We start from the raw sequence: 48532 nt of genomic DNA, 5'->3' as shown, positions 1-48532 counted from the left end.
CACCGCGCGGTGAAACGGTAACCCACCAGAACACTGCGCGTGTCACGCGCAGCGTGGCTGGGATCGCAGCCGTTTAGGGCGGCGAGGATGTCAAGTAGGAGCGGACGAACGCGGCAACGGCGTCGGCGATCAACTGGACGGCGATCGCGGCGAGCAGCAGGCCGGCGATCCTGGTCAGCACCTCGATGCCGCCCGGCCGGAGCACCTTGACGATGCCGCCGGAGAACCGCAGCGTCAGCCAGACCACCACCATCACCGCGACGATGCCGAGCGCGATCGCCAGATAGTCGGCGGCGGTCTCGGCACGCTGCACGAACAGCATGGTCGCCACGATCGCGCCCGGACCAGCCAGCAGCGGGGTACCCAGCGGGACCAGCGCGATGTTGGACGTCGACTGCTGGCCCGGGTCGTCGGCCTTGCCGGTGAGCAGTTCCAGCGCCACCAGGATGAGCAGCAGGCCGCCGGCGGCCTGCAGCGCCGGCAACTCGATGTGCAGATAGGCAAGCAGCGTCTGCCCGGCGACCGCGAAGACGACGATCACGCCGAGGGCCAGCGCCACCGCTTGCCAGGCGGCCCGGCGGCGTTCCCGGACCGGCAACGCTCCGGTGAGCGCGAGGAAGATCGGCACCATGCCGGGCGGGTCGGTGATCACCAGCAGGGTCACGAAGACCTCGCCGAACAGCTTGAAATCCACCAGGTCAACCTAGTGACCGGCGGATCGCCGGCCCGGACGGGTCCTGGTCGGGTCCGGACCGGGTCCTGGTCTGATCAGATCGGTGGTACGCCGTGTGCCGCCGCGACCAGCCGTTCGTAGGCAGCCGGGGCGGTGGTGTACTCGCCCAGCCGGACCGTTTTGTGGCTGCCGTGGTAGTCGGAGGAACCGGTGGCGACCAGCCCGAGCTCGTCGGCGAGCCGGCGTACGTGTGCCCGCTGGTCCGGCCGGTGATCGGCGTGGTCGGCCTCCAGGCCGGTCAGCCCGGCCGCCGCCAGGTCGGCGATCATGCTGTCCGGCACGGTCCGCCCTCGCTTGGTCGCGGCCGGGTGGGCGAAGACCGTGACCCCGCCCGCCTCGTGGACCAGCCGGACGGCGGTGAAGACGTCGAGGTCGTCCTTTGGCAGCCGGTAACGCTGGCCGAGCCATTGCGGCCGGAACGCCTCGTCGGTGTCAGCGACCAGGCCGGCCCGGATCAGGGCCTGGGCGATGTGCGGCCGACCGACGGAGCCGCCGGCGGCGTAGCCGAGCACCGTGTCCCAGCTGATGTCGAAGCCGTCGGCGCGCAACTGGTCGACGATGCGCTCGCCGCGTACAGTCCGGGCCGCCCGGATCCGGTCCAGCTCGGCGGTCAACGGACCGTAGGTCGGATCGAACAGGTAGCCGAGCAGGTGCAGCGGGATGGACGGCTCGGTCCCGTACCACCGGCAGGAGATCTCGGCACCGCGGATCAGGGTGAGCCCGGCCGGGCGGGCCGCGGCCGCCGGTGCCCAGCCGGCGGTGGTGTCGTGGTCGGTGAGCGCCAGCACCGCGAGACCTGCGGCGGCGGCTTGCCGGACCAGGTCCGCCGGGTCGACCGTGCCGTCGCTGGCGGTGGAATGGGTGTGCAGGTCGATCCGGCTGTCGACGGTCATCGGCGGTCCGGGGCACCGGCGACCAGCACCGGTTCGGCGTCGACGGCGGCCGAGGTCGGTACGGCGATGTGCTCCACCGCACCGCCCTGACCGGCGCTGATCCGGTCCACGTTGATCTGGACCAGCTGGTCGGCGCCGGCCGCGTGTACCACGCTGTCATGGTCGACCCAGACGGTGCTGCCGGCAAGCCGCTGCCCGGCTTCCCGCACCGCGCCGATCTGGTCGTCGAATACCTGGTTCAGGTCGACGAGCAGAGCCAGCTCGGGCTCGCTGGCCACCCGCGCGTCCGCGACCCCCCCGTTGGCCACCAGCCACCTGCCGTCCGCGGAGACCGCTCCCCGGCCGTCGCCGGTCAACGGCACCGTGCAGGCGGTCTTCACCGCGGCGAGGCCTTGTTCGACGTCCAGCAGGGCCAGGCAGGGACCACCGGACGCGTCGTGCACCTGGGCGACGACGGTCTGCCCGTCCGGCAACGCGCCGTACACGACGCTGGCGGTCTCACTCCAGCTGGTCCGGGACTCGCCCTGGCCGGGCCGCCAGACGCCGTAGCCGCGGCGCCGCTCGCCTCCGTCGCGTTCCAGCAGTACGGCTTCGCCGGCGAAGCCGACCGGCCGGCTCTGCACCGGTGCCCGGCCGCGTCTGGTGCCGGCCAGCTCGCCGTGCACCACCGAGGCCACAGCCAGCTCGGCGCCGTGCCGCCAGGCGATCCGGGTCCCGACCGGATCGACCGCGACCGCGTCGACACCGGTCAGCACCACCTGCGGGGCGGTGTCGGGCGCCACGAACCACACTCCGGCCGCACCGTCTGCCGATGTCTCGGTAACGACGAGCCAACCGTCCGTCAACCGGCTGGCCTGGGCGACGCCACCGATCTCAGCGAGGTCCATCCGCTGACCGTCGACGGTGTGCAGTTCACCGGCCACCACAAGGTCGACCGGGGGTGCCTGGGTGGCGGCCAGCGGTTGACTGCGCAGGTCCTCACTGAACGGCAGCGGGGCAGCCGGAGCGGCCGGGGTGCTCGCTGCGACGTCCCGACCGGTCACCGTCAGCGGTTCAGCCAGGGCCGGCGGTTGCGAGCTGTCAACGAGCAGCAGATGGCCACCGGCGATGCCGGCAGTGGCGAACAGGCAGAGACCGACCGCCGCAGCAGCTCCGTTGCGGGCCCGTCGGGCCCGCCGGGCCCGACGCATCGCGCGGTCGGCGAGATCGGCGACCGCAGGCGGGTCGACGGCCTGGTCGCTCAGACACTGCCGCAGCGCTCGCTCAAGGTCGTCGGTCGCCACGACAGATGGACGCCGCCGTGTCGGTGGAAGGTTGTCGCCTGGTGGCCAGGAGAAACTGTCGCTGGGCGGCCGCGAGCAACCGTCGCTGGGCGGTCTGGGAAAGGGAGTCACCGGTTCGCTACACCACTACTCTGTTGGATCGCACCGGTGTCGCCTGGGTCGGTGCCGGCAGCGGGCGGGCGGTGGTCGGCACCGGCACGCCGGGCCGGGCCGGGCGGGGCGCGACCGCAGCAGACCGGGCCACGGCGACAGCCGGGGCGACTGTGGCAGGGACGAGGTGCGGTTCCTCGGCGGCGAGCCGTTTGCGCAGCGTGCCGAGCGCCCGGGAGGTCTGACTCTTCACCGTGCCCGGTGAGATGTTCAACAGGGCGGCGGTCTGGGCCTCGGAGAGGTCTTCGTAGTAGCGCAGTACCAGCACCGCACGTTGCCGGGCGGGTAACGCCTTGACATGACGCCAGAGCACGTCCCGGTCCAGTTGTTGTTGGATGAGGTCCGGGCCGGCCCGTTCCGGCAGCGTCTCCGTGGGACGTTCACCGTGCCAGCGTCGACGCCACCAGCTGGTCGCGGTGTTGACCAGCACCCGGCGGGCGTACGGCTCCACCGCCTCAATCTGGCCGAGCCGTTTCCAGGCCAGGTACGTCTTGGTCAGCGCGGTCTGCAGCAGGTCCTCGGCGGTCGCCCAGTCACCGGCGAGCAGATAGGCGGTACGCAGCAGCGCCCCGGAACGGGATGCGACGAACTCGCGGAAGTCCTCCTCCACGGAGTCCCTGGGCGTCATCGGCTACCTCCCCCGTCACCGGACACGGTACGCCGAACGGGACACCGTCGGGGTCGGACCGACCGGTGGCGGGGCCGGGCGGAAGGACACAACCGCGACGCCGTCACGCTCCGTCTTCCGCTTTGGCGGCGGCTTCGTCCTTGCTCAACCGTGCCTCGACAGCCTGCGGCTCGTACATCTCCTCGACCACCCGGAGGTAGAGCTCGTTCGGGTTCGGCAGGTGCTTGACCTCGCGCAGCGCCTGCTCCTGGCCGGCCGACTCGAGAATGAACGTGCCGTAGTTGAGGAATCGGCCGAGCGGTGACTGCTCGTACTTCATGTCGGTCACCCGCAGCAGCGGCATCATCGCCACGTTACGGGTGACGATGCCGTTGACCACCATCACCCGCTTGTTGGTGAGGATGAAGCGGTCGAACCACCAGTCCGCGATCTTCCAGCCGACCCAGCCGAGCACACCGAGCCAGAGCAGCACCGCCACCGTGGTCAGGCCGCCGACGTCCTGACCGGCGAGGAAGCCGGAGAGGTAGCCGAGGACGAAGGTCGCGACCACCCCGATCAGCAGTGGGGTGAGCAGGTGGATCCAGTGCCGTTTCCACTCGCCCCGGTAGCGTTCGGTGGGGAAGAGGTACCGCGCGACCAGTGGGGTCGGCTCGTCCTCGAGTGGCAGCACCCGGCGTGGCTGCACCGGCATGCCGGAGGCGTCGACCTGGAGGCCGGCGAGCTCGTCGGCGGAGATGTCCGGCGGCGAGTAACTGATGATCGGCTCGTCGGGCACCTGGCGGGTGCCGCCGCCGGACCGGCCACCGTAGCCGGCGCTGCTGGCGTACGCCGGACCGTCCGAGTACGCCGGACCATCCCCGTAGGACGGCCCCGCACCGAAGTGAGGGCCGTCCTCCGGACGGATCTGCGGAATCGGCTCGGTGTCGCGTTGACGGCGCCGACGTGCGGCTTCGTCGTCAGCGTCGGGGGGCTCGGAGGGGTTGCCCATGGGCGACTAGGCCACGAGGCTAGTGAAGAAGTCGCCGAACCCTTGCGCTATGTCGACGATGCCGCCGCCCACCGACTTGAACACGTCGGCCGCCGAGTCGGGCCGGAACGCGACGAAGAAAATCAGGAACGCGATTCCGCCCCAGGTGAGGACCTTCTTGACCATTGCGGGCCATCCCCCTCCGTGTGGCGCGCCGCGACGCTCGTCCCGGCGTTACTAGAATATCAGCCCATCGTCCCGCGGTGGTGTAGTTGATCGTGGGAAAAGGTGTTCACGCTTTCCCGTGCAGGTACGGCGACGGCGCGCCGTACACGATCCCGGTCGGCACCTCCTCGGACAGGTCGTGCAGGACGATCTCCTCGGCCAGCAGGTAGCCGGCGTTCGCCGGCCAGGCCACCGCGTACAGCCACAGGCCGCGCGCCTCGCCGACGTAGGCACAGCGGTCCGGCTCGGCCGGGATCGACCACAAGGGAGTCGGATGTCCACCTGCCCGCAGCTTGGCGTGCGGACCGCCACCGCCCGGACCGCCGGCTGCGGTCTGCCGGTCACCGAGCACTCCGGTCAGTTGCTGCCCCGGATCCGGGCCGGGTAGCCCGGCGAACCGGGTGCCCAGACCCACCCCGGGCTCCTCGGCCACCAGCACCAGGTCGGCCGGCCCGCCGGAGACCGGAGCGGGACCACTGAACGCGGTGACCGTCGCCCGGACCGCTTCGCGGTCGTCGCCGACCCAGCCGACACCGGTCAACGTCCAGCCCGCCAGCAGCGGCCAGATCGCCCACAGTGGCACCGGCGCGGCCTGGCCCGGTTCGGCGGTGGCCAGCAGCCGCTGCGCCACACTCGCGACGATCTCGGCCCCGATGTGCTCGGCGACGTGCAGCGGGGGCACCGGCCCGCAACCGTCACAGCGGGACTCGGTGTGCATCAGGTCGGGCGGCCGCACCGGGCCTCCGCAACGAGGACAGCTCACCATCACACCCACGCCACCCACGTTGCTCGCCGCGCCGTTCCCCCGTCAAGCGAACCGGCTTTTTCGGTCGTTCTTTCCCTCTGTCGCGGGTCGGTACGCCCCACCTGGCCAGGACGTTCGCCGCTACCGCCCGGTCGGTGCCGGCGTCTCGGCTGGGTCCGGCGGCGGCCCGGCGTGTGCCTGGATCCACGCGTGCATCGCGATGCCGCTCGCCACCCCGGCGTTGATCGACCGGGTGGAACCGTACTGGGCGATCGAAAACATCAGCTCGCACCCGGCCCGGGCGTCGTCGGACAGACCTGGGCCCTCCTGTCCGAAGAGCAGGACGCAACGGCGCGGCAACCGCACCGTCTCGATCGGCCGGGAACCGGCCAGATTGTCGATCCCGACGACCGGCAGTTCGAGTCGACCCGCCCAGGCCAGCAGACCGGCGATGTCGGCGTGGTGGCGGACGTGCTGGTACCGGTCGGTCACCATGGCACCCCGGCGGTTCCACCGACGCCGCCCGACGATGTGCACCTCGGCGGCGAGAAAGGCGTTCGCGTTGCGGACCACCGTGCCGATGTTCAGGTCGTGCTGCCAGTTCTCGATCGCGACATGGAAAGAGTGCCGGCGCTGGTCGAGGTCGGCAACGATCGACTCGCGGCGCCAGTATCGGTAACGGTCGACGACGTTGCGGCGGTCCCCGGCGGCGAGCAGTTCGGGGTCGTAACGCGGGTCCGAGGGCCAGTCGCCGGGCCACGGGCCGACCCCGATCTGCGCCACGTCGGCCCGGGCGTCGTCACTCACTCCGTCGCCGACCGGCGGACCCGACCGCGCTGCGCTCTGCCACTGTTCCACGCTCTGCAGAGCCTACGGACCCGTCGCCGATGCCGGGATGCGGGACATCGCAGCCCAGGGGCGGCCGTCGGCCGTGTGTCCCCGACAGGCCTGGTTTTCGGGCCTGGACGCAATGAACGGCGGGGCCCTCCCCGGCACCCGCCGTCCACGCTCTGATGTCTAGAGATTCTGCCGGACCCACCCCGGCTCGGGAAGGGCAGGAGCGGAGACGGAAGTCACAGTTACCGTTTTGTTACGTTACAGTGGGTAGTCGAATCAGAGATCCAACCGACCCACCAGCAGCGGCGTTTATCCTAGTCACCCCGCCACTTGTCGATGAAACCGCGCACCACCTGCGAAAACTACTGGAAACGCTCCCATCACGATGGGTAACCAGAGGTTGGCGGGTTTCGCAAGGTATCGATCGGGAATGCCGTGGCGCGCAGAGCGGTTTCCCACGGTAGACCGGGGAATCACGACCCCACATCTGGCGATCGGAGACATCGATGGCAACCGCTGAGCTAACCGCCGAGAACTTCGACGAGGTCACCTCCAGCGACGGCATCGTCCTGGTGGATTTCTGGGCGAGTTGGTGCGGACCCTGCGTACGGTTCGCTCCCGTCTACGAGCGCTCGTCCGAGAAGCACACCGACATCACCTTCGGCAAGGTGGACACCGAGGCGCAGCAGGCGCTCGCCGCCAAGTTCGACATCCGGTCGATCCCTACGATCATGGCCATCCGCGACGGCGTCGTCGTCTTCGCCCAGCCCGGCGCGCTCCCGGAGTCCGCATTGGAGTCGCTGATCGAGCAGGTCCGGGCGCTCGACATGGACGACGTACGCAAGCAGCTGGCATCGCACAACCACTGACCGTGCACGGCCAGGGGCGGGCTACCGGTCACCGACCGCTGAACGGTAGCCCGCGACCGCGGCCGCCAGCACCTGGGCTCCCGGTCGCTGCCACACCAGCTCATGGAACACCTCGACCTCGACCGGCCCGGGGTAGCCGGCCGTGTCCACCGCCCTGGCGAACCTGCCGAGGTCGATGCAGCCGGAGCCCGGCAGACCGCGCCCCAGCAGGACCCCCGCCGGCAGCGGAGTAATCCAGTCGGCGAGTTGGAAGCAGGCGATCCGACCGGCCCGACCGGCCCGCTCGATCTGCGCCCACACCTGGTCGTCCCACCACACGTGGTAGGTGTCGACCACTACGCCGACCGCCTCCGCCGGGTACGGCTCAGCGAGATCCAGCGCCTGGCCGAGCGTCGACACCACGCACCGGTCGGCGCAGAACATCGGATGCAACGGCTCGATCGCCAGGGTCACCCCGGCCTGCAGCGCGTACGGAACCAGCCGGCCGACCGCTTCACCGACCCGGGCCCGGGCACCATCCAGATCCCGGCCGTCCTGGCCGCCGCAGACCAGCACCAAGACCGGGGCACCGAGTTCGGCGGCCTCGTCGATGGCGCGCCGGTTGTCGTCGTACCAGTCGTCCGCGCCGAAGAAGCCACCGCGGCACAGCGAGGTGACCGGCAGGTCGGCGTCCCGGAACAGCTCGGCCGTCCGGCGCAGGCCGTACGCGGCGGTCTCCTCGCGCCACAGGCCGACCCCGCGGACGCCGGCGGCGACGCAACCGGCGACCAGTTCCGGCATCGGCCAGCGTCGGGTGGTCGCCGCGTTGAGCGCGAACCGGGGCGGCGCCGGCCCGACACCGGCGGCCGGCACCGTGATCCCGGCGAACGGGTCACTCACCGGTCAGCTCCGGAATCTCGATCCGTCGGCCCTCCCGCGCCGACCGCAGGCCCAGCTCGGCAAGCTGCACCCCGCGTGCGCCGGCCCACAGGTCCCAGCCGTACGGGGCGTCCTCGACGACATGCCGCAGGAACAGCTCCCACTGCGCCTTGAACCCGTTGTCGAACTCCTCGTTGTCGGGCACCGTCTGCCACTGCGCACGGAACTCCTCGGTGACCGGCAGGTCCGGGTTCCACACTGGTTTGGGCGTGGTCGAGCGGTGCTGGACGCGGCAGTTGCGCAACCCGGCGACCGCGCTGCCCTCGGTGCCGTCCACCTGGAACTCCACCAGTTCGTCGCGGTACACCCGGACCGCCCAGGACGAGTTGATCTGGGCGATGATCCGGCCGCCGGCGGGCCCCGGTCGGTCGATCTCGAAGATGCCGTACGCGGCGTCGTCCGCCGTGGCGTCGTACGGCTCGCCCGACTCGTCCCAGCGGCGGTTGACGTGGGTGGCCACCTGCGCGGTCACCGAGGTCACCCGGCCGAAGATCTGCTCCAGCACGTAGTGCCAGTGCGGGAACATGTCCACGGTGATCCCGCCACCGTCCGCCGCCCGGTAGTTCCACGACGGCCGCTGCGCGGACTGCCAGTCCCCCTCGAACACCCAGTAACCGAATTCACCGCGTACCGACAGGATCCGGCCGAAGAAGCCGCCCTTGACCAGCCGATCGAGCTTGCGCAGACCGGGCAGGAAGAGCTTGTCCTGCACGACGCCGTGCTTGATCCCGGCCGCGTCGGCCAGCCGGGCCAGGTCGACCGCACCGGCCAGATCCTCGGCGGTGGGCTTCTCGGTGTAGATGTGTTTGCCGGCCTCGATCGCCAGCCGCAGCGACTTCTCCCGCTGCGCGGTGACCTGCGCGTCGAAGTAGATCTGCAGGTCGGGGCGGGCCAGCGCGGCGGCGAGATCGGTGGTCCACTCGGTGAGGCCGTGCCGGTCGGCGAGTTCGCGCAGCTTGTTCTCGTTTCGCCCGACCAGCACTGGTTCCGGCCACAGCCGGGTGCCGTCGGCCAGCGACAGTCCACCCTGGTCCCGGATGGCGAGCAGGGACCGGACCAGGTGCTGCCGGTATCCCATCCGACCGGTGACGCCGTTGAGGATGATCCCGATGGTGGTGCGGGCCATGCCTCGCCTCCTTCGAAGTGGTGGTGGCGGGAAGTTGTGGTGGCGAGAGGTGGTGCTGACGGGAAGTGGGCGGGTGTCTGGCGCAGGTCAGCGAGGTAGTGCGGACCGGCGAGGTAAGCGCTTTCCGGCGTACGCTACTGCCTCTCCGCAGCGTTCGGCAAGGGCTTTCCCGGCTCACCGCCGGCCAGTCACGCTATCCTCACCGCAAGCATTCCGGACCGCGCGCGATGCCGCGAGCATCCGGCCTGGCCGGCTCCCACTCCGCTGCGGGAGCCCGGGAAAGGAGCGGGTCGTGGCCACACTGGCCGATGTTGCGAAACGCGCCGGCGTGTCCCCGGCCACCGCCTCACGGATCATCAACGGCAGCAGCAAACCCGTCACCGAAGCCCTGCGCGAGCGAGTGCTTGCCGCGGTCGAGGAGCTGCAGTACGTCCCGAACGCCCACGCGCAGTCGCTGGCCCGGTCGCACCGCAGCGCGATCGGCGTCATCGTGCACGACGTGTCCGACCCGTACTTCGCGGAGATCACCCGCGGCCTGCAGCGGGTGGCGACCGAAAACGGCCGGCTGGTGATCATCTGCAACAGCTACCGGGATCCCGACAAGGAGCTGCAGTACGTCGAGTTGCTCCGTGCCCATCAGGTGGCGGCGATCGTCCTCGCCGGATCCGGCTACCACGACGAGGCGTTCACCGCGACGCTCGCCGGCAAGCTGCGGGTGTACGAGCGCACCGGCGGGCGGGTGGCGGTGATCGGCCGGCACGAGCACGCCGGCGACGCCGTGGTGCCGGACAACGAGATGGGCGGCTACCTGCTCGGCGCCGAGCTCTACTCCCTCGGGCACACCGACTTCGGGGTCGTCGCCGGGCCGAAGGTGTTGACCACCACCACCGACCGGCTCGCCGGGTTGCGTCGGGCCGCCCGCGAACACGGTCAGAAGCTGCCGGCGCGGCGGGTGGCGTACGCCGACTTCGACCGAGCCAGTGGCGCCGCGGTCGCGGCCAGCCTGCTGGACGCCGAGCCCGGATTGACCGCGATCGCGGCGCTCAACGACTCGATGGCGATCGGCGTGCTGGCGTTGCTGCGCTCCCGCGGCATCATCGTGCCCGACCAGTTCAGTGTGGTCGGCTTCGACGACATGCCGGTCGCCCGGGACGTCACACCGGCGCTGACCACCGTACGGCTGCCGCTGGCCGAGATGGGCGCCCGAGCGATGACGCTGGCGCTGCAGTCGCCCGGCGGGGCGCGCCCACCGCTCATCGAGGAGATCGGCGCCGAGCTCGTCCGCCGGGACAGCGCCGGGCCGCCCCGGACCGGTGTGATCTGACCGCCCCGGACCGGTGTGATCTGACCGGCGCGAACGGGTGTGCTCTGACCGGCCCGCCGACTTGCCCCGGCGTCGTACGTGTGTTCGAATGTCGGCCATGCGATGGGACACCTTGTCGGCTCCCCCCGACCAGCAGGTCCCTCCCGGGGCAGCGCCGGCGGCACCGCCCCTGCCGCTGGCGCTGCCCGAGGCCGTGCAGCGCACCTTCGACACGCCCGGCTTCGTCGGGATGACCTTCTACGAGATTCACGCCCGGTCGATCATCAACCGGGTACGCGGCTCCGGCCGCGTCCCGTTCGAGTGGACCGTCAACCCGTACCGCGGCTGCGGCCACGCCTGCACCTACTGCTTCGCCCGCAACACCCACACCTACCTGGACCTCGACGCCGGACTCGACTTCGACACGAAGATCGTCGTTAAGGTCAACGCCGCAGCGCTGCTCCGCCGGGAGCTGGCCGCGCCCAGCTGGTCGGGCGGACCGATCGCGATGGGCACCAACGTCGACTGCTACCAACGCGCCGAGGGCCGCTACCAGCTGATGCCCGGAATCATCGACGCGCTGAGCGCCGCCGCCAATCCGTTCTCCATCCTTACCAAGGGCACGTTGATCCTGCGAGATCTGCCGCTGCTGCGCCGAGCCGTCCAGGTGACCCAGGTGAGCCTGGCCATGTCGGTCGGGTTCGTCGACGAGCCCCTGTGGCGGGCGGTCGAGCCTGGCGCGCCGAGCCCGGCCCGACGACTCGACACGGTCCGCGCGTTGACCGACGCCGGCTTCGACGTCGGGGTGCTGATGGCACCGATCCTGCCCGGGCTGACCGACGACGCGGAGTCGGTCGAGGCCACCGTCGGCGCGATCGCCCGGGCCGGCGCGGTCAGTGTCACCCCGCTGCCGCTGCATCTGCGCCCCGGTGCCCGCGAGTGGTACGCCGCCTGGCTCGGCCGGACCCGCCCCGATCTCGTCCCGCGTTACCGGGCGCTGTTCCGCTCCGGGTCCTACCTGCCGCAGGCGTACCAGCGGGAGGTCGTGGGCCGGGTGCGGATGGCAGCCCGCCGGCACGGCCTGTCCCCCACGGGGCCGGGTGCCGCCCGGCGGCTCGACGAGGCGGGCGGCGCCACCGGGAACTAGGCTCGACGGGTGAGGACTCCGCAACAGATCCTGGCCGACGCGCGGACCATCGCCGTCGTCGGCGCGTCACGTGACCCGGCGAAGTCGGCGCACAGCGTGCCGGCGCAGCTCATCCGGTACGGCTGGCGGGTCATCCCGGTCAACCCGCACGTCGCCGAGATCTTCGGCCAGCCGACCTACCCGAGCCTCGCCGAGCTCGACGTACCGGTAGATCTGGTCAACGTCTTCCGACCGGTGCCGGAGGCCGTCGAGGTGGTACGTGCCGCGGTACGGATCGGCGCCCCCGCCGTGTGGCTGCAGAGCGGGATCGCCTCGCCGGTCGCCCGCGAGATCGCCGCCGCAGCCGGCATCGACTACGTCGAGGACCGGTGCACGGCCGTCGAACGGGCCCTCGGTGGCCTTACCCGGGCCGGCTGACCCGACACAACCGGCCGCCGACCCGACGTGCGGCCGGGCCGGCCGGGAAGCAGCGCGCCCGGATCAGCGGTACTCGGCCTCCCGGACGCTGTTGCCACCGTCGACGACGAGCATCTGGCCGGTGATGTAGGAGGCTGCCGGCGAGCAAAAGAAGGCGATGGCCGCCGCCACCTCATCCGGGGTGCCGGGCCGGCCGATCGGCGTACCCATGCCCTGCTTGAGCTCGGTGACCGTCGACGCGGCCGTGTAGATCGTGCCCGGTGCGACAGCGTTCACAGTCACGCCGTCGGCGACCATCTCCATCGCCAGCGCGCGGGTGAGCCCGACCACACCGGCCTTCGCGGCCGCGTACCCCGCCTCGGTGGGCAGTGCGTTGACCGGCCCGGCGGTGGCCGCCAGGTTGACAATCCGACCCCAGCCACGCTCCGACATCCCGCCGATGAAGGCCCGGCTGCACAGGAAGGCGGTGGTGAGGTTGCGGTCGATCTCCGCCCGCCATTCCTCGAAGGTGAGCTGGGCCACCGGCCGCAGCACCTCCGGGCTGGCCCGACTGGCCAGTCCTGCGTTGTTGACCAGCACCTCCACGTCGCCCAACTGTTCGGACACCGCGTCCGCCAACGCGCCGACCTCGGCCTCGTCGGTCAGGTCCGCGACGAACCCGGTCGCGCCGAGCTCCGCCGCCCGCTCGTGGATCCGCCGGGTGGTGGAGACGATCGCCACCCGGGCACCGAGCTCGCCGAGCCGTCGGGCCGTGGCGTAACCGATCCCGTCCGAGCTGCCGGCACCGGTCACCAGTGCGACCCGGCCGTCCAGACGCAACGTACCGAGCTCAGGTGCCGGCCCGGCCGCACCGTCCGGATCCGTCCCGTCCGGATCGGTTCCGTCCCGTCCCGGACCGGACGGGACGACGGCTGAGCGCTGGTCCGGTCCGGGGCGCAGGGTGGCGACCGGGGACGGGTGTGGGCCGGAGTCCTGTCCAGCGCTGCCGACCACGGCTCGTACGTCAGAAACCATGGGCTGATCCTGCCCGCTGGCGCCGTCGCGGGCAACGACGCTGCCCGTGAGCGGTTCGCCAGTACCGACTACTCTGATCGGGCGAACCCGCCCCGCAGAGAGACCATCGCCGATGAGCCAACCCCAGCAGCCGGGCAACTGGAGCGATCCGTCCTGGCCGAGCCACCAATCGCCGGCCGGCTATCCGGCGAGTGGCCAGCAGCCAACCGGGTACGGCGTACCCGGCCAGCCGCCGGCCGGCTATCCGGCTCCCGGCTACCCGCCGGCCGGGTACGCCGCGCCGGGCTACCTGTATCCGCCGCCCGCGCCGATGCCGATGAACGGCCGGGCGATCGCCGCGCTGGTCCTCGGCGTCCTCGGCATCGTCGGGCTGTGCGGCTACCTGGTGCCCGGGTTGATCGGCATCGTCGGCGCGCTGCTCGGGCACTCCGCCCGGCGTCAGATCCGCACCGCGGCCGAGCAGGGTCGTCCGGAGCAGGGCAACGGGATGGCACTGGCCGGAATGATCACCGGCTGGATCGCCTTCGGCCTCGGGCTGGCGGGGGCGGTTCTCGTCACGGTCGCGATCGCGGCCAACATCAGCCAGGGTTAGCAGCGTCCGCGCCGCAGCAGAAGGAGATCCGGGTGAAGGAGCCAGACGCCGGCGGCCAGATCCGCCCGCCGTCACCGCAGACCGGTACCGGGCCGGTGCCAGCCGACGGGCAGCCGCCGCGCGGCGAGCTACCGCCGCCGGGCCAGTACCCGCCGCCAGGGCACCCGGGCGGCGAGTATCCGTACGGTGGGTACCAGTACGGCTACGCCGCGCCGCAGCCAACGAACAGCATGGCGCTCGCCTCGTTCATCGTGTCGCTGGTCAGCCTGTTCAGCTGCCCACTGCTCGGTGGGATATCGGTCTACCTCGGGCGCCGCGCCCGCGACGAGATCCGCCGGACCGGTCAGCAGGGCGACGGGCTCGCCCAGGCCGGGGTGATCATCGGCTGGTGCGGAGTCGGCTTCGGAGTGCTGCTCGCGCTGTTCATGGTGGCCTACCTCGGCTTCTTCATCGTCCTGGTGGACAGATCCACTGCGGGCTACTGAGCCGACCGGCCAGGTCGCCGGCACCGGTCGGGCGAAAGTCGAGGTCCGCGTCAGGCCGGCGGCCCAGCCTCCGGCGGCAGCGGCGACGTACGGCTGCGGGTTCCGCCGAGAACGACCACGGCGACCCCGACCAGCAACAGCCCGAGCCCAGGCAGCGCGGCGGTACGGGGCACCTGACCCAGCCACAGCCAGGCGATCAGCGCGGCGCCCGGCACCTCCAGCAGGATGAGCACGCTGACCGTGGTCGCGGGGATCTTGTGCAGGGCGTAGCTGAACATCGAGTGACCGAGCAGCTGGGCACCGACCACCAGGCCGAGCACCGCCAACCAGGCCGAGCCGGGGAACCCGGTCAGCTGGATCCCGCCGACCAGGCAGACGACGAGCAGCACGCCCGCGCAGACGCCGTAGCAGATCGTGGTGTACGTGGTGGTGCTGATCGTCTGCCGGGCCTGCTCGCCCAGCGCGGTGTAGCAGGCGGCGAAGACCGCCCCGGCCAGCGCCAGCAGGTCACCGAGCACAGCCTGCGCGTCGAACCCGACGTCGGCCCCGGTGGCGAGCACCGCGCCGAGCACCGCGAGACCGATCCCGCCCCAGGTCACCAGCGGCAGTCGCCGACCCTGGGCCAGGGCGATCAGGCCCTGCCAGACCGGCTGGGTGGCGACCAGCGCGGTGGCGGTCGCCACCGAGGTGAGCTGTGCGCTCGGCATCCAGGTACCGAAGTGCGCGGCGAGTGCGACACCGGCCAACGCGCTCCAGCCGGCCTGGCTGCGGCCGCCCGGTCGGGCCAGCAGCCGCAACTCGGGCCGGCGCCGGGCCAGTACGAAGGGCGCGACCGCACCGGTGGCCAGCACGTTTCGCCAGAAGGCGACGGCGAGGGCGGGCGCGGCGGCGAAGGCGATCAGCGGCGCCGAGGTAGACACGGCGAGTACAGCGATCGCGGTGGCACCGGTGGCGAGCAGTTCACCCCGGCCGCCCGGACCGGAGGGGTGGGCACCGGAGGACACGGGATCTGATCCTCACAGACCACCGACCGAGTCCGTGCACCGGGACCGCGCGACAGGCCCCGGCGTCACCTGCGGGCCCGCTCCGGCGCGACACCCCGCCGGGACTACGGCAGGATGGTCGACATGACCGACCCAGCAGAAACTGGCGGGCCGGCCCCACTGGTAGACGAAGCCGGCAAGAAGGCTGCGGTCGCGTGGGTCTCGGTCGACGGCGCACCCGCCCGGGCCCTGTGGTGCGTGCCGGCCGACGGCTCGCTGCACGTGGTGACCGGAACCGGTGAACAGTCCGCCGCCGGGTTGGCGGCCGGCGTACCGGCGACGGTGACGCTGCGAGGCGATCACGGCGGTCGGATCGTGTCCTGGCCCGCCAAGGTGACCCTGATCGAGCCGGCCGACCCCGACTGGGAGTCGATCGCGGCCCAGGTGGCCGCCAAGCGGCTGAATGCCCCGGGCAGCCCGGTCGACCTGGTGCGGCGGTGGGCCGACGAGTGCCAGCTGTACCGGCTGACCCCGGCCGGTCCGCCGGTGGCGGCCGGCGCGTCACTGCCGGACGGATCGCTCGCCGCGCCGCCCCGGCCCAGCACGGTCACCCGGCCGACCCGTCGTCCGTTCCGCCTGCACCGGGTCCGCCGGCGCTGAAGCACGCCAGCCCCACGTCACGCTCACGCCGGGCCGCGGTCCGGACAACCGGGCGGCCCACGCCGGTCGAGGGTCAGCCGACGAACGGCGGTACGGCGATCTGCCCGCTGGCGATCGGCACCACCTGACCGGCGACGGTGGCGCTCCGCGCCCGGCCACCCAGCGCGGTCACCGTACAGTCCAACGTCGATGGACGCCCCAGCTCGACCCCCTGCCGGACGAGATACCGTGACTGGCCGTTGGCCGGCAGCAGACCGCTGCCCACCGCCCAGACGCCGAGACCGAGGGCGGCGGACCCGGTAGCCGGGTCCTCGGTCACCCCGGCGCCCGGGCAGAAGACCCGGCAGTGCGCCGTCGACTGCTCCGGCTCCCCGGCCGGGGAGCCCGCCGGGGCGCCGGCCATCGTCCAGGTCAGCACGCTGACCATCCCGACGCCGGCCCGGGCCGCAGCCGCCGGGTCCAGCCTGGCCCGGGGCAGAGCATCGGGACGTACGCACAGGTAGTCGAACTCCAGACCACAGCCGGCGCGGCGGGGTGCCGGACCGATGAGGTCGGTCGCGGTCAGGCCGACCGCGCCCAGCAGCGGGGCCGGGTCCACCGGCGCCCCGAGAGTCGGCTCGCCGCCGCGCAGTGTGGCGTACCCGTGCTCGGTCAGCTCGACCGGTAGCAACCCGGCACCGCACTGCTGGGTCACCGTCCCGGCGCTCACCAGGCCTCGCCGGCCGGCGGTGACCGCCGCACCGATGCTCGGATGCCCGGCGAACGGTAGTTCCTTCTCCGGTGTGAAGATCCTCACCCGGTAGCTGGCGTCCCGGGTGCCGGGCGGTAGGACGAACACCGTCTCGGACAGGTTGAACTCCCGCGCGATCGCCTGCATCTGGTCGACGGCCAGGGCATCGGCGCCGAACACCACGGCGAGCGGGTTGCCGGTGAACGGCCGGTCGGTGAAGACGTCGACGATCTCGTACCCGAGGCTGGACATGAAACAAACCCTACGGCCCGTACGCTGTGGCCGTGACTACGGCGACCAGGGTGTACGTCGCCCGGCTTGCCGGGCTCGCCGTCTTCGACCCCAACGGCGACCAGGTCGGGCGGGTCCGGGACGCGGTGGTACGGCTGCGGACCACCAACCGGCCACCTCAGGTGGTCGGACTGGTGGCGGAGATGCCGATGCGTCGGCGGATCTTCCTGCCGATGGGCCGGGTTACCGCGATCGACCCGGAGTCGGTGCTGCTCAGCACCGGCACCCTCAACCTGCGGCGGTTCGAGAAGCGGCCGAACGAGTTGCTGGTGCTGGAGGACCTGCTGGACCGGCGGGTCCGGTTCGACCCTGAGGATCAGCCCGGTTCGGTGGTGGACGTCGCGATGGAGGCGAACCGGGTCGGCGAGTGGTCGCTGACCCGGGTCGCGGTCCGGGAGATCACCGGGCGGTTGACCCGACGCGGTCACCTGCACCAGCTCGACTGGCACCGGGTGCGCGGGCTGATCGGGCTACCGGACACCCAGGGCACGGCCGGGCTGCTTTCCGTACTCGACCAGATGCGCGCGGCGGACCTGGCGAACGCCCTGCAGGATCTGCCGGACAGCCGGCGGCAGGAGATCGCCGCGGCGCTGGACGATGAACGGCTCGCCGACGTGCTGGAAGAGCTGCCCGAACACGACCAGGTGTCGATCCTGACCGCCCTGGACCGGGAACGCGCCGCCGACGTACTGGAGGAGATGGACCCGGACGACGCGGCGGACCTGTTGGCCGAGTTGCCGCCGCCGGAGCAGGACGTGCTGCTGGATCTGATGGAGCCGGACGAGGCGGACTCGGTACGCCAGTTGCTGCAGTACCAGGCGGGGACCGCCGGTAGCGTGATGACCTCCGAGCCGGTCATCCTGACCCCGGACGCCACGGTCGCCGAGGCGTTGGCCCGGATCCGGGAGCCGCAGCTGCCGCCAGCGATCGCCGCGCAGGTCTTCGTCGCGCGGGCGCCGATGGCCACCCCGACCGGTAAGTACCTGGGTGTGGTGCACTTCCAACGACTGCTGCGCGAGCCGCCGGCGGAGCTGCTCGGCGGCGTGGTGGACAGCGGCATCGACCCGTTGCAGCCGGAGACCCCGCTGTTGGAGATCACCCGCCGGATGGCCACCTACGACCTGGTCGCGATGCCGGTGGTCGATCCGGCGAACCGGCTGGTCGGCGCGGTGACCGTGGACGACGTGCTGGACCACTCGCTGCCGCCGGACTGGCGGGACCGGGACACACCGCTGGGGGGTGGGGACGGGCATGGTTGACCTGCGCCGGAGCACCGGCCGGCTGGACCAACCTCGCGAACCGGGACGAATTTCGCTGCCCCGCTACGACCCGGAGGCGTTCGGACAGTGGGCCGAGGCGATCGCCCGGTTCATGGGTACCGCCCGGTTCCTCGTCTACATGACGGTCTTCGTCGTCGGCTGGATCGCCTGGAACACCCTCGCCCCGGTGAGTCTGCGCTTCGACCCGTACACCTTCACGTTCCTGACCCTGTTGCTGTCGGTGCAGGCGTCGTACGCGGCGCCGCTGATCCTGCTGGCGCAGAACCGGCAGGCGGACCGGGACCGGCTCTCCCTGGATGAGGACCGGCGGCGGGCCGCGATGCAGAAGGCGGACACCGAGTACCTGGCCCGGGAGATCGCATCGCTGCGGGTGGCGGTCGGCGAGGTGGCCACCCGGGACTTCCTACGGTCGGAGCTGAGCCGGCTGGCCGAGGAGCTCGACGAGCAGGCGTACCGCCGGCGCCGGCTGGACCGCCGCCCGGTGGAGGGACCTCAGCCACCGGACGGGACCACGGCCGCCGGACAGTGAGCGGCGGTGACCTGCACACGCGACGTAGCATGGCGGGCATGTCCGCACCGACCAGCACCGTCAACGACGCCATCAACGCCGCCCTGGCCACGGTCAACGACCCGGAGATCCGCCGTCCCATCACCGAGCTCGGCATGGTGCGCTCCGCGACGGTCGACGCCGCCGGCCGGGTACGGGTCGAGCTGCTGCTGACGGTCGCCGGCTGCCCGTTGAAAGACAAACTTCGCACCGACATCACCGAGGCGGTGACCCGGGTACCCGGGGTCACCGGGGTGGACGTCGACTTCGGTGTGATGAGCCCGGAGCAGCGCAAGTCGCTGCAGGAGCAGCTGCGCGGCGGTAGCGCCGGCGCCGAACCGGTGATCCCGTTCGCCCAGCCGGGGTCCCGCACCCGGGTGTACGCGGTGGCCAGCGGCAAGGGCGGGGTCGGCAAGTCCAGCGTGACGGTGAACCTGGCGGCCGCGCTCGCCACGCGCGGGCTGTCGGTCGGGGTGATCGACGCCGACATCTACGGGCACTCGGTGCCTCGGATGCTCGGCGCGGAGGGAAGGCCGACCCGGGTCGAGGAGATGATCATGCCGCCGCAGTCGCACGGCGTGAAGGTCATCTCGATCGGCATGTTCACCGCCGGCAACGCGGCGGTGGTCTGGCGTGGGCCGATGCTGCACCGGGCGCTGCAGCAGTTCCTCGCCGACGTCTACTGGGGCGATCTGGACGTACTGCTGCTGGACCTGCCGCCGGGCACCGGGGATGTGGCGATCTCCCTGGCCCAACTGCTGCCCAACGCCGAGATCCTGGTGGTGACCACGCCGCAGGCGGCCGCCGCCGAGGTGGCCGAACGGGCCGGCGCCATCGCGCTGCAGACCCACCAGCGGCTGGTTGGCGTGGTGGAGAACATGTCCTGGCTGGAGCTGCCCACCGGGGAACGGATGGAGATCTTCGGCAGCGGCGGCGGCGGCACTGTCGCCGAGTCGCTGACCCGCACCGTCGGTGCCCAGGTACCGCTGCTCGGCCAGATTCCGCTGGACACCCGGGTACGGGAGACCGGTGACCGCGGCACGCCGATCGTGCTGGCCGATCCGCAGGCCCCGGCGGCCCGGGCGCTCGACGCGGTCGCCGACCGGCTCGCGGTCCGCCGCGAGTCGCTGCTGGGCAAGCCCCTGGGCCTGCGGCCGTCCGCCGGCTGAGCGTCAGGTGGCGTCGGCGTCCAACGTCTTGGCCGAAACAGCGGCCGGGCCGGTCCCGGCGGCCGGGCCGGTATCGGCGGCCGGGCTGCTCGCGGCAGCCGACCTGCTGGCGCCACCGGTCACCGTCGTCGGCATCGCGGCGGACTTCAGATCGGCCGCGTCGGCGACCTCACGCAGCTCGTCGCGGACCCCGCTGACGTCGGAACGCAGGTCGTCGTAGACGCCCTGCAACGGCTTGCGCAGCGCGGCCTCGTCCTCCTCGCTGAGCAGGTGCTTGCGGATGAACGCCTTAGGGTGCAGATCCTCGAGCTGGATGTCGGTGCCCAGCTCACGGCCGAGGTCCGAGGTGGCGTTGCGGGCCATGTTGCGCAGGTTGCGCAGCATCCGCAGGCCGTCGGAGATGACCTGCGGCAACCGGTCACCGAAAATCAACAAAGCGAGCAGCAGGAGCAGACCGATCTCCCACCAGTTCAGGTTGTCGAACATGCTCCGGGCCTCCCTGTGCCGCCGTCGAAGGCAAGGGTACGCACGTCACCGGCCGGTCCGGGAGGGCCGACCGGGTGTTACTTGGCGTCGGCGGCCAAGGTCACCGAGGCCGACCGGGCCTCGGTGCCCCGGCGGTAGTCGACCGTCACGACCGACCCGGGCGCGTACTTGCGCACCAACGCGATCAGGTCGGTCGCCTGGTCCAGGGGCCGACCGTCGATCCGCAGCACCACGTCGCCGGCCTGCAGGCCGGCGGCGTCCGCCGGCCCGCCGTCGACCACCTCACTGAGCCGGACACCGGCACCGGGGGTACGGGCGGCGTCGGTCACCTGAGCACCGAAGATCGTCCGCCGGGCCGTACCGGTGTCGATGATCTCCTGGGTGATCCGCTTCGCGTGGTTGATCGGGATGGCGAAGGCGAGGCCGATGTTGCCGGCCGTCTCCTCGTCGGCGGCCAGCGACTTGATCACCGAGTTGACACCGATCACCCGGCCGGCGGCGTCCACCAGCGGGCCGCCCGAGTTGCCCTGATTCACCGCCGCATCGGTCTGGATCGCCGCGTAGTAGCGCACCTGGCCGCCGGGCTCACCAGCCTGGATGGTGCGGTCGAGAGCGCTGACGATCCCCGAGGTGACCGTGTTGGTCAACGCGAGCGGCGAGCCGAAGGCGAGCACCGGATCGCCGACCGCGATCGCCTCGGAGTCGCCGAACTCGACCGGCGTCAGCCCGGTCCGGTCGACCTTGATCACCGCCACGTCCGATTCCGGCTCCTGGCCGACGATCGAGGCCCGCGCGGTCGAGCCGTCGTTGAACAGCACCATCGCCTCCTCGGCCCCCGCCCCGACCACGTGGTCGTTGGTGATCACGTAGCCGTCGGCCGTGGCGACGAAGCCGGAGCCGACGCTCTGCCCGGCCGGCCCGCTCACCTGCACGGTCACCACGCTCGGCAGGACCCGTTGGGCCACCCCGGCCAGCGAGTCGGCCGGCCGCTGCGCAGCCCCGGGCGGATCGGCCGGCGAGCCGCCGAGCACGGTCCCGGTACCGGCGACGCCGCCCCGGACCGCAAAGGCGAACCCCAGGGCACCGCCGAGGCTTCCGGCGAGCAGCGCGGCGATCACCGACACGACCACGTACGGCGCGAATCCACGGCGTACCGCCGGCTCCGGTTCGACGACCGGTTCCGGACCATCGCCGGTGCCGGCAGCACCCGGCGGGACGTCGACCACCACCGCAGCCGGCGCGTACGGATCACGCCAGGGATCCCGCAGCGCGTCCGACCACCACGGCGAGGGCTGTGCCGACGGGCCGTACGACGGCGAACCGGCCGACGGACGGTGCACCGGTACCGATGCACCGTACGACGGCGGGTAGGGCGGCGAACCGGCCACCGGCGGGTACGGCGGAGCCGGTGCGGGGCCGTACGGCCCGGCCCACCCGCCGACCGGCGGCTGGTGCCCCGGCGGTGCGATCCCGTCGGCCTGGCGCCAGTTTCCGCCGTCGGTCACGGTTGCCTCCCAGTCCATCCCCCAGCGCGACGGCACCGGTCCGATCGGCGACATCGCTCCGCGTCCAGGATTGCACGGATAATCGAAGAACATTCAGTGGTCGCCGAAGAGCGGTGTGCCCCGGTGCCCGCCCAGCCGGTCGACCAGCGGCGCTCTAGGCTCGTACCGGCAACCGCCGCCCGACCCCCCGCTGGAGGTGCGCCATCCACCCGGTCACCCGACCCCCTGCCTGGACGGCGCCCCAGGCTCTCCAGTTCGTCACCGGGTACGCCGCCGAGGACCTGGTGCTGCGTACCGCCCGAAGCCTGGCCGAGGAGGTCGGGCTGCGCCCGGTCTCGCCGGACGCCGGCGCCACGCTGCGGCTGCTCGCCGCTGCCGGCAACGCACGCGCCGTCGTCGAGATCGGCACCGGGACCGGGGTGAGCGGCGTCTGGCTGCTGCGCGGGATGCGCCCCGACGGGGTGCTGACCACGATCGACGTAGAGAACGAGCACCAGCGGATGGCCCGGCGGATCTTCGTCGAGGCCGGCTACCCGACGTCGCGGACCCGGATCATCACCGGCCGGGCGCTCGACGTGCTCCCCCGGCTGGCCGACTCGGTGTACGACATGGTCTTCGTCGACGGCGACAGCGCCGAGTTCGGCGCGATCGTCGACGCGGCACTGCGGCTGCTGCGCCCCGGCGGCATCCTGGCGGTGCACGGGGCGCTGGCCGGTGGCCGGATCGGCGACCCCGCAGCGCGCGACCCCGACACGGTCGCCATCCGCGAACTGGTCAAGTCGATCCGGGAAGCCGAGGAATGGGTGCCGGCGCTGCTGCCGGCCGGCGACGGACTGCTGGCGGCGGTACGGCGCTGACCCCCGGCCGACCGTCATGCCGCCGGGTCGAGCGCGGTCAGCCAGCGCACCAGCGTCCGTACCCCCCAGCCGGTGGCACCCCGGGTCAGCTCGGCGTGGTCGTCGTCGGACCAGGCCGGGGCGGACATGTCGTAGTGCGCCCAGCGGTCGTGCAACGGCCCAGTGAACTCGCGCAGGTAGAGCGCGGCCACCACCGAGCCGGCCCCCCGGTCCGGGGCACTGAACAAGTCGGCGATCTCGCTGCCCAGGTACTCGACGTAGTCGGCGTGCAGCGGCATCCGCCACGCCCCCTCGCCAGCCGCCGCCGAGGCGTCGAGCAGTGCTCCGGCCAGATCGTCGTCCTCGCTGTACAGCGCGGCGGTACGCCGGCCCAGGGCGATCGCGTTCGCCCCGGTGAGGGTGGCCAGGTCGACCAGATAGTCCGGGGTGAACCGGCTGACCGCGTAGCTGATCGCGTCGGCGAGCACCAGCCGGCCCTCGGCGTCGGAGTTGGTGGTCTCGCTGGTCCGCCCGCCGTAGTGCCGCACCACGTCGCCGGGGCGGAACGCCGCCCCGCTGACCATGTTCTCGGCGAGCGGAACCAGCACGGTCAGTCGTACCGGCAGCGCCAGGTCGGCGACGGCGACGGCGGTGGCGACCACCGCGGCGGCCCCGCCCATGTCCTTGCGCATCAACTTCATCCCGTCCACCGGCTTGATCGAGATCCCGCCGGTGTCGAACGTGATGCCCTTGCCGGCGAGCACCACGTGCCGCCCGGCGTGCGGCGGGGACCAGTCGATCTCCACCAGGCGGGGACCGGCCGCCGAACCGCCGCCGACCGCCAGCAGCGCGCCGAACCCCTCGGCGGCCAGCTCCGCCGGACCGCGTACCGAGACGGTCAGCCCGGGCCGGTCGGCCGCCGCAGTGGCGATCTGCTCGGCGAACCAGGCCGGGTTCTTGACCGAGGACGGCATGTTGGTCAGGTCCCGGGCCAGGTAGGTGGCGGCGGCGGTGCCCCGGGCGTACCGCAACGCCTGTTCGGCCGCCCCGGTGGGCGGATGGGCGAGCAACACCATCGGAATCGGGTCGGGCGCCCCGCCCGGGTCGTCCGCGGCCGGTCGGGACTCGTCGGGGTCTGCGGCCGGTCGGGACTCGCCCGGTACGGCCGGTCGGGACTCGTCCGGCGCGGTGAACCGGTAGCCGGCCAGCCAGCAACCTTCGGCGAACCCGCGGACCGCCGCCGGGCCCGCCTGCGGTGGTACGGCGACCAGGCACGGCCCGGCGACCGGTCGGGCAGCCCGGCGCAGCAGCCGGCCGACGGCCGCGCCCGCCGCCCGCCAGCCGGCCTCGTCGGCGACGCCGACCCCGACCAGGATCACCTGATGCGGCGAGTGCCGGGACCGGTGCAGCACTTGAACCTCGCCGGCGCTGCCGTCGTGCCCGGTGCGGGTCAGCAACGCGGCGGCCGACGCGGCGAGCTCCGCGCGGTCGCCGTCGAGCGCCAACTGGTCGGGCAGTGGTCCGAGCCGCGCGCCGGCCGGCCCGGGGTCCGGCTCGACGGGCAGGACGATGGTGCCGGCGGCGGTGGTCTCCGCCAGCAGACGGATGGCGAACACGCCGGGGTTACCTCCAGGTACGAGATTGGGTGCTGCCCACGGCGTACCGAGTCCGCCGACCCGGCGGGGGCCGGATCGGCGGACTCGTCAACCGTCGCTATGTCGACCCGCGGGCCAGCGTCGCCCCCGGGTCCGGCTCGATCAGCCTGCGGCGGCCTTCAACGCATCACCGAGCGCGTTGGCCTCGTCCGGTGTCATCTCGACGACGAGTCGACCCCCACCCTCCAGCGGAACCCGCATGACGATGCCCCGGCCCTCCTTGGTGACCTCCAGCGGACCGTCGCCCGTCCGCGGCTTCATCGCCGCCATGTTGTCTCCCCTCAGACTTGCCCCAGGGCCGCTGGGGAGCACCCCAGCCACCTCGTAAGTCTCACCGCATCCCACTGCCACGGTGCCGACCAACGATTTTCCCTGATGAACACCGCCGGACCCAAACCGAGGCCACAATGCTGTGACAGCGTCTAGCTTATCTTGAAGTGGGCTGTCACAATGTGCGGTCATGCAGGCCCGGTCGGCGCTCTTCGACCTGTTCGGTGACCATCTTCGGCCACGAGGTGGTCGCGCACCCGTTGCTGCCCTGGTCAAGCTGCTGGCCCCGCTCGGGATCGCGCCGCCCGCCGTGCGCACGGCCGTCTCCCGGATGGTGCGGCAGGGATGGCTGCAACCATCTCGGCTGGCCGCCGGTCCGGGCTACCTGCTGACCCCGAAAGCCGCCCGGCGGCTGGACGAGGCGGCCGCCCGGATCTACCGCACCGGCAGGATCAGTTGGGACGGCAAGTTCGACCTGCTGGTGCTCGACCCACCCGGCGGTCGGCGGGACCGGCAACGGCTGTGCGCCAACCTCAGCTACCTCGGCTACGGGATGCTGGACGAGCACACCTGGGTGGCGACCCGGGCCGCCGGCGAGGTCGACGGCATGCTGGCCGAGTCCGGCGTACGGTTCGAGCGGTTCACTGCCGCGCACGCCGCCGGCACCGCCGGGGCCGCCGCACTGGTTCGCCGTGCCTGGAACCTGACCGAGATCGGACAGGCCTACGAGCGGTTCGTCGCCGAGCAGCGACCACTGCTGGCCAAGGTGACCGTACGCAGCGACGACGAGGAGGCGTACGCCGCCCGGTTCCAGTTGGTCCACGCCTGGCGCGGGTTCCTGTTCCGGGATCCGCAACTCCCCCCGGCGCTGCTGCCGGAACGCTGGCCTGGGACGAGCGCGGCGACCTTCTTCGACCGGCACGCCACCCGGCTGCGCCCGGCCGCCGACCGGTACGTCGACAAGTGCCTGGAGCTCGGCCAGCGCGACGGCGGCCCGCGTTGAGCCGCACCGACGCGAACTCCAGCCGGCCTAACGAAAGGGACATCCGAGGTGACCGAAGCACTGCTCGTCGACCGCCGGGGCGCGGTCGTCACGTTGACCCTGAACCGACCCGACTCGCTCAACTCGCTGAACGTCGAGCTCAAGGAGGCGCTGCGCGACGCGCTGGCCGAGGTGGAGACCGACCCCGGCTGCCGGGCGGTGGTGCTGACCGGTGCCGGGCGGGCCTTCTGTGTGGGGCAGGACCTGCGCGAACACGTCGAGACGCTGGAGTCTGGGACGGCTGAGCCGCTGGACACCGTCCGGGAGCACTACAACCCGATCGCCACCCGGCTGGCCAGGCTGTCCAAGCCGGTGGTCGCCGCGGTCCGCGGCGCGGCTGCCGGTGCCGGCGCCTCGCTGGCCATGCTGGCCGATCTGCGCATCGGTGGGCCCCGGACCAGCTTCCTGATGGCGTTCGCCAACGTCGGGCTGGCGATGGACACCGGCGCCTCGTGGGCGTTGCCCCGACTGGTCGGCTACCCAAAGGCGTCCGAGCTACTGCTGCTGGCACAGCCGGTGCCAGCAGCCGAGGCACACCGGATCGGGCTGCTCAACCAACTGGTCGACGACGACGAGCAGATCCTGCCGGTGGCCCACGAACTAGCCGAACGGTTGGCGGCCGGGCCGACCGTCGCGTACGGGGCGATCAAGCGGGCGCTGTCCATCGGCGCTTCCGGTTCGCTGGCCGACGCGCTGGCCGCGGAGACGCAGGCCCAGTCGATCTGTGGTGCCACCGCCGACCACCGGCAGGCGACGGCGGCGTTCGTCGCCAAGCAACGGCCGGTGTTCGACGGGCACTGACAGCCGGCGCCCGGCCTGACCGGGAGAGCCGTGTCAGGGGTCGCTGACCGGGCCGCAGCCGTCAGTCGTCCTCCTCCGGGTCCTGGTTGGCCTCGGCACCGAGCACGAACGCCTGCATGGCCAGCTCGTCGCCGCTCGGATAGACAAAGGCCGGCAGTTCGCGGGGGCCGAGCTCGCGCACGTACGACCAGAACAGCCGGACCGCCTCCGCCGCCGTCGGTGCCTCGATCGGCAGGTCGAGGCTGACCAGCCAGGCACGACGGTCACCGGCCGGGGCGAGCCGGCCGGCCAACGACCGGTAGGTGGCCGCGTCCACCGGGGTCACCGCCCCGGTCAGCCGCAGGGCGGCCGCCGGCACCGGCTCGTCGAAGGCCCGGCAGGTGTAGTGCACCACCAGCGGTTCCGGCTCGGCCGCCCGGGTCTCCCCGCCCTCGACGCCGCCGCCGGCACCACCGATCCGGCCGAGCGCGACGACGAACCGGGGGGCGCCGTCGGTGACGACCAGCACCGGCGCGCCGTACGGCGGCCGTGGGTCACCGTCGAGGCCGGTCACCTCCAGCGTGTCGTGGTGGAACAGCCGCTCCGCCTCGTAGCGCTGGGCCGGGATGACCACCGCCCAGGCACCGGTGCCGGACCGGGCCGGGCCGGGTGTCGCGGGCTGATCGTCGAGCTGGCTGATCTCGCGCATGTTCCTATCTCATCACGACGCGGGGCGGCGGATCACCGGACCACGACCGGACCGCCGGGCCGCGTCGGCGGCGGCACGTGGCAACCGGCGACATGGTCGTCGACCATCCCCGTCGCCTGCATCAACGCGTACGCGGTGGTGGGTCCGACGAACCGGAGGCCGTGCCGTTTGAGCGCCCGGGCCAGCGCGGTCGACTCTGCGGTGACCGCCGGCACCTGGTCCATCGAGGCGAGCCGGGCGGACCGGGGCGGCGGGGCGTGTCGCCAGAGCAGCACGGACAGGCCGGTGGGCAGGTCGAGCACGGCCCGCGCGTTCGACACGGCGGCCTCGATCTTGGCTCGGTTGCGGACGATGCCGGCGTCCGCGAGCAGCCGCTCGACGTCGGCCGGGCCGTACCCGGCGACCTTCTCGATCCGGAAACCGTCGAAGGCAGCCCGGAACGCCTCCCGCTTGCGCAGGATCGTCAGCCAGGACAGACCGGACTGGAAGGCTTCCAGGGTCAGCCGTTCGTACAGCGCGTCGTCGTCGCGGACCGGTCGGCCCCACTCCTGGTCGTGGTACCGGCGGTAGTCCGCCGAACCTGCGCTCCAGCCGCACCGGGCCAGGCCGTCCGCCCCGACGCTCAGCCCGGTCACGGCAGTGCCCCGGTCTCGACCAGCCGGCCGAACTTCTTCAACGCCTGGGTCAGGCTCACCTTGGAACCGGGCCAGAGCAACGGCCAGGCCATCCGGCCGGCGACGCCGCCGGGCAGATGGAACCACTCGTGCCAGACGACCTGGGTGCGGTCGTGGTCCATCTGGGTGCAGCGCAGCACCCCCGGACCACGCAGCAGGGTGCCGCAGTGCATCACCCGGACCTCGTACGGAGCGTCGACCCGGACCACCCGCATCTCGTCGCGCAACGCCACCGGCCCGACTGCGGTGACCGCCATGATCAGACTGCCCTCGCCGCCGTCACCCGAGACGACCTTGACGTCGGTGAAGGGAATCCACTCGGACTGCCGATCCCAGGCGGTGAAGGCGGCGAACACCTGTTCGGCAGGGGCCCGGATGATGACCGTCGCGGTCACCTCACCGGCTCCGGGGGTCTCGGCGGCGGCCCCGTTCGGACCGCTCACCTGGCGGCACCGTCCGCCGGGCGGACCTCCGGCCCGGCGGCTGCGTCGGCCGTGGGCGACGGGGCGGACTCCGGCTTGTCGGCGGTGCTAGCGGCCCCGTCCGGCTCCGCCGGCGCGGTGCTGTCGACCGGCGCACCGTCCCCGGGATTCGCCGGCAGGTCGGCGGCCGGCACCAGGGCCGCGTCCCGGGCCCGCCGCAACTGGTCGGCGTCCTCGGTACGCCCCTCCCGCAGCGCGGCCACCTCGGCCTGCAGCACCTCGATCAACTCGTCCTTGTACCCGATGTCGTACGCCGCCCGGCGCAGTGCCTGGTCGACCTGCGCCATCCGGTACCCGCGCAGCGCGGTGTCGAACCGGACCTGGCTGACGTCGTGCTCCAGCAACGGCCGGGTGCCGGGCAGCGGGACCGCCCGTCCGTCCGGCTCGACCGGGACCAGCCCCGGGTCGTTGCCGGTGACGAGCACGGTGACCCCGAAGACGACCGCGGCGACGGTCAACGCGGCGACCAGAACGAGGAGAAACTGATCCATGACCGAATCGTGGCATGCCGGCGCGGCGAGGGCGACCCCCCGCGGCGCGTCGTCGGTCGGCGGCGGGCTCTCCCGCCCCAGTGACCGCCGCCCGGCGACCGCCGGCAGTCGGCACACCGCAGCCGGTTAGCCTCCTGGCAGGCGGGACGGGATCGGAGGCACCGGATGGGGCGTACGCTGCGGCTCGGCCGACGGTCCCTGGCACCCGGGGACCTCGCGGTGATGGCGATCGTCAACCGTACGCCCGATTCGTTCTTCGACCGCGGCGCGACCTTCGCCGCGGACGCCGCACTGCACGCGGTCGCCGCCGCGGTCGACGCCGGCGCGGACATCGTCGACATCGGCGGGGTGAAGGCCGGGCCCGGGACCACCGTCGACGTGGCCGAGGAGATCGACCGTACGGTCGGCACGATCGCGGCCGTCCGGGCCGCCTTCCCGGACCTGGTCATTTCGATCGACACGTGGCGGGCCGAGGTGGCCAGGGAGGCGGTCGGGGCCGGCGCCGACCTGCTCAACGACACCTGGGCCGGCGCGGACCCCCGACTCGCCGAGGTCGCGGCGGCGACCGGGGCGGGGTTGATCTGCTCGCACACCGGTGGCACCACGCCACGAACTCGACCGCACCGGGCCGCGTTCGACGATGTGGTGGCCGACGTGGTGGGTACCGTGACCGGCCTCGCCGAGCGTGCGGTCGGTCTCGGGGTACGGCCGGACGGCATCCTGATCGACCCGGCGCACGATTTCGGCAAGAACACCCGGCACTCGCTGGAGGTCACCCGGCGGCTCACCGAACTGGTCGACACCGGCTGGCCGGTCCTGGTCGCCCTCTCCAACAAGGATTTCATCGGGGAGACCCTGGATCTGCCGGTCGACCAGCGGCTGGAGGGCACCCTGGCGGCCACGGCGGTCTCCGCCTGGCTGGGTGCCCGGGTGTTCCGGGCGCACCAGGTCGCGGCGACCCGGCGGGCGCTGGACATGGTGGCGTCGATCCGGGGCGACCGCCCGCCGGCGGTGTCCCGCCGGGCCTTGGCCTGAGCAGGTCCGGGTCCGGGTCAGGTCGCGGACGCGGTCGCGGTCAGGTCCAGCCGAGCACCTTCTTGCGCCATGCGTAGAGGATGCCCAGCGCCAGGACGGCCACGAATACGCCCATCTCGGCGACGGTGACCAGGCCGAACCCCGGCCGGTCGAAGATCACCGCCCAGGGGAAGAGGAAGACCGCCTCCACCGCGAAGAGCACGTACAGGAACGCGTACACGTAGTAGCGGATCTGCGCCTGGGCCCAGTCGCCGCCCACCGGGTCGAGGCCGCACTCGTAGCTGGCCCGTTTACCGACCGGGTCGGCCGGGTGACCCGGCCGCAGCAACCGGTTGGCACCGTAGCCGACTGCGAAGAAGGCGACGCCGACCAGCAGCAACAGCCCCAACGTCGCGTACGAGCCGAGGTAGCCCTGCATGTCCGACAGCCTACCGTCCGGTCGTCCGGGCCGGCCTGGACCGAGCGGCGGAGACCGGCGTCACCACCCCGTGACCGTAGGGTGATTCCAGTCCCACCGAGCGGACCCGAGCCGGGTATCCGACCCGATCCGACGTAGGCTTTCCTCAGAGTGTCACCATGGTTAGGACGCCCTTACCGGGACACCCATCGTGGCACCGGGCAACGGCAGCGCCACGGCCGGCAACAGCCGCAGGACGCCGGCAACCGCCCCAGCACGGCCGGCGATCCACGCCGCCGGCAGGAAACGAGGAGGTCAGCTCACGTGACCAAGCAGGTCCGTCAACTGGATCGGGTGGTCATCCGTTTCGCTGGCGACTCCGGTGACGGCATGCAGCTGACCGGTGACCGGTTCACCTCGGAGACCGCACAGCTCGGCAACGACATCTCCACGTTGCCGAACTTCCCGGCCGAGATCCGGGCTCCCGCCGGCACCCTGCCCGGGGTGTCCAGCTTCCAGGTGCACTTCGCCGACTACGACATCCTCACCCCTGGTGACTCGCCGAACGTCCTGGTCGCCATGAACCCGGCAGCGCTGAAGGCGAACCTCGGCGATCTGCCGCGCGGCGCGGACATCATCGTCAACACCGACGAGTTCACCCGCCGCAACCTCGCCAAGGTCGGATACACCGCCAGCCCGCTGGAGGACGGCTCGCTCGACGGGTACGCCGTACATCCGGTGGCGCTGACCTCGATGACCATCGGCGCGCTCGCCGAGTTGTCCGTTTCGAAGAAGGACGCCGAGCGGGCGAAGAACATGTTCGCGCTGGGTCTGCTCTCGTGGATGTACTCCCGGCCGTACGAGTCCACCATCCGGTTCCTGGAGCGCAAGTTCGCCAAGCGTCCGGACCTGGTAGCGGCGAACATCGCCGCGTTCAAGGCCGGCTGGAACTTCGGCGAGACCACCGAGGATTTCTCGGTACGCTACGAGGTCAACCCGGCCCGGATGCGCCCGGGCACGTACCGCAACATCACCGGCAACGCGGCACTGTCGCTCGGGCTGGTGGCCGCCGGGGTCCGAGCCAAGCTGCCGATCTTCCTCGGCGCCTACCCGATCACGCCGGCCTCGGACATCCTGCACGAGTTGAGCAAGCACAAGCGGTTCGGTGTGGTCACCATGCAGGCCGAGGACGAGATCGCGGCGGTCGGTGCGGCGCTCGGCGCGGCGTACGGCGGCGCTCTCGGCATCACCACCACCTCCGGGCCCGGCGTGGCACTCAAGGGCGAGACCATCTCGCTCGCCGTCGCGTTGGAGCTGCCGCTGGTGATCGTCGACGTCCAGCGGGCCGGGCCGTCCACCGGCATGCCGACCAAGACCGAGCAGGCCGACCTGAACATGGCGTTGTTCGGCCGGCACGGCGAGGCTCCGGTCGCGGTGATCGCGCCGCGCTCGCCGTCGGACTGCTTCCACGCCGCTATCGAGGCTGCCCGGATCGCGCTCACCTACCGCACTCCGGTGCTGCTGCTGTCCGACAACTACGTGGCCAACGGCTCGGAGCCGTGGCTGCTGCCCGAGGTCGACTCCCTGCCCGACCTGCAGGTCGAGTTCGCCACCGAGGCCAACGACGACGACGGCAAGACCTTCCTGCCGTACCTGCGCGACCCGCAGACGCTGGCCCGGCCGTGGGCGATCCCCGGCACTCCCGGCCTGGAGCACCGCATCGGCGGTCTGGAGAAGGCCGACCGCACCGGCGACATCTCCTACGATCCGGCGAACCACGACTTCATGGTGCGGACCCGGCAGGCCCGCATCGACGCGATCCCGGTGCCGGACGTCGAGGTGGAGGATCCGGACGGTGACGCCCGGACGCTGGTGCTCGGCTGGGGGTCGACGTACGGGCCGATCGGTGCCGCCTGCCGGGCGTTGCGCCAGCGTGGCCTGTCGGTGGCGCAGGCGCATCTGCGACACCTGGCACCGCTGCCGGCCAACCTCGGCGAGGTGCTGCGCAACTACGACCGGGTGGTGATCCCGGAGATGAACCTCGGTCAACTGGCCCACGTGATCCGGGCCCGTTACCTGGTCGACGCGATCGGTTACAACCAGGTCCGTGGCCTGCCGTTCACCGCCACGGAGCTGGAGACCATGCTGGAAGAGGTCGTGAAGAATGTCTGAGCCCACCCGCAACGGACGCCCCGGCGGTACGCCGGTGGCGGTCAAGCTCACCGCCAAGGACTTCAAGTCCGACCAGGAGGTGCGCTGGTGCCCCGGGTGCGGTGACTACGCGATCCTCGCTGCGGTGCAGTCGTTCATGCCGGAGCTGAACATGCCCCGGGAGCGAATCGTCTTCGTCTCCGGAATCGGCTGCTCGTCACGCTTCCCGTACTACATGAACACGTACGGAATGCACTCCATTCACGGCCGGGCACCGGCGATCGCCACCGGCCTGTCGGTGTCCCGCCCGGACCTGTCGGTCTGGGTGGTGACCGGCGACGGCGACGCGCTGTCGATCGGCGGCAACCACCTGATCCACGCGCTGCGCCGCAACGTCAACCTCAAGATCCTGCTGTTCAACAACCGGATCTACGGGTTGACCAAGGGGCAGTACTCGCCGACCTCCGAGCTGGGCAAGATCACCAAGTCGACGCCGATCGGCTCGGCCGACTCGCCGTTCAACCCGCTGTCGCTGGCCCTCGGCGCCGAGGCGACCTTCGTCGCCCGGACCATCGACTCTGACCGCAAGCATCTGCAGTCGGTGCTGCGCGCCGCCGCCGAGCACCAAGGTTCGGCGTTCGTGGAGATCTACCAGAACTGCAACATCTTCAACGACGGTGCGTTCGAGCAGTTGAAGGAGCCGGCGACCCGGGACGACTACCTGATCCGACTGGAGCACGGCCAGCCGATCACGTTCGGGGCCGACGGGCAGTTCTGCGTGGTCCACCCGCCCGGCGGTTTCGGGCTGGAGGTCCGCGAGACCGCGTCGGTGCCGGCCGAGCAGATCGTGGTGCACGACGCCACGATCGCCGAGCCCGCCTACGCGTTCGCGCTGTCCCGGCTGCCCGCTGCCGACCTGCGCAACACACCTATCGGGGTGTTCCGCGGCGTGTCCCGGCCGAGCTACGACAGCTTGATCCAGACCCAGGTCGAGCAGGCCCGGGCGGCGGCCGAGGGCACCCCGGAGGAGCAGTTGGCCGGGCTGTTGCGCAGCGGCGACACCTGGTCGATCAACTGACTGACCGGCTTGCTTACCGGACCGACCAGGTCGGTCCGGTAGCCGACTGCCTGGCCGACCACCGGCCGTTCGGGGTGGCGTCAGCCGATCGACGGCGTGCTGGCCGAGGTCCGATCGTCGCGGACATAGACCAGCAGATCACCTGTCTCGATCTTGACGCTGTCCGGGTCGGCGAGCGACACCACCCGGCCGCGCCGGATCAGCGCGATCACCAGGTTGGCCAGTTGCCGCGGTGAGGTGCCCACCTCGTCGCGGTTCGCCGAACGCATCGCCAGCGCCATCCCCTGTCCCGGGGTGAGCAGATCCTCGACCACGTCGATCAGCGGCGGCGCCGACGTGGACAGGCCGAGCAGCCGGCCCGCGGTGGCGGACGAGACGATGACATGGTGTGCACCGCTCTGCCGCAGCAGTGCCGCGTTCTCCGCTTCCCTGGCGGCGGCGATGATCCGTACCTTCCCGGCGGTCAACTGCCGGACGGTCAGCGTGACCAGGACCGAGGCGTCGTCGCTGTCGGTCGCGATGATCACCGCCTTGGCGTGCTTGACGTGCGCCTCGACGAGCACCGACGACCGGGTGGCCGATCCTTCGATGGCCACCAGCCCGGCGGAGGTCGCCTGCCGCAGGGCGATCCCGCTGCTCTCCACGACGACGATGTGCTGCTTGTCGAAGCCGTTCTCCAGCAGCGCGGAGACGGCGCTACGGCCCTTGGTGCCGTAGCCGCAGATGATGACGTGGTCCTTCACGTTCTTTCTCCACCGGGTCAGTCGAAGGTTCGTCCGGTACTGCTCGGTGAGCACTTCCAGGGTGGTGCCGACCAGGATGATCAGGAAGACCACCCGGGCGGGGGTGATGATCAGGACGTTGACCAGCCGCGCGGTCTCGGTGACCGGGGCGATGTCGCCGTACCCGGTGGTGGAGAGGCTGACCACCGCGTAGTAGAAGCTGTCGAGCAGCGAGACGCCGTCGCCGTTGGCGTCCCGGTAGCCGTCGCGGTCGGCGTACACCACGGCCACCACGCCGAGTACCAGGCCGACCGCCGCCGACAGCCGCAGGCTCAGTGCCCGCAACGGCCCCTGCCGTACGGCGGGAAAGTGAATCACCGCCGGCCCGCCTCCGCCTTCATATCCCCGTACACGCCCACAACATAGCTGTTCCGGGCCGCCTGATCTTGATCGCCTGGACAACACCTTGTGCCAGGTGCGTCCGGGACGGAAGCGGTCGTATCCCGCCGCCTCAAATCTTGCTTAGAGACATTGCATCGGGACGCAGTGTTGTCGATGCTCACCCAGCGAGCCATCCATCCGTGAGTTTCGGAGCAGCCTGTGAACCCGCCACGACCGACCGCCATTCCCGCGATCGCCCCAGGGACGGTATTGCGACTCGGCAAGGACGACTGGCGGTACGGCGGACACAATCTCATCCTTCAGGTGGAGCAGATGCGACCCGACCTGTCGGTCTATTACGACAATCGGTGGGTGTGGATCGTCGGACGTTCCCTCGGAACGGATGGCGGCGGGCTCGGCCGCGTGGTCGCTCTGGTCCGGGTCGCCGCGTTGCCCGGCGGGACCCAGGCCGACGCCACCGACGTCGGCTGACCCGCGCCGGCCGGGAGGGCCGGAAGGCCGAGACGGCCGGACGATGTGACGGTCCGGTCGACTCGTCTGTTTACGCACCGGTCGACAAACAATCAGGCCAACTAAAGATCGACGCTAGCTGATGCCATGAGACTGTGGACACGCTTGTGACCCACCGGTAACAAGCGCTCCGACGCCACACCACGGACCGTCCACCGGAGGTATCGCGATGTCCCGACGCCTGACCACCCTGCTCACCGCCGCGCTGCTCGGCCTCACCGCCGCCCTCGGCACGGCCGGCCCGGCCGCCGCCGTGCCCGCCGACAAGCCCGCGGTGCTGTCCAGTTGGACCCAGACCAGCGCGAGCAGCTACAGCGCCTGGAACTCGGCCCGGCTCAACCAGGGGGCCTGGACCGCGTATCAGTTCGACTGGTCGACCGACTACTGCTCGTCCAGCCCGGACAACCCGCTCGGCTTCGACTTCCGGCTCTCCTGCCACCGGCACGACTTCGGCTACCGCAACTACAAGGCGATCGGTCAGTTCTCCGCCAACAAGGCACGGGTAGACAGCGCCTTCTACGAGGACCTCAAGCGGGTGTGTGCCCGCTACAGCAGCTTCGTCCAGCCGGCCTGCCTGAGCCTCGCCTGGACGTACTACCAGGCGGTGCGCATCTTCGGTGCGCCGGTCGTGAACACCGCCGACCTGGAGCGGGCCCGGCAGTTGCAGGCCGCCGGGCCACGGCTGGCCGGCACCGACTGACAGCACCTCTCCGGCCGGCCCGCCCTCTCCCAGGGCCGGGCCGGCCGCCGGTCACCACGGCCGGGCCGGCCGCCGGTCACCACGGCCGCCGAGCGGGTCGGCGTCACCGACCGCGCCGGCGGACTCGTCGGCGAACCACCGGGCGACGGTCGTCAGGTCCGGATGCTCCACCGCGAGCGCCAACGCCGCCGCCTCGACCAGACTCATCCGGCTACCCTGCGCGTACCCGGCGTCGAACGCCCGGTCGCCGATCGCAGACCGGACCTTGGCCTGCTCCTGCGCCCAGTAGCCGCCGAACATGCCGGCCGTGCTGCGCAGCGCCGAGCGGGTCGCCTGAGCGGCACCGAACAGGCGGGCAGCAGTCGACGGGTCACCGCCCAGCGCGCACCGGACCGCCATCGCGTTCAGCGTGTCGCAGGCCCGCCGGTGGAACCCGTACCGCATGCGGGACCGCAGCGCCACCACCAGGTGGTCGTGCGCGGCGACCAGGTCCCGACGGCCCAACGCCACCAGCCCGAGCAGCATGTCCACGGTCCGCCGGCCGCGTTCGGCCGGCCGGGCGGCTTCCGCCGGCCGGGCGGTGGCCAGCACCTCGGCGGCCTCGTCCAACGCCCCCCGCCGGCAGAGCAGCTCGGCCAGGCTGTACACGGCGAACAGCGCGTCGCCGACCGCGCCGTTCGCGGCCGCCCAATCGATCACCCGCCGGCACACCTGCTCGGCCTCGACGAACTGTCCGAGATCGATGAGCGAGGCACCCCGACCGGCCAGCACCCGGGCCAGCAGGCCCGCGTCGCCGGCCTGCCGGGCGGCGGCCTCCGCCCGGTGCGAGAACCGCATCTCCTCGCCGAACTCGCCGTCCGCGCCCGCGTGCTGCGAATGCATGTGGTACGCGGCCGCCAGCTCCGCCTCAGGAATCGCCTCGCCGGTCTCGGCGATCCGCCCGTACAGCCGGAACAGCCACAGCCGGCCCTCCCGGGCCAGGCCGCGTTCCCGCCACCACTGGTCGAGCCCGCTGGCGAGCTGCAGGCCACGCCGGGCACTGCCACCGGTGGTGCTCCACCGCAACGCGGCCCGCAGCTCGTCGGCCAACGGATCGAGGGCGTACAGCGAGAGGGTGACCGGCTTGCCGTCCGGGCCCAGGTAGGCACGCTGCAACGCGTGCAGGGCCCAGGCCACGTGCCGGTCCCGGGCAGCCTGCTCCTCACCCGCCTCGACCAGCCGCCGTGCCGCGTACGCCCGGATCGGGTCGAGCATCCGGTAGCTGGTGCCGCCAACCGCCGGCTCGGCCTGGATCATCGACTTGTCGACCAGCACCGGCAAAGGCCCCAGCGGATCGTCCTCGAGCAGCCACTCCACGGTGGCCAGATCGATCGGTCCGGCGAAGACCGACATCCAGCGCAACAGGCGGGCCGCCCGGGGGGCCAGCGTCCGGTAGGACCAGGTGACCGTCGCCTGCAGCGTGCCGTGCCGCCGCCCGGCGGGGCGCTGCGCGTCGACCGGCTCCTCCTGCCCCGCGTCCAGCACCCCCAGGACATCGTCGAGGCGGTCCACGAGCTGCCCGACGGAGAGCACCCGCAGCCGGGCGGCGGCGAGCTCGATCGCCAGCGGCAACCCGTCCAGCCGGGCCGCCACCCGGTGCAGCTGGGCGGTCTCGGTCGGACCCGGCGGGTGACCACCACGGGCCGCCGCCGTGCGGTCCAGCAACAGCGCCACGGCGTCGCTGGGGCCGCCGGCCGGCCCCGGTTCGGCCGACATCGGCGGTATCCGCCACACCACCTCGCCGGGCACCCCGAGCGGCTCCCTGCTGGTCGTCAGCACCCGGACCTGCCGGCCACCGCCGAGCAGCCGGGCGATCACCTCGGCACACGCCGCCGGCTGGGCGTCGCAGGTGTCGAGCACCAGCAGCAGCCGGCGGGCGGCCGCGTACTCGACGACGGTGTCCAAGATCGGCCGGCCTGGCTCCGGCCGCAGGCCGAACACCGCGGCGACGGCGAACGCGACCAGGCCGGGATCGGTCACCGTCGCGACGTCGACGAACCACACCCCGTCCGGGTGGCCGGCCGTGGCCGGTTCCACTGCCGACGATTCGGCAGCGTCTCCGCCGCTGGCGTCGACCGCGACCTCGATCGCCAGCCGGGTCTTGCCGGCGCCGCCGGCACCCACCACGGTGACCAGCCGGTGTTCGGCGACCAGCTGACGCAGCTCGTGGCGTTCGGTCCGGCGCCCGACGAAGGAGCTGATCTGATTGGGCAGGTTGTGGCTGGCCGAGTCGGCCGTACGCGGTCTGGGAAACTGGCGCTCCAGCCCGGCGGCGATCAACTGGAACAGCCGCTCCCGGTCGTCGAACCCGCGCAGCCGGTGCAGGCCGAGATCGAGCAGCGAGACGCCGACCGGCAACGGTTCGGCGGCCCGGGCGGTCGCAGCGGAACAGAGAATCTGACCACCGTGCGCCGCCGCCGCGATCCGCGCCGCGCGGTGCACCTCCGGGCTGGCGTACTCGCCTCCGACCGGCTCGGCGTGCCCGGTGTGCAGCCCCATCCGTACCCGGGGTGCGACATCCGGGGTCGGCCACTCGTGCGCGGCGAGTGCCCGCTGCGCGCGCCGGCAGGCGTCCAGTGCGGCGGACGCGTCGGCGAACGCCACGAAGAACGAATCCCCTTCGGTGAACAACTCGGTGCCGTCGCTGGCCGACAAGGTACGCCGTACCAACCTTCGGTGTTCGCTGAGCACCGGGCGGTAGTCGCGGCCGAGCAGTCGGGCCAGCCTCGTCGATCCCTCGATGTCGGTGAACATGAAGGTGACCAGTCCGCTCGGCAGTGCGATCGGTGCCGACACCCGTGGAACCTCCGCCCCGCTGGGAAGTCGCGTTCATGCTGCCGCAGTCAGGCAACCCAGCTCATCGCGAACCGGTCAGCGCTGTGGGTCAACTAGCATCCGCACCCGCCACCGCAGCACCCGCCACCGCCGCCGGCCGGGGCTGGTGGCGTGGCCGGCAGTCCACCGGAGGCCCCGGCACCACGGCCGGTGATCGCGACGGTGGACAGCAGCTTGACGGTGTCGGAATGTCCCTGCGGGCAGGACGCCGGATCGCCTGCCTGGGTCATCGGACGGTTGACCTCGAAGGTGTCGCCGCACGCGCGACAGCGGAACTCGTACCGGGGCATGTGGATAGGGTACGGCGGGAACTGACGCTTCCGGCCGGATGGGTGATACTCGACGGCATGGTCGAGGACGGATCGAGCACGCCAGCACCACACCGGTTGCGTCCGGCGGTGCCGGCGCCTGCCCGGCCGCCGCGGCAGGAAAGCACCCCGGACCCGGACACCGTGCGGTCGACCGACGCCTCGTCAACCGGCGATTCCAGACCAGGTAGCGACACCGGATCAGGCAACGACACCGAACCGACCAGCGGATCCCGACCAAGCGGCGACACCGGGCCCACCGCAGGTGACGGCGACGGCACCCGGCCGACCGCCGACAGCGACAGCGCCGGCCACGACCCCGCCGCAGTCGGCCGGCACCGCCGGGAGGACGCGCCGTTCGGCAGCAGGATCGGCTGGCTGCACCCGGCGCGGCTGCGTCCGGTCCGGCGCGGCCTCCGCCGGGCGGCCCGGGCGGCCGGCGCGTGGAGTCGCCGGCCGGTCGGCCGGTTGGCCCTGCCCGGGCTGTTCCTGCTCGCTCTGGTCGCCGGCAGCGCCGCCGCCGGTGCGGTGCTGGTCCCGGCGGCCGCCGGCGACCGGCAACCGGCCGCCTCCGCCTCGCCCACGGCAGTCGGCACCACCGCCGTACCGCAGCTGCCCGAGACCACGGACCCCGACCTGCTCGAGTCACCGGCGAATCCCCCGCTCGACGGCGGGCTGAACCCGGGTGCCCCGACCCGGCCGGCCACGGTCCTCGCCGCCTGGGCGACCCGCACGGCCAGCCGGGTCGACATACCGGTGGTGGCGATGGAGGCGTACGGCTACGCCGAGCTGGTGCTGGCCACCACCACACCGGACTGCCGGCTGTCGTGGACCACGCTGGCCGCCATCGGCATGATCGAGTCGACCCACGGCCGGGCGAACGGGTCGCGGTTGGACGCCGGCGGCCGCGCCGTACCGCCGATCACCGGGCTGCCGTTGGACGGCGCCGGTGGACGTCAGCGGATCACCGACACCGACGGCGGCGAGTTGGACAACGACCCGGTGTACGACCGGGCGGTCGGCCCGATGCAGTTCATCCCGACCACGTGGGAGGAATTCGCGGTGGACGCGGACAACGACGGTGTCATCGATCCGCAGGATATCGATGACGCCAGCCTTGCCGCCGCTAACTACTTGTGCCGGAACGGGCGCGATCTGTCCACACCTTCTGATTGGTGGAGTGCGATCCTGTCGTACAACAACGTGCAGCCGTACGCCCAGGCGGTCTTCGACACCGCCAACGACTACGGCGTACGTAGCCGTACTTAGTGCAATCAGATAGCCACAATTTCCGGCCCGGCCACTTTCGCAACCGGCGACTTGGCGGCAAGCTAGACGCGTGATGGTACGCGAGTGGGACCCCCGAACCGCGTCGTCCGCCGAGATCTCATCTCTGCTGGACTGTCTCAACCGGGTATTCGAGGCTGACCTGCCAGGCGATCCGTACTGGCGGCCAGACTTCCTGCGGGAATACTTGACCGAGACGATGCCCGGGGTCCGACGGATCTGCTGGCTGGCCGAGGAGGCCGCCGGCGACGGCCGGCCAGGGCCGGTCAACGGGCACGTCAACGTGCTGCTCCTCGGCGACATCGGGGTGCTCGAGATCCTGGTCCGGCCCGACGCCCGGCGCAACGGCCTGGGCCGGGAGCTGCTGGCGCTCGCCGTACGCCGCGCCTACCACGAGGGGTTCAGCTCGGTCGGTGTCGAGGTCATCGGGGGCACCTGCGCCGTCGACTTCTACGAGTCACTGGGGTTCGCCCGCCAGTTCCGGGAAATCCGCAGCGTGCTCCGGCTGCCGGCGGTCGACTGGACCGCGATCGAGAAGACCGCGCAGGACCCGGTCCCCGGGTACCAGATCGAGTTCCATCCGGGCGGGCCGCCGGATGCTCTGGTCGATGCGTACGCCCGGACCAAGGCCGAGCAGAGCGTGCCGGAGGACGGCGACCTGGACCTGCGGCCCAGTTCCTACGACCCGGACCGGCTCCGGGACAGCCTCGACTGCCTGCGTCGCCGCGGCATGACGCCGTACATCGTGCTGGCCCGGCACCTGGCCAGCGGTGCGGTGGCCGGGCTGACCGAGGTGGTGGTGCCGGCGCAGCACCCGACCCGGGCCGACCAGTACGACACCATCGTCGCCCAGGCCCACCTGGGGCACGGCCTCGACCGGGCGATCAAGGCCCGGATGCTGCTGGAGCTGCGTACCGTTGAGCCGATGCTGGCCGAGGTGCAGACCTGGAACGCCGAGGGTGACGAGGATCTGATTGCGATCAACGCCGAGCTGGGCTACCAGCCCGACCGGGACTGGTGGGACTATGGAGCCGACATCGCCACCCTGATGCACCGGCTCGGCGTGCGCAGCTGAGCGACCCGGGTCGGCGAGTGCCGTCGGCGGCCCGGGTCAGAGGGCGTTCGCGACCTCCGTCGCCCAGTAGGTGAGGATGATCTGCGCGCCGGCCCGCCGGATCGACGTCAACGTCTCCAGGATCACCCGGTCCCGGTCGATCCAGCCGTTCGCGGCAGCCGCCTCGACCATCGCGTACTCGCCGGAGACCTGATAGGCGGCGACCGGGACGTGCACCCGCTGGCGGACCGCTGCGACCACGTCCAGGTACGGCAGCGCCGGCTTGACCATCACCAGGTCGGCACCTTCGGCGACGTCCAGCTCGACCTCGCGCAGCGACTCCCGCAGATTCGCCGGATCCTGCTGGTAGGTCCGCCGGTCGCCGACCAGCGCCGACTCCACCGCGTCGCGGAACGGCCCGTAGAACGCCGATGCGTACTTCGCCGCGTACGCGAGCAGCGCTGTGTCGGTGTACCCGGCCGCGTCCAACGCCCGGCGTACCACCCCGACCTGGCCGTCCATCATCCCCGACGGGCCGAGCATGTCCGCGCCGGCTTCGGCCTGCGCGACGGCCAACTGCGCGTACGCGGCGAGCGTCGCGTCGTTGTCCACCGTCCCGTCGGCGGCGAGCAGGCCACAGTGCCCATGCGAGGTGAACTCGTCGAGGCAGAGGTCGCTCATCACCACGGTGGCGTCACCGACCTCGGCGACCACGTCCCGGATGGCGACGTTCAGCACGCCGGCCGGGTCGACACCGGCGGAACCGGTCGCGTCCCGGCGCTGCGGCACGCCGAACAGCATGATCCCGCCGACCCCGGCCGCCACCGCCTCGGCGGCGGCCTTGCGCAACGAGTCCCGGCTGTGCTGGACCACACCGGGCAGCGACGGGATCGGTCGCGGCTCGGTGAGCCCTTCCTTGACGAACATCGGCAGCACCAGCTCGGCCGGGGACAGCCGGGTCTCCTCGACCAGCCGCCGCACCGCGGCGGTGCGGCGCAGCCGGCGTGGCCGGCTCTGCGGATACGTCATCGCCCATCGTCTCCTGGCTCAAGCGGTCGCCGGCTCGGTGGCCGCGCAACGGTCAGCCGCGCACTGGTCGCCGACTCAGCGGAACCGCAGTGCCGTCGGACCCTGCACCTTGGACCCGCGCCGCTGCTTGGCCGGCATCGCCACCAGCTTCTCCCGCAGCTCGACCGCGTAGCCGGCCAACGCCTCGACCAACTCCGGCACCGACGCGTGCGCCGGCTGCACGTCCACCCGTAGGCCGAACTCCGTGGCGGTCTCGGCGGTCTTCGGGCCGATCACCGCGACCACCGTCCGGGCGTGCGGCTTGCCGGCGATGCCGACCAGGTTGCGCACGGTGGACGAGGAGGTGAACAACACCGCGTCGAAGCCGCCGGACTTGATCGCGTCGCGGATCTCGGCCGGCGGCGGCGCGGCCCGCACCGTCCGGTACGCGGTGACGTCGTCGACCTCCCAGCCGCGCTCGGTCAGCCCGGCGGCGAGGGTCTCGGTGGCGATGTCCGCCCTGGGCAGCAGCACCCGGCCGACCGGGTCGAGGATCTCGTCGTGCGGCGAGAACTCGGCCAGCAGTCCTTCGGAGGACTGCTCACCGGCCGGCACCAGCTCAGGCTGTATGCCGAAGGCGCGGACCGCGTCAGCGGTCGCATCCCCGATACAGGCGATCTTGACCCCGCCGAAGTGCCGGGCGTCCAGCCCGTGCTCGGCGAACTTCTCCCACACCGCCCGTACGGCGTTGACCGAGGTGAAGACGACCCAGGCGTACCGACCATCGACCAGGCCCTTGACCGCCCGCTCCATCTGCGCCGGGGTACGCGGCGGCTCGACCGCGATGGTCGGCACCTCGCACGGGATGGCACCGTAGGCGCGCAGCTGGGCGCTCATCACGCCGGCCTGCTCCTTGGTCCGCGGCACGAGCACCTTCCAGCCGTACAGCGGCCGGTTTTCCCACCAGCTCAGCTTGTCCCGCTCGGCGACCCCGGCACCGAGGGTGAGTACCACCCGGCCGGTGAAGCCGAGCGCGGCGGCGACGAAGCTGTCCACCGTCGAGGTGGTGGTGTACTGGGTCTCACCGGTCCCGTCCCCGGTCACCGCGACCGACGTGGCGCCGTCGACACCGGCGGCGAGCAGTCCGTCGCGGACCGCGGCGAGCTCCCCGGCGTCCACCGCCAGAGCGAGCGAACCCCGGCCGACCGCCGCGGCGAGCGCGTCGAAGTCCAAGCCGGCGGTGTCGTCGACATCGGCCACAGTACGGATGCCGGGCAGCGGGACACCGGCGTAGCCGGCCACCCCTTCGGCCTGGCTGACCCCGGGGACCACCTCGAACGGCACGGCGGTACGCGCGACGGCCTGCACCTCGGTCACCACCGCGTGGTGGCCGAACGGGTCGCCGCAGACCAGCCGGACCGCGGCCTGCCCGGACCGGGCGGCGGAGATCAGCACCTTGGCCACGTCACCTGGCGCGCCCTCGGCCGGGCTGAGCTGGGTGTCCGCCTTGGCACTGGCGCGGACCGCGGCGAGCAGGGTCTCCGGGACGCCCCGGTCGTAGACGACCTGGTCCGCCTCGACCAGGGCGTCGTGCGCCCGGCGGGTCAGTAGGCCCGGGTCGCCGGGGCCGGCGCCCACGAACGCGATGTGGCCGGCGAGCTTACGGGTGCGGGTCATTTATGCTCCCCATGTTCTGGGTCGTCGCGCCGGACGGACTGGGCGCTGAAGGTCGCTGGGGTACCACGCCGTCGCCATCCGCGGCCCGGGACGGACCGCCGGGCGTGGCCCCCGGAAGGATCGTGTCGGCTCCGGCGTCGAGCAGCTCGGCGGCGAGCGCCGTGCCGATCTCGACGGCGGTGGCCGGGGGACCGGTGCGCGACAGTCTGATCTCCCGGAGTCCGTCCGGGCTGATCACCGCCCCGCGCAGGTAGATCTCGTCGCCGTCATCCCCCTCGGCGACTTCCGCGTACGCCGCGACCGGTGCGCTGCAGCCGGCCTCCAACGTCGCGAGCAACGACCGTTCCGCGGCGACCGCAGCCCGGGTCGGTGCATGGTCGAGCGTGCTGAGCAGCTCGACCAGGTCGGTGTCGTCGGCCCGGCACTCGATGGCCAGGGCGCCCTGGGCGGGCGCCGGCAGCATCAGCATCGGGTCGAGAGTCTCGGTGATCTCGGCGGTCCGGCCGAGCCGGGCCAGGCCGGCCCGGGCCAGCACGATCGCGTCGAGATCGGGCTGCGGGCCGCGCACCCGGCCGATCCGGGTGTCCACGTTGCCCCGGATCGGGGTGACCACGAGCTGACGGCCGAGGGCGTTCAGCTGGGCGATCCGGCGCAGTGCCCCGGTGCCGACGGTGGCCCCCGGCGCGAGCTCGGCGAGCATCCGACCGTCCCGGCTGATCAGCGCGTCGCGCGGATCCTCCCGGGGCGGCACCGCCGCGACCAGCAGCTCCGCCTGGCCGGCGGTGGGCAGGTCCTTGTACGAGTGGACCGCGAAGTCGATCTCCTTGGCCAGCAGCGCGTCGCGCAGCGCGGAGACGAACACGCCGACGCCGAGCGCGGCGACCGGCGCGGTGGACCGGTCCCCGGCGGTGACGATCTCCACCAGTTCGACGTCGCGACCGGTGGCGGAGCGCAACGCGGCGGCGACCCGACCGGACTGGGCGGTGGCCAGGGCGCTGCCCCGGGTGCCCAGGCGCAACACACTCATCGGTCGGCCTCCAGGTCCGGCACGTCGCCGGCGGTGGAGGTGCCCGGCACCTCCAGGTCGAACAGCTGACGCAGCAGCGCGGCGTACTGGTCACCGCCGGGCTCGGCGGCGAGTTGGCGCACCCGTACGGTCGGCGAGTGCAGCAGCCGCTGGACCACCCGGTGCACGGTGTGCGCGACCTCGGCGCGCTGGTCGTCGGTGAGGTCCGGCCGACGCTGCGCGAGCCGGCGCAGCTCGGCACCGACCACGTCGTCGGCGCGGCCGCGCAGCGCAGCCACGGTGGGCGCCACGTCCGCACCGCGCATCCAGCTGAGGAACGACTCCACCTCGGTGTCGACGATCCGGGTGACGGCCGCCGTGTCGGTCGCGGCGGGCGCGTCGGTGAGCGAACCGGCCAGGCCGTCGATGTCGATCACCGCGACGCCGGGCAGCGCCGCGGCGGCCGGCTCCACGTCCCGGGGTACGGCTAGGTCGAGCAGGACCAGCGGACCGGTGCGGTCGGCCGGGCGGGCGGCCAGCACCCCGGTGACGGCGTCGCGGGTGAGCACCGGCTCGGCCGAGGCGGTGGCGCTGATCACCAGGTCGACCTGGCTGAGCGCGGCCGGCAACTGGTCGTACGGCACCGCGGTGGCGCCGTACGCGCCGGCCAACCGGACCGCCCGGTCGTCCCGGCGGTTGACCACCCGGATCGACTCGACTCCCAGCCGGGCCAGGGTGGCGACCGCCAGGGCACCCATCGCGCCCGCGCCGAGGACCAGCACCGGCCGGCCGGTCAGCCCACCGGGCAGCAGTTCGCCACCGACCCGCAGCGCCGCGCTGACCACGCTCTGGCCGGCCCGGTCGATCCCGGTCTCGGCGTGCGCCCGCTTGCCGACCCGCAGCGCCTGCTGCATGAGCTCGTGCAGCAGCCGGCCGGTGGCATCGGCCTCGTTGGCGACGTGGTAGGCGTCGCGCAACTGGCCGAGGACCTGCGCCTCGCCGACCACCATCGAGTCGAGCCCGGCCGCCACCCGGAACGCGTGTTCGACGGCGGCCTGGCCGTAGTGCACGTACAGGTGGTCGGCCAGCTCGCCGGGGGCGCTGCCGACCCGTTCGCCCAGCACGCCGCAGATGTCGGCGAGACCACCGTGGAATCCGGTGACCGCCGCGTACACCTCGACCCGGTTGCAGGTGGAGAGCACCACGGCGGCGTCGACGTACGGCTGGGCGAGCAGCTGGCGCAGCGTCTCGGGCACGTCGGTGGGGGCGACGGCCAACCGCTCCAGGGTGGCGACCGGCGTGGTCCGGTAGGACGCGCCGACGACGAGAAGGTTCATGAGCCGACCGCCTCCGCCGGGCCGGACGCGTCGAAACTGGCCGCGGTGGCGTCGAAGGTGGCCGCGGCGGCGGGCCCGCCACCCAGCCCGCCCGGCAGCGCGGTCAGCCCCGGCACGCCGTGGTCGTGACCGGAGGCCGACTTGCGGTGCTCGTGGAAGGAGAGGATCTGCAGCTCGATCGCCAGATCGACCTTGCGCACGTCGACTCCGGCTGGCACCACCAGTACGCACGGCGCGAAGTTGAGGATGCTGGTGACCCCGGCGGCCACCAACTGGTCGGCGACCTGTTGCGCGGCGGCGGCCGGGGTGGCGATCACCCCGATGGCGATCGACTCCTCGGCGGCGACCGCCGGCAGGTCGTCGATGTGCCGGACCACCAGCCCGTTGATCTGTTCACCGACCCGGTCGGTGTCGGCGTCGAAGAGCGCGGCGATGCGGAACCCCCGGCTGGCGAATCCGGCGTAGCCGGCCAGGGCGTGGCCGAGGTTGCCGACCCCGACGAGCGCGACGGCCCGGCGGTGGGTGAGCCCGAGCACGTACTCGATCTGCTCGATCAGCAACGCGATGTCGTAGCCGACACCGCGGGTACCGTACGAGCCGAGTTGGGACAGGTCCTTGCGGAGCTTGGCGGAGTTGACCCCAGCGGCGCTGGCCAGTCCTTCGCTGGAGACGGTCTCGTGACCGGCGTCGGCGAGAGTGTGCAGGGCACGGAGATACTCCGGGAGTCGCGCGACCGTCGCCTCGGGGAGGTCCGGCAGCGCCGGAACGGCGTCGACCCGGCCGGACGCGCCTGGCTGGCGGTGCTGACTCATGTGTCTCCGTGCGATGCGATCATTGACCCGCCGGCCCGGCCGGTCAGTCCGGTGCCCCTGTGGCAACCGCCGTCACCTGTTGTGCTATCAGGGCTCGTCAGGATTACAGCGTAGGCGCTTGTGAACGCGTGCACAAATCGCGATCTTGATCGACGGTGATGGACGAGCCACTGCGTCCACGCTACCCGTCACACCGGTTTCATCCGGGGACAGCAGCACCATTATTACCAATTTCCGGCTTTTTGCCATGCGCCGCTCCGACAGGGGGGACAACCCCACCGCGATCGGCGGGCCGGCGGGAGTGACCGGCCCGCCACCTGGCCGCTAGCGTCACTGCCTTGACTTCCTCCCCGCCCTGAAGGAACGGGCATTCCCTGGGTCGCCCCAGGGGGTTCCTGCTTCGCCGACGACCGCCCAGTCCGAGAGGAGGACTCCCGGTGAGGTCTTACACCGCCTGCAGGGGTGGTGAGTTTGTGCAGGTGGTCGCGGCGGCGGTCGGCGATCCGGGCATGGATGCGGGCCACCGACAGCCGGGCCTTGGCCCGGTTCGCCGAACCTTTGGCCTTGCCTGCGAGGTTCCGCTGGGCCCGGGCCAGCCGATCGCGGTCACGGCGTTCATGTCTCGGGTTGGGGATCTTCTCCCCGGTGGACAGGGTGAACAGGCTGTCGAGGCCGGCGTCGACCCCCACCACGGCACCCGACGCCGCGGCCGGCTCGACCCGGTCGTCGCAGAGCAGGGACACGAACCAGCGGCCCGCCGGGTCCTGCGACACCGTCACCGTCGACGGCGCCGCACCCTCCGGGAGCGGTCGGGACCACACGATGTCCAACGGTGCGGACATCTTCGCCAGGGTCAGCCGACCGTCGCGCCACCGGAACGCGCTGGCGGTGTACTCCGCCGACCGCCGCGACCGCTTCCTCGACTTGAACGACGGATACCGGGCCCGTTTCGCCCAGAAGTTGCTGAACGCGGTCTGCAGGTGCCGCAGCGCCTGCTGCAACGGCACCGACGACACCTCGCCGAGGAAGGCGAGTTCGTCGGTCTTCTTCCACCCGGTCAGCATCGCCGACGTGGCGTTGTAGGTGACCCGTTCCTGGCGTTGCGTCCACGCCTCGCCGCGGGCGGCCAGCGCCATGTTGTAGACCAGCCGGACACAGCCGAGCGTCCGGGCGAGCTCGGCCGCCTGCCCGGGGGTGGGGTGGAAGCGGTACCTGAACGCCCGCTTCACGGTCCGGGACACAGTCCACAGTC

The 48532-nt window shown here is 72.0% G+C and carries 50 protein-coding genes and 1 pseudogene; 20 read left to right on the top strand and 31 right to left on the bottom strand.

From position 1 onward, the window contains the following. Positions 1 to 73 precede the first annotated feature (73 nt). From ACFHWT_RS25485 to ACFHWT_RS25450, 8 genes are all read right to left on the bottom strand, one after another. Positions 74 to 694 (bottom strand): MarC family protein, encoded by a 621-nt coding sequence (locus ACFHWT_RS25485; protein WP_416597230.1) that lies wholly within the window; start codon positions 692 to 694, stop codon positions 74 to 76. 74 nt (positions 695 to 768) lie between these two features. Then, positions 769 to 1626 (bottom strand): PHP domain-containing protein, encoded by an 858-nt coding sequence (locus ACFHWT_RS25480; protein WP_416597229.1) that lies wholly within the window; start codon positions 1624 to 1626, stop codon positions 769 to 771. After that, a complete protein-coding gene (locus ACFHWT_RS25475; protein WP_416597227.1) occupies positions 1623 to 2909 on the bottom strand; it encodes a hypothetical protein in 1287 nt (428 codons plus the stop codon). The genes ACFHWT_RS25480 and ACFHWT_RS25475 overlap by 4 nt, the downstream gene beginning before the upstream one ends. A gap of 118 nt (positions 2910 to 3027) precedes the next feature. Next, entirely contained in the window at positions 3028 to 3687 is a 660-nt protein-coding gene (locus ACFHWT_RS25470) for a SigE family RNA polymerase sigma factor (protein ID WP_416597226.1), read from the bottom strand. A gap of 103 nt (positions 3688 to 3790) precedes the next feature. Further along, entirely contained in the window at positions 3791 to 4675 is an 885-nt protein-coding gene (locus ACFHWT_RS25465) for a PH domain-containing protein (protein ID WP_416597225.1), read from the bottom strand. Positions 4676 to 4681: 6 nt separating this feature from the next. After that, positions 4682 to 4840, bottom strand: a complete 159-nt coding sequence (locus tag ACFHWT_RS25460; RefSeq protein ID WP_199757972.1) for a hypothetical protein — start codon at positions 4838 to 4840, stop codon at positions 4682 to 4684. 106 nt (positions 4841 to 4946) lie between these two features. After that, the gene (locus ACFHWT_RS25455; RefSeq protein ID WP_416597234.1) at positions 4947 to 5645 is read right to left on the bottom strand and encodes a DUF6758 family protein; all 699 of its coding nucleotides are present in this window, start codon (positions 5643 to 5645) and stop codon (positions 4947 to 4949) included. 120 nt (positions 5646 to 5765) lie between these two features. Continuing rightward, positions 5766 to 6431: a TrmH family RNA methyltransferase gene (locus ACFHWT_RS25450; protein WP_416597224.1), complete on the bottom strand. Its 666-nt coding sequence runs from the start codon at positions 6429 to 6431 to the stop codon at positions 5766 to 5768. Between the two features lie 536 nt (positions 6432 to 6967). On the opposite strand from ACFHWT_RS25450, the gene trxA reads away from it, so the two are divergent. Next, positions 6968 to 7330 carry a thioredoxin gene (trxA, locus tag ACFHWT_RS25445; protein ID WP_416597222.1) on the top strand — a complete coding sequence of 121 codons (363 nt, stop codon included), beginning with the start codon at positions 6968 to 6970 and terminating at the stop codon, positions 7328 to 7330. A gap of 21 nt (positions 7331 to 7351) precedes the next feature. Here the strand turns inward: trxA and ACFHWT_RS25440 are convergent, their stop codons facing one another. Beyond that, entirely contained in the window at positions 7352 to 8110 is a 759-nt protein-coding gene (locus tag ACFHWT_RS25440) for a sugar phosphate isomerase/epimerase family protein (RefSeq protein ID WP_416597233.1), read from the bottom strand. 91 nt (positions 8111 to 8201) lie between these two features. Further along, entirely contained in the window at positions 8202 to 9374 is a 1173-nt protein-coding gene (locus ACFHWT_RS25435) for a Gfo/Idh/MocA family protein (protein ID WP_416597220.1), read from the bottom strand. Between the two features lie 292 nt (positions 9375 to 9666). Between ACFHWT_RS25435 and ACFHWT_RS25430 the strand changes: the two genes are divergently transcribed. From ACFHWT_RS25430 to ACFHWT_RS25420, 3 genes are all read left to right on the top strand, one after another. After that, positions 9667 to 10698 carry a LacI family DNA-binding transcriptional regulator gene (locus tag ACFHWT_RS25430; protein ID WP_416597219.1) on the top strand — a complete coding sequence of 344 codons (1032 nt, stop codon included), beginning with the start codon at positions 9667 to 9669 and terminating at the stop codon, positions 10696 to 10698. A gap of 97 nt (positions 10699 to 10795) precedes the next feature. Then, on the top strand, positions 10796 to 11824 hold the full coding sequence (locus tag ACFHWT_RS25425) for an Rv2578c family radical SAM protein (RefSeq protein ID WP_416597218.1): 1029 nt from the start codon (positions 10796 to 10798) through the stop codon (positions 11822 to 11824). A 9-nt stretch (positions 11825 to 11833) separates the two neighbouring features. Beyond that, positions 11834 to 12241 (top strand): CoA-binding protein, encoded by a 408-nt coding sequence (locus ACFHWT_RS25420; protein WP_416597217.1) that lies wholly within the window; start codon positions 11834 to 11836, stop codon positions 12239 to 12241. Between the two features lie 63 nt (positions 12242 to 12304). Here ACFHWT_RS25420 and ACFHWT_RS25415 read toward each other — a convergent pair whose 3' ends face one another. Next, entirely contained in the window at positions 12305 to 13255 is a 951-nt protein-coding gene (locus ACFHWT_RS25415) for an SDR family NAD(P)-dependent oxidoreductase (RefSeq protein WP_416597215.1), read from the bottom strand. Positions 13256 to 13367: 112 nt separating this feature from the next. On the opposite strand from ACFHWT_RS25415, the gene ACFHWT_RS25410 reads away from it, so the two are divergent. Both ACFHWT_RS25410 and ACFHWT_RS25405 read left to right on the top strand, forming a co-directional pair. Then, complete coding sequence (locus ACFHWT_RS25410; RefSeq protein WP_416597214.1) at positions 13368 to 13847, top strand: DUF4190 domain-containing protein; 480 nt, start codon at positions 13368 to 13370, stop codon at positions 13845 to 13847. Between the two features lie 32 nt (positions 13848 to 13879). Continuing rightward, on the top strand, positions 13880 to 14332 hold the full coding sequence (locus ACFHWT_RS25405; protein ID WP_416597213.1) for a DUF4190 domain-containing protein: 453 nt from the start codon (positions 13880 to 13882) through the stop codon (positions 14330 to 14332). A 50-nt stretch (positions 14333 to 14382) separates the two neighbouring features. Here ACFHWT_RS25405 and ACFHWT_RS25400 read toward each other — a convergent pair whose 3' ends face one another. Continuing rightward, entirely contained in the window at positions 14383 to 15336 is a 954-nt protein-coding gene (locus tag ACFHWT_RS25400) for a DMT family transporter (RefSeq protein WP_416597212.1), read from the bottom strand. Positions 15337 to 15459: 123 nt separating this feature from the next. Here ACFHWT_RS25400 and ACFHWT_RS25395 point away from each other — a divergent pair, with 123 nt between their 5' ends. Further along, positions 15460 to 15975, top strand: coding sequence for a hypothetical protein (locus ACFHWT_RS25395; RefSeq protein WP_416597211.1), 516 nt, complete (start codon positions 15460 to 15462; stop codon positions 15973 to 15975). A 73-nt stretch (positions 15976 to 16048) separates the two neighbouring features. Here the strand turns inward: ACFHWT_RS25395 and ACFHWT_RS25390 are convergent, their stop codons facing one another. Beyond that, positions 16049 to 16957, bottom strand: a complete 909-nt coding sequence (locus ACFHWT_RS25390) for a PhzF family phenazine biosynthesis protein (protein WP_416597210.1) — start codon at positions 16955 to 16957, stop codon at positions 16049 to 16051. 32 nt (positions 16958 to 16989) lie between these two features. On the opposite strand from ACFHWT_RS25390, the gene ACFHWT_RS25385 reads away from it, so the two are divergent. The 3 genes from ACFHWT_RS25385 to ACFHWT_RS25375 are packed head-to-tail and all read left to right on the top strand — an operon-like array spanning position 16990 to position 19992. Next, positions 16990 to 18255 carry a magnesium transporter MgtE N-terminal domain-containing protein gene (locus ACFHWT_RS25385; protein ID WP_416597209.1) on the top strand — a complete coding sequence of 422 codons (1266 nt, stop codon included), beginning with the start codon at positions 16990 to 16992 and terminating at the stop codon, positions 18253 to 18255. Beyond that, positions 18248 to 18805, top strand: a complete 558-nt coding sequence (locus ACFHWT_RS25380; RefSeq protein ID WP_416597207.1) for a DUF1003 domain-containing protein — start codon at positions 18248 to 18250, stop codon at positions 18803 to 18805. Before ACFHWT_RS25385 ends, ACFHWT_RS25380 begins: the two co-directional genes overlap by 8 nt. Positions 18806 to 18843: 38 nt before the next feature. Continuing rightward, positions 18844 to 19992 (top strand): Mrp/NBP35 family ATP-binding protein, encoded by a 1149-nt coding sequence (locus tag ACFHWT_RS25375; RefSeq protein ID WP_416597206.1) that lies wholly within the window; start codon positions 18844 to 18846, stop codon positions 19990 to 19992. Positions 19993 to 19995: 3 nt separating this feature from the next. On the opposite strand, the gene ACFHWT_RS25370 is transcribed toward ACFHWT_RS25375, so the two are convergent. Together ACFHWT_RS25370 and ACFHWT_RS25365 are read right to left on the bottom strand one after the other, a co-directional pair. Beyond that, positions 19996 to 20478 (bottom strand): preprotein translocase subunit TatB, encoded by a 483-nt coding sequence (locus ACFHWT_RS25370; RefSeq protein WP_416597205.1) that lies wholly within the window; start codon positions 20476 to 20478, stop codon positions 19996 to 19998. A 77-nt stretch (positions 20479 to 20555) separates the two neighbouring features. Beyond that, complete coding sequence (locus ACFHWT_RS25365; RefSeq protein ID WP_416597204.1) at positions 20556 to 21983, bottom strand: S1C family serine protease; 1428 nt, start codon at positions 21981 to 21983, stop codon at positions 20556 to 20558. 284 nt (positions 21984 to 22267) lie between these two features. On the opposite strand from ACFHWT_RS25365, the gene ACFHWT_RS25360 reads away from it, so the two are divergent. After that, the gene (locus ACFHWT_RS25360) at positions 22268 to 22840 is read left to right on the top strand and encodes an O-methyltransferase (RefSeq protein ID WP_416597203.1); all 573 of its coding nucleotides are present in this window, start codon (positions 22268 to 22270) and stop codon (positions 22838 to 22840) included. A gap of 14 nt (positions 22841 to 22854) precedes the next feature. Here ACFHWT_RS25360 and ACFHWT_RS25355 read toward each other — a convergent pair whose 3' ends face one another. Both ACFHWT_RS25355 and ACFHWT_RS25350 read right to left on the bottom strand, forming a co-directional pair. Then, positions 22855 to 24336, bottom strand: a complete 1482-nt coding sequence (locus tag ACFHWT_RS25355; protein ID WP_416597232.1) for a leucyl aminopeptidase family protein — start codon at positions 24334 to 24336, stop codon at positions 22855 to 22857. A 240-nt stretch (positions 24337 to 24576) separates the two neighbouring features. Next, positions 24577 to 24744 carry a DUF3117 domain-containing protein gene (locus ACFHWT_RS25350; RefSeq protein WP_007455245.1) on the bottom strand — a complete coding sequence of 56 codons (168 nt, stop codon included), beginning with the start codon at positions 24742 to 24744 and terminating at the stop codon, positions 24577 to 24579. 190 nt (positions 24745 to 24934) lie between these two features. Here ACFHWT_RS25350 and ACFHWT_RS25345 point away from each other — a divergent pair, with 190 nt between their 5' ends. Then, positions 24935 to 25747 (top strand): PaaX family transcriptional regulator C-terminal domain-containing protein, encoded by an 813-nt coding sequence (locus ACFHWT_RS25345; protein ID WP_416597202.1) that lies wholly within the window; start codon positions 24935 to 24937, stop codon positions 25745 to 25747. 48 nt (positions 25748 to 25795) lie between these two features. Then, positions 25796 to 26587 (top strand): enoyl-CoA hydratase-related protein, encoded by a 792-nt coding sequence (locus tag ACFHWT_RS25340; RefSeq protein ID WP_416597201.1) that lies wholly within the window; start codon positions 25796 to 25798, stop codon positions 26585 to 26587. Positions 26588 to 26648: 61 nt separating this feature from the next. On the opposite strand, the gene ACFHWT_RS25335 is transcribed toward ACFHWT_RS25340, so the two are convergent. From ACFHWT_RS25335 to ACFHWT_RS25320, 4 genes are read right to left on the bottom strand one after another with little or no spacing between them, the layout of a single operon-like run. Continuing rightward, the gene (locus ACFHWT_RS25335) at positions 26649 to 27275 is read right to left on the bottom strand and encodes a hypothetical protein (RefSeq protein ID WP_416597200.1); all 627 of its coding nucleotides are present in this window, start codon (positions 27273 to 27275) and stop codon (positions 26649 to 26651) included. Positions 27276 to 27307: 32 nt separating this feature from the next. Next, positions 27308 to 27910 (bottom strand): DNA-3-methyladenine glycosylase I, encoded by a 603-nt coding sequence (locus ACFHWT_RS25330; protein ID WP_416597199.1) that lies wholly within the window; start codon positions 27908 to 27910, stop codon positions 27308 to 27310. Then, entirely contained in the window at positions 27907 to 28392 is a 486-nt protein-coding gene (locus tag ACFHWT_RS25325; RefSeq protein WP_416597198.1) for an SRPBCC family protein, read from the bottom strand. The genes ACFHWT_RS25330 and ACFHWT_RS25325 overlap by 4 nt, the downstream gene beginning before the upstream one ends. After that, positions 28389 to 28922: a DivIVA domain-containing protein gene (locus ACFHWT_RS25320; RefSeq protein WP_416597197.1), complete on the bottom strand. Its 534-nt coding sequence runs from the start codon at positions 28920 to 28922 to the stop codon at positions 28389 to 28391. Before ACFHWT_RS25320 ends, ACFHWT_RS25325 begins: the two co-directional genes overlap by 4 nt. Before the next feature lie 165 nt (positions 28923 to 29087). Between ACFHWT_RS25320 and folP the strand changes: the two genes are divergently transcribed. Further along, a complete protein-coding gene (gene folP, locus ACFHWT_RS25315; protein WP_416597196.1) occupies positions 29088 to 29957 on the top strand; it encodes a dihydropteroate synthase in 870 nt (289 codons plus the stop codon). A 40-nt stretch (positions 29958 to 29997) separates the two neighbouring features. On the opposite strand, the gene ACFHWT_RS25310 is transcribed toward folP, so the two are convergent. Then, positions 29998 to 30375 (bottom strand): NADH-quinone oxidoreductase subunit A, encoded by a 378-nt coding sequence (locus ACFHWT_RS25310; protein ID WP_416597195.1) that lies wholly within the window; start codon positions 30373 to 30375, stop codon positions 29998 to 30000. Between the two features lie 303 nt (positions 30376 to 30678). On the opposite strand from ACFHWT_RS25310, the gene ACFHWT_RS25305 reads away from it, so the two are divergent. Beyond that, positions 30679 to 32526 carry a 2-oxoacid:acceptor oxidoreductase subunit alpha gene (locus ACFHWT_RS25305; RefSeq protein ID WP_416597194.1) on the top strand — a complete coding sequence of 616 codons (1848 nt, stop codon included), beginning with the start codon at positions 30679 to 30681 and terminating at the stop codon, positions 32524 to 32526. After that, a complete protein-coding gene (locus ACFHWT_RS25300) occupies positions 32519 to 33583 on the top strand; it encodes a 2-oxoacid:ferredoxin oxidoreductase subunit beta (RefSeq protein WP_416597193.1) in 1065 nt (354 codons plus the stop codon). Before ACFHWT_RS25305 ends, ACFHWT_RS25300 begins: the two co-directional genes overlap by 8 nt. An 80-nt stretch (positions 33584 to 33663) precedes the next feature. Here ACFHWT_RS25300 and ACFHWT_RS25295 read toward each other — a convergent pair whose 3' ends face one another. Further along, on the bottom strand, positions 33664 to 34683 hold the full coding sequence (locus ACFHWT_RS25295; RefSeq protein WP_416597192.1) for a potassium channel family protein: 1020 nt from the start codon (positions 34681 to 34683) through the stop codon (positions 33664 to 33666). Positions 34684 to 34905: 222 nt separating this feature from the next. Between ACFHWT_RS25295 and ACFHWT_RS25290 the strand changes: the two genes are divergently transcribed. Continuing rightward, positions 34906 to 35178, top strand: coding sequence for a hypothetical protein (locus ACFHWT_RS25290; RefSeq protein ID WP_416597191.1), 273 nt, complete (start codon positions 34906 to 34908; stop codon positions 35176 to 35178). Between the two features lie 208 nt (positions 35179 to 35386). Then, complete coding sequence (locus ACFHWT_RS25285; RefSeq protein WP_416597190.1) at positions 35387 to 35917, top strand: phospholipase; 531 nt, start codon at positions 35387 to 35389, stop codon at positions 35915 to 35917. A gap of 51 nt (positions 35918 to 35968) precedes the next feature. On the opposite strand, the gene ACFHWT_RS25280 is transcribed toward ACFHWT_RS25285, so the two are convergent. Next, on the bottom strand, positions 35969 to 38752 hold the full coding sequence (locus tag ACFHWT_RS25280) for an ATP-binding protein (RefSeq protein ID WP_416597189.1): 2784 nt from the start codon (positions 38750 to 38752) through the stop codon (positions 35969 to 35971). Positions 38753 to 38844: 92 nt separating this feature from the next. Then, positions 38845 to 39081: an FmdB family zinc ribbon protein gene (locus ACFHWT_RS25275; RefSeq protein WP_416597187.1), complete on the bottom strand. Its 237-nt coding sequence runs from the start codon at positions 39079 to 39081 to the stop codon at positions 38845 to 38847. A 57-nt stretch (positions 39082 to 39138) separates the two neighbouring features. Here ACFHWT_RS25275 and ACFHWT_RS25270 point away from each other — a divergent pair, with 57 nt between their 5' ends. Together ACFHWT_RS25270 and ACFHWT_RS25265 are read left to right on the top strand one after the other, a co-directional pair. After that, a complete protein-coding gene (locus ACFHWT_RS25270) occupies positions 39139 to 40368 on the top strand; it encodes a lytic transglycosylase domain-containing protein (protein WP_416597186.1) in 1230 nt (409 codons plus the stop codon). 73 nt (positions 40369 to 40441) lie between these two features. Further along, complete coding sequence (locus ACFHWT_RS25265) at positions 40442 to 41461, top strand: GNAT family N-acetyltransferase (RefSeq protein WP_416597231.1); 1020 nt, start codon at positions 40442 to 40444, stop codon at positions 41459 to 41461. 36 nt (positions 41462 to 41497) lie between these two features. Here ACFHWT_RS25265 and hemB read toward each other — a convergent pair whose 3' ends face one another. The 6 genes and pseudogenes from hemB to ACFHWT_RS25235 all read right to left on the bottom strand — a co-directional run. After that, on the bottom strand, positions 41498 to 42469 hold the full coding sequence (hemB, locus tag ACFHWT_RS25260; protein WP_416597185.1) for a porphobilinogen synthase: 972 nt from the start codon (positions 42467 to 42469) through the stop codon (positions 41498 to 41500). A 75-nt stretch (positions 42470 to 42544) separates the two neighbouring features. Next, complete coding sequence (locus ACFHWT_RS25255) at positions 42545 to 44125, bottom strand: uroporphyrinogen-III synthase (protein WP_416597184.1); 1581 nt, start codon at positions 44123 to 44125, stop codon at positions 42545 to 42547. A gap of 64 nt (positions 44126 to 44189) precedes the next feature. Further along, positions 44190 to 45152, bottom strand: a pseudogene (gene hemC / locus ACFHWT_RS25250) (hydroxymethylbilane synthase); the annotation flags it as partial. Beyond that, a complete protein-coding gene (locus ACFHWT_RS25245) occupies positions 45149 to 46468 on the bottom strand; it encodes a glutamyl-tRNA reductase (RefSeq protein WP_416597183.1) in 1320 nt (439 codons plus the stop codon). The gene ACFHWT_RS25245 and the pseudogene hemC, both read right to left, overlap by 4 nt. Then, positions 46465 to 47280, bottom strand: coding sequence for a redox-sensing transcriptional repressor Rex (locus ACFHWT_RS25240; protein ID WP_416597182.1), 816 nt, complete (start codon positions 47278 to 47280; stop codon positions 46465 to 46467). The genes ACFHWT_RS25245 and ACFHWT_RS25240 overlap by 4 nt, the downstream gene beginning before the upstream one ends. A gap of 224 nt (positions 47281 to 47504) precedes the next feature. Next, positions 47505 to 48532 (bottom strand): RNA-guided endonuclease InsQ/TnpB family protein (locus ACFHWT_RS25235; protein WP_416597181.1); only part of this gene is annotated, 1028 nt, incomplete at its 5' end.

This window comes from Micromonospora sp. LOL_021 (genome assembly GCF_048060215.1).
Classification (GTDB): Bacteria; Actinomycetota; Actinomycetes; order Mycobacteriales; family Micromonosporaceae; genus Micromonospora_E.
This window is presented reverse-complemented; position numbering and strand designations above follow the sequence as displayed.

Excerpts from the sequence above, each read along its gene's own strand:
- ACFHWT_RS25480 (WP_416597229.1), bottom strand. The coding sequence starts at position 1,626 with ATGACCGTCGACAGCCGGATCGACCTGCACACCCATTCCACCGCCAGC.
- ACFHWT_RS25470 (WP_416597226.1), bottom strand. The coding sequence starts at position 3,687 with ATGACGCCCAGGGACTCCGTGGAGGAGGACTTCCGCGAGTTCGTCGCA.
- ACFHWT_RS25465 (WP_416597225.1), bottom strand. The coding sequence starts at position 4,675 with ATGGGCAACCCCTCCGAGCCCCCCGACGCTGACGACGAAGCCGCACGT.
- ACFHWT_RS25460 (WP_199757972.1), bottom strand. The coding sequence starts at position 4,840 with ATGGTCAAGAAGGTCCTCACCTGGGGCGGAATCGCGTTCCTGATTTTC.
- ACFHWT_RS25455 (WP_416597234.1), bottom strand. The coding sequence starts at position 5,645 with ATGGTGAGCTGTCCTCGTTGCGGAGGCCCGGTGCGGCCGCCCGACCTG.
- trxA (WP_416597222.1), top strand. The coding sequence starts at position 6,968 with ATGGCAACCGCTGAGCTAACCGCCGAGAACTTCGACGAGGTCACCTCC.
- ACFHWT_RS25440 (WP_416597233.1), bottom strand. The coding sequence starts at position 8,110 with ATGCCGGAACTGGTCGCCGGTTGCGTCGCCGCCGGCGTCCGCGGGGTC.
- ACFHWT_RS25435 (WP_416597220.1), bottom strand. The coding sequence starts at position 9,374 with ATGGCCCGCACCACCATCGGGATCATCCTCAACGGCGTCACCGGTCGG.
- ACFHWT_RS25425 (WP_416597218.1), top strand. The coding sequence starts at position 10,796 with ATGCGATGGGACACCTTGTCGGCTCCCCCCGACCAGCAGGTCCCTCCC.
- ACFHWT_RS25415 (WP_416597215.1), bottom strand. The coding sequence starts at position 13,255 with ATGGTTTCTGACGTACGAGCCGTGGTCGGCAGCGCTGGACAGGACTCC.
- ACFHWT_RS25410 (WP_416597214.1), top strand. The coding sequence starts at position 13,368 with ATGAGCCAACCCCAGCAGCCGGGCAACTGGAGCGATCCGTCCTGGCCG.
- ACFHWT_RS25395 (WP_416597211.1), top strand. The coding sequence starts at position 15,460 with ATGACCGACCCAGCAGAAACTGGCGGGCCGGCCCCACTGGTAGACGAA.
- ACFHWT_RS25390 (WP_416597210.1), bottom strand. The coding sequence starts at position 16,957 with ATGTCCAGCCTCGGGTACGAGATCGTCGACGTCTTCACCGACCGGCCG.
- ACFHWT_RS25380 (WP_416597207.1), top strand. The coding sequence starts at position 18,248 with ATGGTTGACCTGCGCCGGAGCACCGGCCGGCTGGACCAACCTCGCGAA.
- ACFHWT_RS25375 (WP_416597206.1), top strand. The coding sequence starts at position 18,844 with ATGTCCGCACCGACCAGCACCGTCAACGACGCCATCAACGCCGCCCTG.
- ACFHWT_RS25370 (WP_416597205.1), bottom strand. The coding sequence starts at position 20,478 with ATGTTCGACAACCTGAACTGGTGGGAGATCGGTCTGCTCCTGCTGCTC.
- ACFHWT_RS25350 (WP_007455245.1), bottom strand. The coding sequence starts at position 24,744 with ATGGCGGCGATGAAGCCGCGGACGGGCGACGGTCCGCTGGAGGTCACC.
- ACFHWT_RS25345 (WP_416597202.1), top strand. The coding sequence starts at position 24,935 with ATGCAGGCCCGGTCGGCGCTCTTCGACCTGTTCGGTGACCATCTTCGG.
- ACFHWT_RS25335 (WP_416597200.1), bottom strand. The coding sequence starts at position 27,275 with ATGCGCGAGATCAGCCAGCTCGACGATCAGCCCGCGACACCCGGCCCG.
- ACFHWT_RS25320 (WP_416597197.1), bottom strand. The coding sequence starts at position 28,922 with ATGGATCAGTTTCTCCTCGTTCTGGTCGCCGCGTTGACCGTCGCCGCG.
- folP (WP_416597196.1), top strand. The coding sequence starts at position 29,088 with ATGGGGCGTACGCTGCGGCTCGGCCGACGGTCCCTGGCACCCGGGGAC.
- ACFHWT_RS25310 (WP_416597195.1), bottom strand. The coding sequence starts at position 30,375 with ATGCAGGGCTACCTCGGCTCGTACGCGACGTTGGGGCTGTTGCTGCTG.
- ACFHWT_RS25300 (WP_416597193.1), top strand. The coding sequence starts at position 32,519 with ATGTCTGAGCCCACCCGCAACGGACGCCCCGGCGGTACGCCGGTGGCG.
- ACFHWT_RS25285 (WP_416597190.1), top strand. The coding sequence starts at position 35,387 with ATGTCCCGACGCCTGACCACCCTGCTCACCGCCGCGCTGCTCGGCCTC.
- ACFHWT_RS25275 (WP_416597187.1), bottom strand. The coding sequence starts at position 39,081 with ATGCCCCGGTACGAGTTCCGCTGTCGCGCGTGCGGCGACACCTTCGAG.
- ACFHWT_RS25270 (WP_416597186.1), top strand. The coding sequence starts at position 39,139 with ATGGTCGAGGACGGATCGAGCACGCCAGCACCACACCGGTTGCGTCCG.
- ACFHWT_RS25265 (WP_416597231.1), top strand. The coding sequence starts at position 40,442 with ATGGTACGCGAGTGGGACCCCCGAACCGCGTCGTCCGCCGAGATCTCA.
- hemB (WP_416597185.1), bottom strand. The coding sequence starts at position 42,469 with ATGACGTATCCGCAGAGCCGGCCACGCCGGCTGCGCCGCACCGCCGCG.
- ACFHWT_RS25255 (WP_416597184.1), bottom strand. The coding sequence starts at position 44,125 with ATGACCCGCACCCGTAAGCTCGCCGGCCACATCGCGTTCGTGGGCGCC.
- ACFHWT_RS25245 (WP_416597183.1), bottom strand. The coding sequence starts at position 46,468 with ATGAACCTTCTCGTCGTCGGCGCGTCCTACCGGACCACGCCGGTCGCC.
- ACFHWT_RS25240 (WP_416597182.1), bottom strand. The coding sequence starts at position 47,280 with ATGAGTCAGCACCGCCAGCCAGGCGCGTCCGGCCGGGTCGACGCCGTT.